The organism is Phyllobacterium sp. RCAM01083, assembly GCF_055685835.1.
On the sequence record NZ_JBVFZN010000005.1, the window covers coordinates 173700 to 229586 of the forward strand.

The 55887-nt window shown below is 59.1% G+C and carries 56 protein-coding genes and 1 tRNA gene (2 of these 57 running past the window's edge); 32 read left to right on the forward strand and 25 right to left on the reverse strand.

All coding sequences use genetic code 11. The annotated features are described in order from the left end of the window. Positions 1 to 503, forward strand: partial view of a recombinase family protein gene (locus tag ACZ25R_RS07560; RefSeq protein ID WP_472462455.1) — the 3' end only. Its footprint begins 1117 nt before the window's first position; only the last 503 of its 1620 coding nucleotides appear in the window; its start codon lies off the left edge, out of view; the stop codon is at positions 501 to 503. Here ACZ25R_RS07560 and ACZ25R_RS07565 read toward each other — a convergent pair. Continuing rightward, positions 460 to 536 (reverse strand) — tRNA-Met (locus ACZ25R_RS07565). The two genes, ACZ25R_RS07560 and ACZ25R_RS07565, sit on opposite strands and share 44 nt — an antisense overlap. A gap of 187 nt (positions 537 to 723) precedes the next feature. Between ACZ25R_RS07565 and ACZ25R_RS07570 the strand changes: the two genes are divergently transcribed. Together ACZ25R_RS07570 and ACZ25R_RS07575 are read left to right on the forward strand one after the other, a co-directional pair. After that, positions 724 to 1686 carry a Gfo/Idh/MocA family protein gene (locus ACZ25R_RS07570; RefSeq protein ID WP_223613445.1) on the forward strand — a complete coding sequence of 321 codons (963 nt, stop codon included), beginning with the start codon at positions 724 to 726 and terminating at the stop codon, positions 1684 to 1686. Between the two features lie 172 nt (positions 1687 to 1858). Beyond that, positions 1859 to 2986 carry a DegT/DnrJ/EryC1/StrS family aminotransferase gene (locus ACZ25R_RS07575; RefSeq protein ID WP_403183988.1) on the forward strand — a complete coding sequence of 376 codons (1128 nt, stop codon included), beginning with the start codon at positions 1859 to 1861 and terminating at the stop codon, positions 2984 to 2986. A 39-nt stretch (positions 2987 to 3025) separates the two neighbouring features. Here ACZ25R_RS07575 and mnmA read toward each other — a convergent pair whose 3' ends face one another. Next, the gene (gene mnmA, locus ACZ25R_RS07580) at positions 3026 to 4216 is read right to left on the reverse strand and encodes a tRNA 2-thiouridine(34) synthase MnmA (RefSeq protein WP_472460621.1); all 1191 of its coding nucleotides are present in this window, start codon (positions 4214 to 4216) and stop codon (positions 3026 to 3028) included. A gap of 304 nt (positions 4217 to 4520) precedes the next feature. Here mnmA and sciP point away from each other — a divergent pair, with 304 nt between their 5' ends. Both sciP and ACZ25R_RS07590 read left to right on the forward strand, forming a co-directional pair. Further along, entirely contained in the window at positions 4521 to 4796 is a 276-nt protein-coding gene (sciP, locus tag ACZ25R_RS07585) for a CtrA inhibitor SciP (RefSeq protein ID WP_091878079.1), read from the forward strand. A 149-nt stretch (positions 4797 to 4945) separates the two neighbouring features. Then, positions 4946 to 5242, forward strand: coding sequence for an N-acetyltransferase (locus ACZ25R_RS07590; protein WP_229489984.1), 297 nt, complete (start codon positions 4946 to 4948; stop codon positions 5240 to 5242). Between the two features lie 24 nt (positions 5243 to 5266). On the opposite strand, the gene ACZ25R_RS07595 is transcribed toward ACZ25R_RS07590, so the two are convergent. Further along, positions 5267 to 5653 (reverse strand): flagellar export protein FliJ, encoded by a 387-nt coding sequence (locus tag ACZ25R_RS07595; protein WP_105731965.1) that lies wholly within the window; start codon positions 5651 to 5653, stop codon positions 5267 to 5269. A gap of 454 nt (positions 5654 to 6107) precedes the next feature. On the opposite strand from ACZ25R_RS07595, the gene ctrA reads away from it, so the two are divergent. After that, entirely contained in the window at positions 6108 to 6809 is a 702-nt protein-coding gene (gene ctrA, locus ACZ25R_RS07600; protein ID WP_223612517.1) for a response regulator transcription factor CtrA, read from the forward strand. Between the two features lie 76 nt (positions 6810 to 6885). Here the strand turns inward: ctrA and ACZ25R_RS07605 are convergent, their stop codons facing one another. The 3 genes from ACZ25R_RS07605 to ACZ25R_RS07615 form a co-directional block, all read right to left on the reverse strand. After that, positions 6886 to 7464, reverse strand: a complete 579-nt coding sequence (locus tag ACZ25R_RS07605; protein ID WP_472460622.1) for a tyrosine phosphatase family protein — start codon at positions 7462 to 7464, stop codon at positions 6886 to 6888. Positions 7465 to 7585: 121 nt separating this feature from the next. Continuing rightward, positions 7586 to 7948 carry a VOC family protein gene (locus ACZ25R_RS07610; protein ID WP_472460623.1) on the reverse strand — a complete coding sequence of 121 codons (363 nt, stop codon included), beginning with the start codon at positions 7946 to 7948 and terminating at the stop codon, positions 7586 to 7588. Between the two features lie 75 nt (positions 7949 to 8023). Next, positions 8024 to 8989, reverse strand: coding sequence for a quinone oxidoreductase family protein (locus tag ACZ25R_RS07615; RefSeq protein ID WP_472460624.1), 966 nt, complete (start codon positions 8987 to 8989; stop codon positions 8024 to 8026). Positions 8990 to 9081: 92 nt separating this feature from the next. Here ACZ25R_RS07615 and ACZ25R_RS07620 point away from each other — a divergent pair, with 92 nt between their 5' ends. Next, complete coding sequence (locus ACZ25R_RS07620; protein ID WP_472460625.1) at positions 9082 to 9948, forward strand: LysR family transcriptional regulator; 867 nt, start codon at positions 9082 to 9084, stop codon at positions 9946 to 9948. Positions 9949 to 9958: 10 nt separating this feature from the next. On the opposite strand, the gene ACZ25R_RS07625 is transcribed toward ACZ25R_RS07620, so the two are convergent. Then, a complete protein-coding gene (locus ACZ25R_RS07625) occupies positions 9959 to 10312 on the reverse strand; it encodes a response regulator (protein ID WP_226904627.1) in 354 nt (117 codons plus the stop codon). A gap of 117 nt (positions 10313 to 10429) precedes the next feature. Then, positions 10430 to 11059, reverse strand: coding sequence for a histidine phosphotransferase ChpT (gene chpT, locus ACZ25R_RS07630; RefSeq protein ID WP_223612525.1), 630 nt, complete (start codon positions 11057 to 11059; stop codon positions 10430 to 10432). A gap of 345 nt (positions 11060 to 11404) precedes the next feature. On the opposite strand from chpT, the gene ACZ25R_RS07635 reads away from it, so the two are divergent. Together ACZ25R_RS07635 and ACZ25R_RS07640 are read left to right on the forward strand one after the other, a co-directional pair. Next, positions 11405 to 11965 carry a DUF1134 domain-containing protein gene (locus tag ACZ25R_RS07635; protein ID WP_223613446.1) on the forward strand — a complete coding sequence of 187 codons (561 nt, stop codon included), beginning with the start codon at positions 11405 to 11407 and terminating at the stop codon, positions 11963 to 11965. A 144-nt stretch (positions 11966 to 12109) separates the two neighbouring features. After that, positions 12110 to 13171: a hypothetical protein gene (locus ACZ25R_RS07640; protein ID WP_472460626.1), complete on the forward strand. Its 1062-nt coding sequence runs from the start codon at positions 12110 to 12112 to the stop codon at positions 13169 to 13171. Here ACZ25R_RS07640 and ACZ25R_RS07645 read toward each other — a convergent pair. From ACZ25R_RS07645 to ACZ25R_RS07655, 3 genes are all read right to left on the reverse strand, one after another. After that, entirely contained in the window at positions 13142 to 13978 is an 837-nt protein-coding gene (locus ACZ25R_RS07645) for a TrmH family RNA methyltransferase (protein WP_472460627.1), read from the reverse strand. The two genes, ACZ25R_RS07640 and ACZ25R_RS07645, sit on opposite strands and share 30 nt — an antisense overlap. A 4-nt stretch (positions 13979 to 13982) precedes the next feature. After that, positions 13983 to 14762 (reverse strand): HugZ family pyridoxamine 5'-phosphate oxidase, encoded by a 780-nt coding sequence (locus ACZ25R_RS07650; RefSeq protein ID WP_472460628.1) that lies wholly within the window; start codon positions 14760 to 14762, stop codon positions 13983 to 13985. A gap of 90 nt (positions 14763 to 14852) precedes the next feature. After that, complete coding sequence (locus ACZ25R_RS07655) at positions 14853 to 15044, reverse strand: hypothetical protein (RefSeq protein ID WP_223612529.1); 192 nt, start codon at positions 15042 to 15044, stop codon at positions 14853 to 14855. Positions 15045 to 15283: 239 nt separating this feature from the next. Here ACZ25R_RS07655 and ACZ25R_RS07660 point away from each other — a divergent pair, with 239 nt between their 5' ends. Beyond that, on the forward strand, positions 15284 to 16234 hold the full coding sequence (locus tag ACZ25R_RS07660; protein ID WP_464661377.1) for a cell wall hydrolase: 951 nt from the start codon (positions 15284 to 15286) through the stop codon (positions 16232 to 16234). Positions 16235 to 16288: 54 nt separating this feature from the next. Here the strand turns inward: ACZ25R_RS07660 and ACZ25R_RS07665 are convergent, their stop codons facing one another. From ACZ25R_RS07665 to ACZ25R_RS07685, 5 genes are all read right to left on the reverse strand, one after another. After that, positions 16289 to 16678: a DUF930 domain-containing protein gene (locus ACZ25R_RS07665; protein WP_472460629.1), complete on the reverse strand. Its 390-nt coding sequence runs from the start codon at positions 16676 to 16678 to the stop codon at positions 16289 to 16291. A 108-nt stretch (positions 16679 to 16786) separates the two neighbouring features. Further along, on the reverse strand, positions 16787 to 17470 hold the full coding sequence (locus ACZ25R_RS07670) for a hypothetical protein (RefSeq protein ID WP_472460630.1): 684 nt from the start codon (positions 17468 to 17470) through the stop codon (positions 16787 to 16789). Positions 17471 to 17524: 54 nt separating this feature from the next. Further along, on the reverse strand, positions 17525 to 18115 hold the full coding sequence (locus ACZ25R_RS07675) for a protein-S-isoprenylcysteine O-methyltransferase (protein WP_346307489.1): 591 nt from the start codon (positions 18113 to 18115) through the stop codon (positions 17525 to 17527). Beyond that, positions 18112 to 19305 carry a hypothetical protein gene (locus ACZ25R_RS07680; protein ID WP_472460631.1) on the reverse strand — a complete coding sequence of 398 codons (1194 nt, stop codon included), beginning with the start codon at positions 19303 to 19305 and terminating at the stop codon, positions 18112 to 18114. Before ACZ25R_RS07680 ends, ACZ25R_RS07675 begins: the two co-directional genes overlap by 4 nt. A gap of 178 nt (positions 19306 to 19483) precedes the next feature. Next, positions 19484 to 20245: a 3-hydroxyacyl-CoA dehydrogenase gene (locus tag ACZ25R_RS07685; RefSeq protein WP_472460632.1), complete on the reverse strand. Its 762-nt coding sequence runs from the start codon at positions 20243 to 20245 to the stop codon at positions 19484 to 19486. A 333-nt stretch (positions 20246 to 20578) separates the two neighbouring features. Between ACZ25R_RS07685 and ACZ25R_RS07690 the strand changes: the two genes are divergently transcribed. From ACZ25R_RS07690 to ACZ25R_RS07715, 6 genes are all read left to right on the forward strand, one after another. Next, entirely contained in the window at positions 20579 to 22183 is a 1605-nt protein-coding gene (locus ACZ25R_RS07690) for an ABC transporter substrate-binding protein (protein WP_346307486.1), read from the forward strand. A gap of 52 nt (positions 22184 to 22235) precedes the next feature. Beyond that, positions 22236 to 23243 carry an ABC transporter permease subunit gene (locus tag ACZ25R_RS07695; RefSeq protein WP_403183956.1) on the forward strand — a complete coding sequence of 336 codons (1008 nt, stop codon included), beginning with the start codon at positions 22236 to 22238 and terminating at the stop codon, positions 23241 to 23243. A gap of 63 nt (positions 23244 to 23306) precedes the next feature. Then, positions 23307 to 24167 (forward strand): ABC transporter permease subunit, encoded by an 861-nt coding sequence (locus tag ACZ25R_RS07700; protein WP_472460633.1) that lies wholly within the window; start codon positions 23307 to 23309, stop codon positions 24165 to 24167. Between the two features lie 4 nt (positions 24168 to 24171). After that, complete coding sequence (locus ACZ25R_RS07705; protein WP_288192664.1) at positions 24172 to 25026, forward strand: ABC transporter ATP-binding protein; 855 nt, start codon at positions 24172 to 24174, stop codon at positions 25024 to 25026. Further along, complete coding sequence (locus ACZ25R_RS07710; protein ID WP_223612539.1) at positions 25023 to 25856, forward strand: ABC transporter ATP-binding protein; 834 nt, start codon at positions 25023 to 25025, stop codon at positions 25854 to 25856. The genes ACZ25R_RS07705 and ACZ25R_RS07710 overlap by 4 nt, the downstream gene beginning before the upstream one ends. Positions 25857 to 25939: 83 nt before the next feature. Beyond that, positions 25940 to 26206 carry a hypothetical protein gene (locus ACZ25R_RS07715; RefSeq protein ID WP_288192665.1) on the forward strand — a complete coding sequence of 89 codons (267 nt, stop codon included), beginning with the start codon at positions 25940 to 25942 and terminating at the stop codon, positions 26204 to 26206. A gap of 13 nt (positions 26207 to 26219) precedes the next feature. On the opposite strand, the gene ACZ25R_RS07720 is transcribed toward ACZ25R_RS07715, so the two are convergent. From ACZ25R_RS07720 to ACZ25R_RS07740, 5 genes are all read right to left on the reverse strand, one after another. Continuing rightward, positions 26220 to 26570, reverse strand: a complete 351-nt coding sequence (locus ACZ25R_RS07720) for an HVO_A0114 family putative DNA-binding protein (RefSeq protein ID WP_464661371.1) — start codon at positions 26568 to 26570, stop codon at positions 26220 to 26222. Next, positions 26551 to 26850 (reverse strand): toxin-antitoxin system TumE family protein, encoded by a 300-nt coding sequence (locus ACZ25R_RS07725; protein ID WP_472460634.1) that lies wholly within the window; start codon positions 26848 to 26850, stop codon positions 26551 to 26553. The genes ACZ25R_RS07720 and ACZ25R_RS07725 overlap by 20 nt, the downstream gene beginning before the upstream one ends. 79 nt (positions 26851 to 26929) lie before the next feature. Further along, on the reverse strand, positions 26930 to 27973 hold the full coding sequence (gene choV, locus ACZ25R_RS07730) for a choline ABC transporter ATP-binding protein (RefSeq protein WP_346307482.1): 1044 nt from the start codon (positions 27971 to 27973) through the stop codon (positions 26930 to 26932). After that, entirely contained in the window at positions 27970 to 28812 is an 843-nt protein-coding gene (choW, locus tag ACZ25R_RS07735; protein ID WP_105731991.1) for a choline ABC transporter permease subunit, read from the reverse strand. Before choW ends, choV begins: the two co-directional genes overlap by 4 nt. Positions 28813 to 28891: 79 nt before the next feature. Then, positions 28892 to 29833 (reverse strand): choline ABC transporter substrate-binding protein, encoded by a 942-nt coding sequence (locus tag ACZ25R_RS07740; RefSeq protein WP_346307481.1) that lies wholly within the window; start codon positions 29831 to 29833, stop codon positions 28892 to 28894. Positions 29834 to 30023: 190 nt separating this feature from the next. On the opposite strand from ACZ25R_RS07740, the gene ACZ25R_RS07745 reads away from it, so the two are divergent. The 6 genes from ACZ25R_RS07745 to ACZ25R_RS07770 all read left to right on the forward strand — a co-directional run bounded on the left by ACZ25R_RS07745 (position 30024) and on the right by ACZ25R_RS07770 (position 37323). After that, positions 30024 to 30614, forward strand: a complete 591-nt coding sequence (locus ACZ25R_RS07745) for a thymidine kinase (protein WP_223612543.1) — start codon at positions 30024 to 30026, stop codon at positions 30612 to 30614. A 123-nt stretch (positions 30615 to 30737) separates the two neighbouring features. After that, a complete protein-coding gene (locus ACZ25R_RS07750) occupies positions 30738 to 31826 on the forward strand; it encodes a hypothetical protein (RefSeq protein WP_223612544.1) in 1089 nt (362 codons plus the stop codon). Next, positions 31826 to 32977: a hypothetical protein gene (locus tag ACZ25R_RS07755; protein ID WP_472460635.1), complete on the forward strand. Its 1152-nt coding sequence runs from the start codon at positions 31826 to 31828 to the stop codon at positions 32975 to 32977. Before ACZ25R_RS07750 ends, ACZ25R_RS07755 begins: the two co-directional genes overlap by 1 nt. A 12-nt stretch (positions 32978 to 32989) precedes the next feature. Beyond that, a complete protein-coding gene (locus ACZ25R_RS07760; RefSeq protein WP_472460636.1) occupies positions 32990 to 34900 on the forward strand; it encodes an AAA family ATPase in 1911 nt (636 codons plus the stop codon). Next, positions 34900 to 36186 carry a DUF6638 family protein gene (locus tag ACZ25R_RS07765; RefSeq protein WP_472460637.1) on the forward strand — a complete coding sequence of 429 codons (1287 nt, stop codon included), beginning with the start codon at positions 34900 to 34902 and terminating at the stop codon, positions 36184 to 36186. Before ACZ25R_RS07760 ends, ACZ25R_RS07765 begins: the two co-directional genes overlap by 1 nt. Positions 36187 to 36198: 12 nt before the next feature. Then, entirely contained in the window at positions 36199 to 37323 is a 1125-nt protein-coding gene (locus ACZ25R_RS07770; protein ID WP_426137175.1) for a DUF2333 family protein, read from the forward strand. 340 nt (positions 37324 to 37663) lie between these two features. Here the strand turns inward: ACZ25R_RS07770 and ACZ25R_RS07775 are convergent, their stop codons facing one another. Continuing rightward, on the reverse strand, positions 37664 to 38125 hold the full coding sequence (locus ACZ25R_RS07775; protein WP_105731999.1) for an Lrp/AsnC ligand binding domain-containing protein: 462 nt from the start codon (positions 38123 to 38125) through the stop codon (positions 37664 to 37666). A 110-nt stretch (positions 38126 to 38235) separates the two neighbouring features. Here ACZ25R_RS07775 and putA point away from each other — a divergent pair, with 110 nt between their 5' ends. From putA to ACZ25R_RS07815, 8 genes are all read left to right on the forward strand, one after another. Further along, complete coding sequence (gene putA / locus ACZ25R_RS07780) at positions 38236 to 41328, forward strand: bifunctional proline dehydrogenase/L-glutamate gamma-semialdehyde dehydrogenase PutA (RefSeq protein ID WP_472460638.1); 3093 nt, start codon at positions 38236 to 38238, stop codon at positions 41326 to 41328. 143 nt (positions 41329 to 41471) lie between these two features. Further along, a complete protein-coding gene (locus ACZ25R_RS07785; protein ID WP_346307475.1) occupies positions 41472 to 43151 on the forward strand; it encodes a formate--tetrahydrofolate ligase in 1680 nt (559 codons plus the stop codon). Positions 43152 to 43387: 236 nt separating this feature from the next. Continuing rightward, entirely contained in the window at positions 43388 to 45571 is a 2184-nt protein-coding gene (locus ACZ25R_RS07790) for an anthranilate synthase (protein WP_464663332.1), read from the forward strand. Further along, entirely contained in the window at positions 45571 to 46479 is a 909-nt protein-coding gene (locus tag ACZ25R_RS07795) for a cation diffusion facilitator family transporter (RefSeq protein WP_464661362.1), read from the forward strand. The genes ACZ25R_RS07790 and ACZ25R_RS07795 overlap by 1 nt, the downstream gene beginning before the upstream one ends. Positions 46480 to 46782: 303 nt before the next feature. Further along, entirely contained in the window at positions 46783 to 47727 is a 945-nt protein-coding gene (locus ACZ25R_RS07800; protein WP_472460639.1) for an alpha/beta hydrolase, read from the forward strand. Positions 47728 to 48031: 304 nt separating this feature from the next. Next, the gene (leuA, locus tag ACZ25R_RS07805; RefSeq protein WP_472460640.1) at positions 48032 to 49732 is read left to right on the forward strand and encodes a 2-isopropylmalate synthase; all 1701 of its coding nucleotides are present in this window, start codon (positions 48032 to 48034) and stop codon (positions 49730 to 49732) included. Positions 49733 to 49788: 56 nt separating this feature from the next. Next, positions 49789 to 50553 carry an alpha/beta fold hydrolase gene (locus ACZ25R_RS07810; RefSeq protein WP_472460641.1) on the forward strand — a complete coding sequence of 255 codons (765 nt, stop codon included), beginning with the start codon at positions 49789 to 49791 and terminating at the stop codon, positions 50551 to 50553. A 75-nt stretch (positions 50554 to 50628) separates the two neighbouring features. After that, positions 50629 to 51261 carry a hypothetical protein gene (locus ACZ25R_RS07815; protein WP_472460642.1) on the forward strand — a complete coding sequence of 211 codons (633 nt, stop codon included), beginning with the start codon at positions 50629 to 50631 and terminating at the stop codon, positions 51259 to 51261. A gap of 3 nt (positions 51262 to 51264) precedes the next feature. Here the strand turns inward: ACZ25R_RS07815 and ACZ25R_RS07820 are convergent, their stop codons facing one another. After that, positions 51265 to 52188 carry a metallophosphoesterase family protein gene (locus tag ACZ25R_RS07820; protein ID WP_472460643.1) on the reverse strand — a complete coding sequence of 308 codons (924 nt, stop codon included), beginning with the start codon at positions 52186 to 52188 and terminating at the stop codon, positions 51265 to 51267. 85 nt (positions 52189 to 52273) lie between these two features. Here ACZ25R_RS07820 and ACZ25R_RS07825 point away from each other — a divergent pair, with 85 nt between their 5' ends. Further along, the gene (locus tag ACZ25R_RS07825) at positions 52274 to 52744 is read left to right on the forward strand and encodes an NUDIX domain-containing protein (RefSeq protein WP_464661355.1); all 471 of its coding nucleotides are present in this window, start codon (positions 52274 to 52276) and stop codon (positions 52742 to 52744) included. A 2-nt stretch (positions 52745 to 52746) separates the two neighbouring features. Here ACZ25R_RS07825 and ACZ25R_RS07830 read toward each other — a convergent pair whose 3' ends face one another. Then, positions 52747 to 53724: a glutathione S-transferase family protein gene (locus tag ACZ25R_RS07830; protein ID WP_472460644.1), complete on the reverse strand. Its 978-nt coding sequence runs from the start codon at positions 53722 to 53724 to the stop codon at positions 52747 to 52749. 307 nt (positions 53725 to 54031) lie between these two features. Here ACZ25R_RS07830 and ACZ25R_RS07835 point away from each other — a divergent pair, with 307 nt between their 5' ends. Next, entirely contained in the window at positions 54032 to 54544 is a 513-nt protein-coding gene (locus ACZ25R_RS07835; protein ID WP_223612559.1) for a GNAT family N-acetyltransferase, read from the forward strand. An 8-nt stretch (positions 54545 to 54552) separates the two neighbouring features. On the opposite strand, the gene ACZ25R_RS07840 is transcribed toward ACZ25R_RS07835, so the two are convergent. Then, positions 54553 to 55887: the 3' portion of a hypothetical protein gene (locus ACZ25R_RS07840; RefSeq protein WP_472460645.1), read on the reverse strand. The gene runs 747 nt beyond the window's last position; only the last 1335 of its 2082 coding nucleotides appear in the window; the start codon falls outside the window, past its right edge; the stop codon is at positions 54553 to 54555.

A 55887-nucleotide genomic window follows, 5' to 3' on the forward strand; every position in this document is an offset into this window, starting at 1 on the left:
TTCAGGCGTATGTTGATGAGCGCCAAAAAGCGCTTAAAGTTGCAAGTAGGAACAAAAATGAAATCGAACGCCAGCTAGCAGATGCAACAGGGCAGTTGTCACGGCTGCTCGATTTATTTGCCCGTGGCATAGTGGGCAGTGAGGGCATCGAGGATAAGATCATTCCGCTTCAAGAACGAATAGGAGAGCTGAAAGAGCGATTGAAAGCTGCTGATGCAGAAATACCAAAAATTGATCTGCATCCGCAGGCTGTGAAGCGATACCAGTCGTCTATAGCGAACCTTCATCTTCTGCTCGGCGATCCTGAGCCCCGCCAGCATATGGATTTACTCGCCGCAGTTCGGCAAATTATTTCGCATGTAGTCGTTCATCCAAAAACGAAAGAAGGCGCAACAGTGGAGATCTTTGGCCTGTTATCTGCCCTGATCGGAAAGGATATCCCGGAATTGGGGGAGGTAATGGTAGCGAAGGAGGGATTCGAACCCCCGACACAAGGATTATGATTCCTCTGCTCTAACCTACTGAGCTACTTCGCCCCATATGTCATGCGACCCGTGAACGGCTAGCCTGCAAGTGAGGACCGGGGGACGCGCTGTCAATTGACAGGGACGGGGCGGATATATGTGGGGAGCAACGGCCTGTCAAGCAATCTTCTCCGTATCGAAGACTTGTGTTCGTTTCTTCCTGCGGATAATGGATGCCGATATGAAAAAGGCTGAAAAGATGGCTCCACGGATTGCAGTGCTGGGTTGCGGCTATTGGGGCAGCAATCATATCCGGACATTGAAGAGTCTCGGGGCGCTGTTTGCAGTCTCCGACCAGAACACCGATCGCGCCGCCGGCTTCGCCGCGGAGCAGAATGTTCTGCACATTGAAGTCGACGATCTTTTCACCCATCCGGAGGTCGATGCCATCGTCATGGCCCTGCCGCCGCAATTTCATGCGGCTGCGGCGATTCGCGCCGTCACCAATGGCAAGGATGTCCTCGTCGAAAAGCCGATTGCCCTGACCGTTCCCGATGCGGAAGCCGCCGTGAAGGCTGCGCGCGACAACGGGCGCATCTTCATGGTTGGACATGTCCTGCGTTTTCATCCGGCATTCGAACGGCTTCTGGAGCTGATCAAGGCAGGCGATCTCGGCGATGTGCGCTATATCCATTCCCATCGGCTCGGTCTTGGAAAATTCCACACGGAAAACGATGCCCTCTGGGATCTGGCACCGCATGACCTGTCGATGATCCTTGCCATCACCGGCACCGAACCTTTGGAAGTGCGCGGCGAGGGTGCGGCGGTGCTCGATCACCTCAGCGATTTCGCCCACCTGCACATGCGCTTTCCCAACAATATTCGCGGGCACCTTTTTGCCTCGCGTCTTAATCCCTATCGCGAGCGCCGGCTTACGGTCGTTGGCACCAAGGCCATGGCCGTCTTCGACGACATGGAGCAGTGGGACAAGAAGCTTGCTGTCTACAAGCATTCGATCTGGCAGGATAACGGCCAGTGGGCGTCGACGACGGAAGAGCCGACCTATGTCAAGATTGCGCAGGGCATGCCGCTGACCCGGGAATGCCAGAATTTCATCGACAGCATCAACACGCGCAGCGAGCCGGTCACCGACGGCGAGGAAGCGATTCGTGTCCTGCGGATTCTGACCGCCGGCACGGTTGCGCACGACAAGGCGAGCTGATCCGTCCGGCGGCCTCAAAAGTGCTGCAAGATTGCGCTCGGTGTAAAGCGTTGTTACAAGACCGGACAAACTTTGAACGACAACGTCTGGCAGACCTCCCACGGCCCTTCTAAAGAGTTGTCTTGACCGTTTTCCGCGACGGATTCGCGGAACAATTGATATTGGAGCAATGATGCAGTTCATCGATCTCGGCGCACAGCGTGAACGGATTAGCAGCAAGCTTGATGCGGCAATCGCCAAAGTGGTGCGTGAAGGCAAATATATTCTCGGACCGGAAGTTGCCGAGTTCGAAAAGCGTCTTGGCGCATATCTCGGTGTCGAGCATGTGGTTGCCTGTGCCAACGGCACGGATGCCCTGCAGATTCCGCTGATGGCACGCGGCATCGGCCCGGGCGATGCGGTGTTCTGCCCGAGCTTTACCTTCGCCGCCACCGCTGAAGTTGTGGCGCTTGTCGGAGCGGAGCCGGTTTTCATCGATGTCGACGCCGATACCTACAACATCAATGTCGAGCAGCTGGAAGCGGCGATCAAGGCCGTCCTGGCGGAGGGCCGGTTGCAGCCAAAAGCCATCATCCCAGTCGATCTGTTCGGCCTCGCCGCCAATTACACCTCGGTATCGGCAATTGCCGACAAGTACGGCCTGTTCGTCATCGAAGATGCGGCGCAGTCGATCGGCGGCAAGCGCGACAATGCGATGTGCGGTGCGTTCGGCCATGTCGGCGCGACCAGTTTCTACCCGGCAAAACCTCTGGGCTGCTATGGCGACGGCGGTGCCATGTTCACCAATGACGCGGCGCTCGCCGACCTGTTGCGCTCCATCCTGTTCCACGGCAAGGGCGAGACGCAGTATGACAATGTGCGCGTCGGCATGAATTCGCGCCTCGATACGATCCAGGCGGCGGTCCTCATTGAGAAGCTCGCCATTCTCGAAGACGAGATGGAAGCGCGGCAGATCGTGGCCAAGCGCTATGCCAACGGCCTCAAGGACGTGGTCAAGGTCGCCCTTATGCCGGAAGGCTCACGCTCGGCCTGGGCGCAATATGCCATCGAGACCGAGAACCGCGACGCACTCAAGGCGCATCTGCAGGCCAACGGCATTCCTTCGGTGATCTATTATGTCAAGCCGCTGCATCTGCAGGAAGCCTATGCGCACTATATGCGCGCGCCGGGCGGCCTTGCCGTGTCGGAAACGCTGCCGAAGAACATCCTGTGTCTGCCGATGCATGCCTATTTGAGTGAGGCTGATCAGGACCGCATCATCGGAACCATTCGCGAGTTCAAGACCAAAAGCGCTGCCTAAGCGCTTTTGGGGCCACATCGCTGACAGAGGTTTGTGCGATCAGGCGACGGCCTGGCCCTGTTGAGCCAGGCGCTTGAGCATGGCTTCCGCCTGCGGAGCCCGTTCGGAGCGGCCGATGAAGCCGCCGCCATAGACACGGGCGGTGTTGCTGTCATCGGAATAGAGGACGCAGGCCTGACCGGGGGCGATGCCGCTTTCACCATCGACCAGCTCGACCCATGTCTCGCCATCGCGATGGTGCAGGACAGCCGGGCGCGGCGGACGGGTCGAACGGACCTTGGCATAAACTTCAACGCCGCCTTCCGGAATGCTCTCGAGCGCATCATCCCCGAGCCAGTTGACGTTGCGCAGGAAAACCTTGCGGGTTTCCAGCGCTTCGCGCGGACCGACGACCACACGTGCATTGGCTGCGTCGAGATGGACAACGTAGAGCGGGTCGCCCGTCGCCACGCCGATGCCGCGGCGCTGGCCGATGGTGTAGTGCACGATGCCCTCATGGCGGCCAAGCACGCGTCCGTCGATGTGGACGATGTCGCCGGGATTGGCAGCCTCGGGCTTCAGCTTGGAAATAATGTCGGAATACTTGCCCTGCGGAACAAAGCAGATGTCCTGACTGTCCTGCTTGTTGGCAACGGACAGGCCGAGTTCTTCGGCAATGGCGCGGGTTTCCGGCTTGGTCATTGATCCCAGCGGGAAGCGCAGGTAGTCGATCTGTTCCTGCGTGGTTGCAAACAGGAAATAGCTCTGGTCCTTGTCCGTATCAACCGGGCGGTAGAGTGCGCGGTGCGCGCCATTGGCATGGCTGCGGATATAATGTCCGGTTGCGAGCGCATCGGCGCCGAGATCCCTGGCGGTCTGCAGGAGATCGGCAAACTTCACCGTCTGGTTGCAGGATACGCAAGGGATAGGCGTTTCGCCGCTGACATAGCTGTTGGCAAAGGGATCGATCACGGCCTCGCGGAAGCGCGCTTCGTAGTCCAGCACATAATGCGGAATGCCAAGGCGCTCGGAGACGCGGCGCGCATCTTCGATATCCTGGCCGGCGCAGCAGGAGCCCGCGCGGTGGGTCGATGCACCGTGATCATAGAGCTGCAAGGTAACGCCGACGACATCATAACCCTGACGTTTGAGAATGCCCGCCACAACAGAAGAATCCACGCCGCCAGACATGGCGACGACGATACGTGTGTCTTCCGGCTTGCCCGGCAGATCGAGATTATTCAGTGTCATAAGCGGATCCGGTTCTTGCAGCGACATAACGGCGCAGGGATATTCAAGGCCCCTATATAGGTCAATTGACTCGATCTTGCCAACAGGAAGTGTCAGGCGGCGTATTTTTCTCACGCAAAGGTGAGCGATGCGTCGCCGTGGCCACGGCCGATGATACCGGTCAAAGCCGGCAAAATGGTCATTTTCAACAATCTCCTGGAATTTGCAGAAGTTACCAGAGAATGACTCGCTGTTTAGGCAATTATTAAAGCCCTGCCTGTAATGTCGGCTGCGATAGGTCTTGAAGTTTAGTGTAGAGAGTACAATGACCGATCTTGTTCGACCGAGAGTAAAATATGTAATCGGCCCGGATGGCAGCCCGCTGACCATCGCCGATCTTCCGCCCGCCAATACGCGGCGTTGGGTTATTCGCCGCAAGGCTGAGGTGGTTGCCGCTGTGCGCGGTGGTCTTCTTAGTCTTGAGGAGGCTTGCCATCGCTATACATTGACGGTGGAAGAGTTCCTGTCCTGGCAGTCCTCGATCTCCGATCATGGCCTGGCTGGACTAAGAACAACCCGGATACAGCAATATCGTCATTAGATGATGTCGCCTTTGAGTTTGGCTGAGGCTGGTCGTTGAGACCAGCCTTTTCCTTTTCATGGGAAGCATAAACGCGATGCTGCCAAGATGTTCCGCTGAGCCACAAAACCTGATCTAAGAGATCATGGATGACGGCAAGGAGACGTTGAATGGCAGACGATATCAAAATTACCAAGGAAGAAACCGCCAAAGGCGGACGCTATGTGACTGTCGTCTCAGGGCACGAGGCGGAGATGACGTTTTCCCGGGTCAATCCCGAACTGATCATCGTTGATCATACGGGTGTGCCGGATGCGCTGCGCGGCCAGGGCGTGGGGCAGGCGCTGGCGCTGCATGCGGTGGAAGATGCGAGGGCAGGGGGATGGAAGATCATTCCCCTATGCCCGTTCATGCGCGCCCAATCCCTGCGGCACAAGGATTGGGCCGATGTGGTGCGGCAGAGCTGAAACAGACCCGGCTGCCGTTCCCGGTCAGCCGATCATGGCGCGTTTGTCGGCGACCGGCATATCGTCGATATCGCGGACCTTGCCGTCGCGCTGTTCCAGCGCCTCGGCTTTCGCCAGTTCGGCTTCTGATTCGGCCAGTGCCGCCTCGGCATCGTCCTTCTGAGCCTTCAGATCACGGATCGAATCAAACAGATTGTCGCGACGCTGGCGCGCAGCCTTGGCGAATGTCGGGTAGGCAAAATGCGACGTGTCGGTAATGCCCGCCTTCTTTTCCTCGGACATAATCTGCGCGTCCAACTCAGCAGCCATGCGTTCGAATTCACCCATCATGAGATCAAGCTGGCCGAGCTGGCGGCGCTTTTCCTTGACCTGAAACAGTTTCAATCGAACCAAACCTTCATGCGACTTCATACTCACTACCCCCACAAAGCCGGTACGCAGACCCTTCAACAGGAGTCATCCGGCTGGCGTTTCACCCGAATCACTTCGGGAAAATGAAACAAAAACTTAAAGGTTGCCGCGTCTGGTAACCTTTCCTTTACGTTCAGCATTAATCATACGCCTTAAGACTTAAAGCTCGGTAAATCGAAGTCGGCCGTGTCCGGCTAAAAATTTATTGAGTCGAATGAATCGCTTAGGCGCAGAACCTGAAGCTTTGGCTGATGGTTTTTAGCCGGGTGACTCACCTTATGAATCAATGCGGTGCCTGTGATTTTTAACTTATGAGTCAAAGACACTTGCAAAGCGGAATTAGATTTTGTTAACCATTCGGTGGCAATCTTAACGTTATGGAAACGGCTTGTTTCGCGACCTGACTTCGGGATTGCACGGCAACCCATTTCAGCGGCGGGAAAAGGGGAATGATATGCGGGTTCTTTTAATCGAAGACGATAGTGCGACGGCCCAGAGCATCGAGTTGATGCTCAAGTCGGAAAGCTTCAATGTTTATACGACGGATCTGGGCGAAGAGGGTGTCGATCTCGGCAAACTCTACGACTACGATATCATCCTCCTCGACCTCAACCTGCCGGATATGTCCGGTTATGAAGTCCTGAGGACCCTGCGTCTGTCCAAGGTCAAGACGCCCATCCTCATCCTCTCCGGCATGGCCGGCATCGAGGACAAGGTGCGTGGCCTCGGTTTCGGCGCCGACGACTACATGACCAAGCCTTTCCACAAGGACGAACTGGTTGCCCGCATCCACGCGATCGTTCGCCGCTCGAAGGGCCATGCCCAGTCGGTCATCACCACGGGCGACCTGATCGTGAACCTCGATGCCAAGACGGTTGAAGTCACCGGCCAGCGCGTTCACCTCACCGGCAAGGAATACCAGATGCTGGAGCTGCTTTCGCTCCGCAAGGGGACGACGCTCACCAAGGAAATGTTCCTCAACCACCTCTATGGCGGTATGGATGAGCCTGAATTGAAGATCATCGACGTTTTCATCTGCAAGCTGCGCAAGAAGCTCGACAGTGCTTCCGGCGGTATCAACTACATCGAGACCGTCTGGGGCCGCGGCTACGTGCTGCGTGAGCCGGATGCGTCGGACATGCGCGAAATCGCCTGAGCCTTCGTCTCAGGTCATTCAAGCAAAAGGCTCCGTCACTGACGGAGCCTTTTGCATTTTGCATGTTTGATGCGGGTCAAACGGCCATGTCCAGCTCGCGGCTGCGGCCGATGCGGGCCATCCATTCGAGATAATTCGGCTCGCGCTTGATCTGCCAGCCATAGTGGCGGCGCAGTTCATCGACCAGCTTGCCGTTCCGGCCCAGGAGATCATCCGCATACTGGATCATCAGGGAATTCGGCCAGGCCTGCGGGCGTATCTGGCGCAGGCGCTCGAACAGCCGGGCCTCGGATTCATCGGGATAGGTCTGGGCGAGGAGGGAGAGCATGGCTGCCGTCGAGCGGGATATGCCCATGTGGCAATGGATCAGCAGGTGGCCCTCGGCGCCATCCGCCTTTGATTCAGCCAGCGCCTTGCCGAAGTTCAGGATTTCCGCAACGTGTTGCGGCTGCGGCAGGATCTTGCCTTCATCGGCGTCGATGATGTCGTGAAAGTTCAGTGTCGTGCGGTGATGGGTGCCATAGGCCTGGAATGCCTCGAGTTCCGGCCAGTTCGGGTCGAGAATGGACAGGACATGGGTGACGGTGCGTCCGCTCTGGGCGGGCAGTTCGTCAATGCCGCAGATGGTCAGCGTGGAGATGGACAAAGGTTTCATGGGGAATCGGTAATCCTGATGCTTGTGTGGCGCCAACCGCATTGTGGAAGCGTTCCGCGGCGATGGCAAAGATTATCCGAGGTTTTCCGGCATATTTACGACGCGGACCGGCGGGGTCAATTCATCTGGGCTGCATCAGTTCGATGCGGTTGCCGAAGGGATCGTGGACGAAGCGCCGGTCGTATTTTTCCAGCGGCTGGTCTTCGGCAATGGCATAGCCCGCTGCTTCCAATGCGTGGACCAGCGCAGCAAGATTGTCCGTCAACAGAGCGGGATGCGCTTTCTTCGCGGGAGAAAAGTTCTGCTCGACGCCAAGATGAAGGCGGACGCTGCCGGTTTCAAACCAGCATCCGCCGCGCCCGGCGAGCGATGCGGGCTTGGGCACTTCGGTGATGCCGAGAAGGCCATCATAGAATTCGCGTGCCGCCTGTTCTTCGCCCGCGGGCATGGCCAGCTGGATGTGTTCAATTCCGGTTATCGCCATCGTCTTCTGCCTTTGGACTGCTTGCTCTTGAGATATCAACCTAGCGAGCACGCGGCGGGGCGGCAACAGGCACGGTCAGGTGGTCAGAATGACACTGCCCGTTGTTTTGCCCGCTTCCAGATCCGCCTGTGCCCTGGCCGCATCGCGCAGGTGATATTCCGCGCCTATCGGGCTGCTCAAGCCGTCCTGCAGGGCGGCGATGAGGGCTTCTGACCCGCGCTGGTAGAACGCCGGATCGTTGACGGCAGCAATGACGCTTGGGCGCATGACCGCGATGTTGCCCAGGTCTTCGAGCCGGACCGGCGGCACCGGGCCTGCCGGCTGGCCGATGGAGCCTAGAATGCCGAAGGGCCGGATTGTCTTCAACGTTTCCATGAAGATCGATCCGCCGATACCGTCGACGGCGAGGTGGACACCCTTGTTGTCGGAGATGCGGCGGACGTCACTGGTCCAGTCCTCTGATTTGTACAGCAGCACCTCATCGGCGCCCGCCGCCTTTGCGGCTGCGATTTTGCCTTCCGACCCGACTGTGCCGATGACATTGGCTCCCAAACGCTTCGCCCAGCGCGAGACCAGCTGGCCGACGCCGCCTGCCGCCGCGTGAACCAGCACCCATTCGCCCGGCCTGACAGAGCGGACTTCGTGCAGAAGCATGTAGGCCGTCAGGCCGCGCAACAATGTGCTTGCGGCGACGCGATCCGAAACCGCATCCGGCAGCTTGATCAGGCGTGATTGCGGGATCAGCCGCATTTCAGCGTAGCCGCCAAGCGGCATGCCGGCATAGGCAACCCGGTCTCCGGGCTGGAGATGGGTGACGTTTTCCCCGATGGCGTCGACAATGCCAGCCCCCTCGAGGCCAAGTACGGCGGGCAGGCTTGGCGGCGAATAGAGACCGCTGCGGAAATAGATATCGACAAAATTGACGCCGATAACCGTTTGCCTGATGCGCACCTCATCCGGCCCCGGATCGCCAACAACGACGTCTCTTGCCCGCAATACTTCAGGGCCGCCGGGGCCGGTCATTTCGATCGTCAGTGCCATGATGTTCTCCTTTGGAATGAGGGCATTCGAACACATCATGGGATGTGAGAAAATTCTGTGTTTTGTTTCCATACATGTGCAATAATTCACCAATGATCGATTGGCAGGATTTGCACTACTTTTCCGTTCTGACCCGGACAGGATCGCTGTCCGCCGCCGCACGTGCGCTTGGCGTCGACCATGCGACGATCGGGCGGCGCGTCGCATCGCTCGAACAGGCGCTTGCGCTGCGTCTTGTCGATCGCTTGCCGCGCCGTTCGCCTTTGACCGCGGAGGGAAAGGCGATTGCCGAACTTGTCGAAGACATGGCGCGGCTGACACAATCCATTGAACGGCGTGCCCGAAGCTTGTCACTCTCGCCGGTCACAACAGTGCGCATCAGCGCACCGCCGGCGGTTGCGGCAAGGCTGATTGCACCGCGCGTGGTCGAGTTTCACCGCGAACACCCGGACATAACCCTGGCGCTTGCGGGGGCGACGCAGAACGCCGCGCTTGATCGCAGCGAGGCCGATCTCGCCGTCCGCATGGCGCGGCCTGTGGAGAAGGATCTGCTCATCCGGCGGATCGGGGCCATGCGCTTCGGGCTCTATGCCACGCGCGAGCAGGCGGCCCAGCCGCCGGAAGCGCTGGCGTTCATCGCCTATGATGCAACGCTGGATCACGTGGCCCAGCAGGTCTGGCTGCGCTCGATCCTCGCCGGACGCCCGATCATCTTTCAGGCCAGCGACCTCTTCGGCCAGCAGGAAGCGGCGCGTGCCGGTCTGGGGGCGGCTGTCCTTCCCTGCTTCATGGGGGACAATGATGCGATGCTGGTCAAACTGCCGGTCAAGGAGCTGCCGCCAGTCCGCGATCTCTGGCTGACGGCCTATCCGGATATCGGCCGCTCGCCCGTCATGCGGACGGTGATGACTTTCCTCGCCGATATCATCGGCAGGGAGTGTCCGCTCAGAATAGCATGACCACTGGATTTTACCCGACGGACGTCGACGGCAGGATTTCCGAGATGGACTCCCGGTTGAAGGGTTTCAGGAGATAACCATATGCCCCGGCCCGTTTGGCCCGCATGATCTTGGTCACATCGATTTCGGCAAGGCAGAGGTAAATCCGGCTTTCCTTGCCGCCGGGCAGGGCGCGAATCTGGCTGATGATGTCGACGGACGGCATATCCGGCAGTGCGCAGTCCAGAATGATGATGTCAGGCATTTCTACGCTGCAGGCCGAAACCGTTTGAAAGCCCGTGTCGGCTGTGGTCACGACAACGCTGTCGCTTGCGAGCAGACGCGTCGCAACTTTCCTGACCACCGGCGCTCCATCAACGACCATACAACGTAACACGTGCCAACTCCCCCCGGAATCACTGCGACATTGCAGCTGCTTCAAGAGAGAGTATCAGGCCGATTGTGAAGAAATGGCCAAGGCGGATGGTAAATTTTTACCGCCTCAGACCGCCGAGAACACGATCTCTTCCGGCGTGGCGTGGATGGAGATCGTCATTCCGGCCTCCTGCGCCAGCAGCAGCGTGTAGTAAGGCTGCACCGCATGGGCGTCGATCGGCTCTTCCGGCGTCTTGCCGCTGTGCAGTTCAAGGAATTTCGGCGGAACGCGCAGCATCGGGCCGCGCGATGTCAGGACGAAGCGCGGTTCGGTTTCAGGCGTCTCCAAGGCAACGTTCAGCGTGCCGCCGCGCGGCAGGGCCGCATTGGCGATCAGCACGAGATTGAGCAGCAGCTTGACCTTGTTCTTGGGCAGCAGGACGCGATTGCCGGTCCAGGTGAACTCGGCTTTCTCGCCCTTCATATATTCGTTGGCCACGTTCTGGGCATCGCCGGTATCGATCTGGACGCCGGCCGATCCGGCGGCGCCGAAGGCAATACGGGCAAACTGCAGGCGGGCAGAGGCGCTGCGTGCGCTCGATTTGATGAGGTTCATCGCATCTTCGTCGGCGCCGCCTTCTTCCAGAAGTTCCAGCCCGTTGTTGATCGCGCCCACCGGCGAAATGATGTCATGGCAGATGCGGCTGCTCAGGAGGGCTCCGAGGTCCGTTGCCGAGAGAATTACGGGCAATGTCATGAGAGAAACTCCTAAGGATTTGGCTGACGGTTGGAATCTGCGTATTGGGGTTATGCCGAATCAGATGTTCATGCCGAATCACTCTGATGGCTGCTGCATTTGGATACATAGCTCGGTCCGGATCGGCAAGAACGACGTCAACGATACCGGTAGATGCTGAATTCCTTATCTTTTTCCCGTCCCCGGCAAGCCATTGAAATGCCAAGATCGATTCATAAACTTTTATACAAGGTTTAGACCTTTAAATGGTGCTTCAATTACAAGGCGAACACAAGATTCGCATCTGGCGTCGGACAAAGAAGCGAACAGCCAAAAGGAATTATGATGGCGTCTCTATTCTTGTCTATGAACCGTTTTTTTCTCCTGATCCTGACAATGGTGTCACTGGTTGTCGCACAGCCGCATGCGGCCAATGCAGCGCAGGACCAGTTCTCCATGGACGAGATCGTCAATTCGGGGCAGAGATTCTTCGGATCGACGTCCGGTGGTTTGGCATCGGCGGTCGAGAAGATTTTCCAGAGCTACGGTCTGCCGAACGGCTATATCCTGGGTGAAGAGGGATCGGGCGCTATCATCGGGGGCCTCACCTATGGCGAGGGCACGCTTTATACAAAAAATGCCGGGGATCACAAAAGTTTCTGGCAGGGTCCATCGATCGGATGGGACTTCGGCGGCCAGGGTTCCCGTGTCATGATGCTCGTCTATAATCTCGACGATATACAAAATCTCTATGGCCGCTTTGTCGGCGTCGCAGGTTCAGCCTATCTCTTCGCAGGTGTCGGCTTCAATGTGCTCAAACGCAATCAGGTCTTGCTGGTCCCGATACGCACCGGCGTTGGCGCGCGGCTCGGCGTGAATGTCGGTTATCTCAAGATCACCCAGTCTCCGACCTGGAACCCGTTTTGATCTTTCTCCTTTGCGGACGTTTGGGCAAGACGCGGAAGCCGTTCCGCGTCTTTGCCGTTTGATGCCGGACCGGCATTGTGCCAGATTTGAAGCAGAGGACGTTCCGCTCTATCCTCTGCGCGATCTTCCAACAGGACCCTTATCGTGATCCAGACCGCACTTTATCTCGCCCTCGGATTTTTGAGTGCCGTCCTGCTGGTGCTGATCTTCGCGCCTCCCGTCTGGCGCCGCGCCATGCTGCTGACACGCAGGCGCGTCGAAGCGGAGACACCGCTGACGCTCAACGAAATCCAGGCGCAGCGCGACGGTCTGCGGGCAGAGCACGCCATGAGCGAGCGCAAGCTGGAAATGACCCTGTCAGGCATCAAGGAGAAAGCGGCGCAGCAACTGCTGACGTTCAGCGAGAAGGAGCGGCAGGTCCGCCTGCTCTCGGCCGATCTCGCCGCACGGGATGCAACGATCACTGAATTGCAGGCATCCCTCGCGCAACGTGACCAGGCACTGGAAAAATCGGCCGGTGAACTTGGCGGTACCGTGCAAACCCTCGAGCAGCGTTCGGCAGAGCTTGAACTCCTGCATCGCCGCCTGAACAGCACGGAGACGAAAGCCGACAGTCTGCAGATCGATGTGGCGGCACAGACCACCCGTATCGAGAACCTTTCGGACGAGCTGAAGGACGCGCGCCGGGCCAAGCGGGACAGCGAAGAGCAGAAACACAAGCTGGAAACCGAGCTCAAGGCATTGCAGCATTCGCTCGAACAGGAAACAAAGCGCGGCAATAGCGCGGAAACACGGGCAAGCGAACTGGTGACGAAATTATCGGACAACGAGGCCAAGCTTTTGCGGCGGGAAAAGGAAGTCGAGCGCCTCAACGAGCGGCTGCGCAGCATCATCGCCGAAGGCCGCAAGCAGGGCGTTGCTGCGGACCATGCGCCACGCGGCAAGCAGGCGCTTGTGCAGGCGGAGGAAAGCAAACGGTTGCGCGAGGAGATGAATGCGCTGGCGTCCCAGGTGGTCGCCATGGTTGCACGGCTCGAGGGTCCGTCCTCCCAGGTGAACAAGCTCCTGGCAACCGCGGGCGGTGACGTATCGGCGGCCTATGACGAGAACGGCGAGGCAATCATCAGCCTGGCTGATCGCATCCGCGCGCTGCAAAAGGCAGCTTCTCCGGTGGAATCAAATACCGGAGAACCGGCTAAACCGTGACAGCGCTATGCCTGAGGCCGTGGCAACGTTCAGGCTGTCAAATGTTTCGGACATCGGGATTCTGATCGTCTTCAGCGTCTGCATCAGGGCTTTCGGCAGGCCTTCGCCCTCGGTTCCCAACAGCAGTGCCGTGCGCGATCCCGGTTGTGCGGCATAGAGACTTTCCGTGCCGGATGGGCTGAGCGCGTAAATGTCGAATCTGGCCCGCTGCAATTTGGCGACGAGATCGTCGATCGAGCCCTCCCGCGCGAACGGAACCTTGAGCGCGGCACCCACCGAGACGCGGATCGCCTTGCGGTAGAGCGGATCGCAGCTGGTTTCGTCCATCAGGATGCAATCGGCTTCGAATGCCGCGGCATTGCGAAAGATCGATCCCATATTGTCATGGTTGGATATGCCGCACAGCACCACGGCAAGCGAGGCTGCCGGCAGGGCATCGATCAGCTGGTCGGCTGAACGGGGCGCGCTGCGCCGGCCGACGGCAAGTATGCCGCGATGCATGGGGAAACCGGCAATCGCATCCATGACGGCGCGTGATACGCAATAGACCGGCACGTCGTCCGGGCAGAGGGCTATTTGCTGCGCGAGGCCGGCAAGCCGGTTTTCCAGGACCAGAAGCGACTCGACCGCGAACGCGGTATTGGTAAGCAGCACGTTGAGCACAACCTTGCCCTCGGCAATGAAACGGCCTTCCCGCCCAACCAGATCGCGCTCGCGGACGTTGCGATAGGGGCCGAGCCGCCCGTCGTCGGCGTCATCGATGCGCGTGATGCGGTGTTCCAGCCAGGCTTCATCCTGTCGCGGCATCGTGTCAGACCGTTTCGCCTGCGGAGGCCAGGCCTGTCCGCGCTTCACCGGCCATGCGCACCAGGCTCATATGCATGTCCCTGGCCGAGGTCAGCGGTGCCGGAAACCAGATGCGCTGGACATCGTCGCCATCGGCAATGTCGAAACCATCGGCGTCAATTCCGGTCATGCGCCAGTTGCCTGCGGAGGCTTTGGCAAAGAAGCGGGCGTAGAGCGATATGGCGTTGGCATGATCGGCGTTCATGTGCTCGACCGCGGATTTTTCCGCCGCCGCCAGCTCGTCATTGGCGGGATTGCTGGTAAGCAAATCCTCGGCGGTCAAGTGATAAGCCTTGCCGAAGCCGCCATTGAGGCTGGCACCCGTGGGCTCCAGCCGGAAGAAACGGAAATCACCCAATCCGGCATAGAGCTTTGCCTTGGGCTGGTGCGAGAGGTAGCGCCATTCAATACGGGCGTGTTCCGCCGCGTCGCGGGCAATTTCCCTTGCCAGGGCAAACACGGTCAGGCGCGGATGGGCAAGAGGATCGCCCTTGCCGGTCTCGCCGGCAAGCAGGGAGCAGCGCGGATCGGCGAGCAGGGCGGGGGTGTGGGCGGAGAGGGCAGAGACCAGAATGACCGGCGTTCCGTCATGGTCGGTGGAGAGGCCGACGCGGGTGGCGATCGGACCGCCTGTCGCAGGATCGAGCGTCGCGATGACGGCATGGCGCGCCCTGCGAATCAATGTTTGCGCGAGCCTGACGGCTTCGGCATCGGTCTCGCGCAGTACCTCTTTCTTCTGGGTCACAGCTCATCCCTCGCATTGCTGGTCTCGTGGTGCTGGGCGAGAGATAAGGACTTGGCGGGTGCCCGGCAAGCCATTTTCACGGGGGAGGAATTAAGCGGCGATGGACCGGTTATCGTTGAGGCCTACATCGTTCATGCAATCGGCAAGCAGGTCGAGATCGACCGGTCCGATCGTGCACAACACGGGCGCAAATTCCTCGGCCGGTACCTCAAGCGCCATCAACTCGACGAGCGCTTCCATCAGTGCTTCACGCGTGTCATACCTTGCGGAATAGTGGGGCATGATTCTGTCTTTCGAGCCGGATCAGTTGCGTAAACCTTACTTCAAATACGGTAAACAAATTCTTAATTTTGCCATTTTTAGAAATTTTTTGCTTCTTTTGTGAATAAAATAACGTCATGATTTCAAACAGATGGTAGATTGTGATCACCCATTAGCTATATCTGCCATTGTTTGGCCCCAAATGACCTCAATCTGTGGGCAACTTCACCAGCAGGAAAAACAGCGATGAGAATTGCTTCGTGATCGGCGCAAGGAAGTGGAAAACCCCCTCGATTGTGGGTGTCATTGCCGCCATTGGCCTCGTCAGTGGGTGTACCACACAGAATGCCCAGCATGCCGGTAAGGTGAAGGCAAATCTGACAAGCAGCAACACGACCGTCTCCAAGACGTCGACCTATGCCTATACGCCGAAGGACAAGGAATGCCTGGAACGGGCAATGTTCTTCGAGTCCAACCGCTCGAGCAAGGATGGCCTGCTCGCGGTGGGCACCGTGGTGATGAACCGTCTCGATTCCGGTAAATATGCCAATACGATTTGCGGCGTGGTGGGCGAGAAGGGGCAGTTTGCTCCCGGCGTTCTTTCGCGGCCCATGCAGTCGGCAGCACTTCCTGATGTACAGCAGGCGGCGGATGCCGTGCTCAAGGGCCAGCGCCACCCCAAGGTCAAGGAAGCGATGTTCTTCCACACGGCCGGTCTGCGTTTCCCCTATCGCAACATGCACTATACGGTTGTTGCCGGTGGTAACGCTTTCTACGAGAAGCGCGACAGGTACAATTCGCCGGATCTGGGCAACAAGGTTGCCAGTGTTGCCATTGCGAATGCCTATATCGCCAGCATGAAAAATACCAACCCGGCGTCGGTCAACAACATCATGGTTGCCAGCGCGCAGCCGACGATGACAACCGCGACATCCGGGCGTGTGACCAACCAGCCTTTCGCCGTGGCGCAGGCACAGCCAGCGCATGCGGCGGCTCCGCAGCAGCTTGCTTTTGCCAATGTCGCCGTGCCGGTTGATCCGCCCGCGCCGGCCATGGTTTTCACGGCGCCCGCACAGGCACCGGCAAAGACGGCAGCGATCCCGCAGAATGCGGAGCAGGCAGTGCTTGCCTTTGAAGCGCCGAAGAGCAAGTCGGTCGATGCCATCGGGCAGATGCTGCTCGCGCAGGACCGTCCGGGCTTCACAAACTAGACAGGCATGGAATTTGGCTCCGGCGTCGCCCAGGCGGCGCCGGTCACGATTCGTTTACGGCACGAGATAGTGCTGTGCCCACTCGCTGTGGGGAACCATCTGTCCAATCGCATATTGAAACGTCAGCACGGTCATGTGATCGGGCGAGGTCGTGCACGTGTAGGAGAGGTGATACCATTCACCCTTGCTGCGGAAGGCTGCACCGGTGGACTGGATCTTGTCGCCGGTCACCAGGGGTTCCTTGAAGGCATAGGCGACGAGTTCGTCGGGCACCAGCTTGACCGGATCGTGATGGATACGCTCCATGGCTTCGAGATCGCAGCGCTGTTCCAGCCGGGTCTCGGGACTCAATCCTTCCAGCTCTTCGGCCTCGGTTGAATCCATGGCTCTGGCTGAGCCCATCATGGCTGCCATCGCCAAAAGCATGGCCAGAACTGATTTCATCGATGCCGCGCTCTCCGAAAATGGGCAGAAGGACAATGGTCCGTGTCCGGATGCATGGCCGGTTCCGACCCTAATGTCTCCCGGATTGGGACCAAATTATGAAAGACTCTACGTCCGCTTCCGGGCGGCGGGCTTCTTGTCGCCATTGGCTTCGATATAAGCATAGATATAGGCAAATGACGGCAGGGCGCTGTTGGACGGCTCGACAAGACCGGCCACGCTGCCCAACGAGGCGGCATAATTGTTGCAGTTGTAACCGAACATCGTCCACTTCGGCGGGTTGGCCAGATTGGTGCGTACCTTGCCGAGAAGGCTCTGATACTGCGCTTCCGTCAGTGAAACGCGATAGGCCGCGCCCGTGGCGAAATGGCAGTCGGCATAACTGGGCTTCAGTTCCGCGGGCATCGGAATGAGGGCGCCGCCATAAAGGCCCAGCAGGCTGCCCTTGGGAAAGAGGCCGTTATACTGGCGCGTGACGGGATTGCCATTGGCATCGAGCCTGCCGAAAACCACATACATGTGGCCGCTTGGAATGCCGGGCGACAAGCGCTGGCGGAATTCGATATAGGCCGGATCACCGGGCCTGGTCCGGTTGGCTGTCAGCTTCACCGCTGATCCGCTGACGCTGCCATGGGCGGCGCAGGTCAGTTCCGGCATCTCCGCCGCATAGGCCGATGGGGTAACGGACACGCTGGCTGGCGGGGTCGACTGGCAGGCCGCGAGGGAGAGGGCAAAGGCCGGTGCGAGGAACATCTTGAACGAGGTTGATGCGTTTGAAGCGGTGTTCAGCAAGATAATTCTCTTTTCAATCCTGTGATGGCTTTGCCGCGGAAAACGGCACAGCTTTCAATAGACCAATGGCAATACGCGCCATGTTCTGGCGCGATATTGGCGATACTCTTCCCCGAAGGCCTCTTCCATCATCTGTTCCTCCGCCCCAATTCTGGAGAAGAACAGGAAACCGAACCCCGCCAGACCCGATAGACCGGCGATATAATTGGGCAAAAGCAAGGCCTGGGTCAATGCCATGAGCCAGAAGGCCGTGTACATGGGATGCCGCAGGCGTTTGTAGATGCCCGTGGTAATAAGTTTGTGATCCTGCTTCAGTTGCAGGGAGACCGACCACATCTGCCCCAGGGCCTTGTGCGTGAGCCGGAACAGCAGCAGCGCGGCAATGCCGGTCAGGATACCCAGGGTGAAAAGGACGGGGCTTGGCGTATAGGATGCGAATCCCGGCCGGCCGGTGGCGACATAGACGGCCGGAATGATGCCAAGACCGGTCAGCGATATGGCAAGCCGCAGCGTGTCGGCGCCCTTGCGGCGGTCGACGGTCAGTTTCGCGCGGCGCGCGCGCCTGTCGAACGGGCGGCGCAAGAGATACCAGGCGACGATAAGAACGACCCACAGGGCCTTTCCGGCAACGGCAAGTGACATCATATGGTGGCAGTTTCGGCTATTTTCATGGGTGAGGAGGACTGGGCGGCGCATTCGCATGGCAGCCCGCCGCGTGCGGCGACATCGGCAAAGCTTTCCGGTCCGCAGAGTATCGCATGCCAGGAATAGGCCGAGCGCTTTTCGACGCCATAGACAAATTGCCGGTGCACGCGGAAGAAATTCCGCCGAATGGACCTGTAGGTTTCATCACATAACTGGCTGCGGAAGCGGACCTTGACCAGAACGGGCGATTCCGCGTCCGCGATGTTCAGATCACGGACGGGATTGGATTTGTAGAAATTCATCGGGTCTGTCAGCGATTGCGCGTCGACCCAGATGGCGCGGCTGCGCGCGACGGTTTCAACGCTTGCCCGCAGGGCTTTGGCGGCCGGATGCAATGCCAGTTTGAGCAGGCTTGAACCCACGGTAAGCAGGCCATAGCGCCGGGAATCATTATGCTGCAGGGCGGCATCCAGAATATGCAGGGCGCAGATCGCCCCCATGCTGTGGGCGGCAACGACAACCTCGGTCGCTGGCGCCGCCTGACTGATCCGGGCTGCGGCATCGCTGATGACCTGGTGCAGTTTTGCCGTGATGTCGGGGCGGCGGTTGCGTGCCATGTCACGCGCGAATGTCCAGTCGTCCATGATCAGCAGAAAGTGCATCTTTTGTGCCGCCACGACCAGCAGAACCAGGGCCGTCGCCAGGCCGACGGCAACGGCAACCGCCGCCTGCTGCGTCAACCCCAGGGCAATGCGACCGGTGCCGTAGGACAGCGCCGCAATGGCACCCATGATGACGAGCGGATAAAGGAAGAAAAGCGCATAGCGCCAGCTCGTCGACAGGAAGCGAAAGAACGTGCCGCTGACAATGAAATCGATCAATGCGGCGATGCCGCTGAGAACGCGAACGGCAGGGTTGCGCGCGGCGTAGAAATGGTTGATGTCACCGAGGCCGTAGAGGACAAAATCAGTTCTGGCGGACCAGTTCGCACCAGCGGTTGCAAGCGTGAACTCTCCCACGCTGACGCCGCCTTCCGCGGACGATACCTTCAACGCGCCATCTTCCTGCAACGACATGTCATAAACAGGCGCTGTCTTGGTTGCCTCCCGCAGGAAGCGCCGATGATGGGCCTCGACCGGCATATGTTCAAAGCCTGGCAAGAGAACGACCAGGCGATTGATAACGGACATCTGCCACCTTTCCAGGTTCCGATTGCGACGGTGTCAGCGCTCCTAGCTGAATTGAGCCAAAAAGGAATTTAGATGACCGACGTTAACAGAACGTCGTCAAAGGCAAAGAGTTGCAATGGTTGGTACCATGGCAGCTTTTTGGCGTATTCGCCTTCAACCTGAACCTGTCCAATCGCTGTTATTTAGGGGCCATGCGTATCGCGCCGTCAAGGCGAATCGTTTCACCGTTCAGCATGGGGTTGTCGATGATATGCAGGGCCAGGGCCGCATATTCCTCGGGTTTGCCGAGGCGGGAAGGGAAGGGAATGGAGGCTGCCAGCGAATCCTGGACTTCCTGCGGCATGGCCAAAAGCATGGGCGTGCCGAATATGCCGGGTGCAATCGCCATGACCCTGATGCCGAAACGCGCCAGTTCGCGGGCAGCGGGCAATGTCAGGCCGGCGATGCCTGCCTTCGAGGAAGCATAGGCCGCCTGGCCGATCTGGCCATCGAAGGCGGCAACCGAGGCGGTTGAAATGATCACGCCGCGCTCACCCGTATCCAGCGGCTCGAGCTTGGCCGCCGCGTCGCTGACCAGCCGCAGCATATTGAACGAACCGATGAGATTGACCTCGATGACCCGCCGGTACAGTTCCAGATCATGCGGGCCGTCGCGGCCGACAATCCGCCCGGCATTGGCGATGCCCGCGCAGTTCACCAGAATCCGTGCGGTGCCAAGCTTGTTTGCGACATGGGTAACGGCACGCTGGGCATCGTCCGCACTGGATACGTTGCAGGCCACGGCCAGGCCGCCAATGTCATCGGCGACTTTTTGCGCTGCATCAATATTGATGTCGAACAGGGCAACTTTAGCACCTTTCTCTGCCAGCGCGCGCGCTGTCGCGGCACCCAGACCCGATCCGCCACCCGTAACAATCGCTGTTTGGCCCTGAACGTTCACAATGCATCTCCTCACTGATTTTCATGCGTTCTGGCACGAGTTTGGGTCCCGATCCAGTCGTTATTTATGATCGGAGCTGGGGGGAAACATGTTCTGGCCGGGTTTGGGCAGATATAAAAACGCTGCTTCGCAAAAGTCGCCGGCGTCACATTTAGTGAATTTCGCTATTTTTGTGACTTTGTTAAAAAATTTCCCCAGAATCTTCGTTTCTTCATGAGATGGCAGGTTGACTGCGAATAAATCTGCTTGCATTGCGACATTGCAAAGGCTTCCATGCAATCTCGGTTGCGGGCATGGGGGCCGGCAACACAAAAAACCTCTGAAGGTGGAAAAATGAAGACCTACAAGAAACTCCTTGCGGCGACAGCGCTTGCAATGTTGACGGGTGGGCTGATGGCAGGTGGAGCCTCGGCTAAATCTCTCGTGTACTGCTCTGAAGCTGCTCCCGGCGGTTTCGACCCTGCACTTTATACCGGCGGTGAAACGCTTGATGCGACTGGCCAGGCTGTTTTCAATCCATTGGTTGAATTCACGCCCGGTACATCGACGGTTCGCCCGGCGCTTGCAGAAAGCTGGAAGATCTCGGATGACGGCCTTGAATACACGTTCAAGATCCGCAAGGGCGTCAAGTTCCAGACCACGAGCTATTTCACACCAAGCCGCGAGCTGAATGCCGACGACGTGGTTTTCTCCTTCGAACGTCAGAAGGAAGGCAGCAAGTGGGCCAAATATGTCGAAGGCGCGACCTACGAATATTTTGAAAGCATGGACTTCCCCAAGCTGATCAAGGAAGTCAAGAAAGTGGACGATCTGACAGTCAAGATCGTGCTGAACAAGCCAAGCGCCCCGATGCTCGCAGGCCTTGCGATGGACTTCTCGTCGATCGTTTCGAAGGAATATGCCGACAAGCTCATGGCTGATGGCACACCGCAGAAATTCAACGAACAGCCGGTCGGTACCGGTCCTTTCCAGTTCGTTGACTATCAGCTCAACACGGCGATCCGCTACCAAGCCAACCCGACCTATTGGAAGGGCAAGGTCAACGTCGACAACCTGATCTTCGCAGTTACACCGGACGCGGCCGTTCGCGTGCAGAAGCTGAAGGCCGGCGAATGCAACCTGACGATCTATCCGGATCCGGCCGATGTTGATGGCCTGAAGGCCGACAAGAACCTGACCGTTATCCAGGAAAGCGGCCTGAACGTTGCTTATCTGGGTTACAACACCACCCAGGCACCTTTCGACAAGCCGGAAGTGCGCAAGGCGCTCAACATGGCCATCGACAAGAAGGCAATCGTTGATGCCGTCTACCTCGGCCAGGCCAAGCCGGCGATCAATCCGATCCCGCCGACAATGTGGTCCTACAACAAGTCGATCAAGGATGACGAATACAATCCTGAAGCGGCAAAAAAGGCCTTGGAAAAGGCTGGCGTGAAGGATCTTTCCATGAAGATCTGGGCGATGCCGGTTGTGCGTCCCTACATGCCGAACGGCCGCCGTACGGCTGAACTGCTGCAGTCCGACTTTGCCAAGGTCGGCGTAAAGGTCGAGATCGTCAGCTATGACTGGCAGGAATACCTGAAGCGCGCTTCCGATCCGAAGCATGACGGTGCGGTCATTCTCGGCTGGACCGGTGACAATGGCGATCCGGACAACTTCCTTGCCGTGCTGCTGTCGTGCCAGGCCGTCGGTCAGGCCAACCGTACCGCATGGTGCAACAAGGAGTTCACTGCACTGATCGACAAGGCTGCTGTGACTGCCGATCAGGCCGAACGCACCAAGCTCTATGAAGAAGCTCAGGTTATCTTCAAGCGCGAAGCTCCATGGGGCACGCTTGCTCACTCGCTCGTAACGACAGCCATGACCAAGAACGTGACCGGCTATGTAGCCAGCCCGTTCGGCGTTCATAACTTCGCTTACGTCGACGTCACCGAGTAATTTACTCCTCGCGGTACCGGCTTCGGCCGGTACCGCCTTTTATTGGGTTACCATGTTCCGATACATCGCTTCACGAGTGCTGCTGCTGATTCCGACCTTTATCGGCATCAGCTTTGTGGCTTTTATGTTCATCCGCCTGCTGCCTGGCGATCCTGTCATTGCGCTCGCAGGCGAGCGCGGCATGACGCCGGAGCGTCACCAGATGCTGCTTGAGCAGTTTGGCTTCAACAGACCGATCTGGGAGCAGTACTTCTCGTTCCTGTGGAATATTTTTCACGGGGATTTTGGTACGTCGATCGCCAGCAAACGTGCGGTCCTTGCCGATTTCCTGACCCTGTTCCCGGCGACGCTTGAGCTCAGCATCTGTGCCATGCTGTTTGCTGTCATCATTGGCATTCCCGCCGGTATTTTCGCCGCCGTCAAGCGCGGTTCGATCTTCGATCAGTTGAGTATGGGGATCGCATTGGTTGGCTATTCCATGCCGATTTTCTGGTGGGGCATCCTGCTGATCATCCTGTTCGCCGGTATTCTGCACTGGACGCCGGTGTCGGGCCGCATGGATCTGATCTATTTCTTCAAGTCCACAACCGGCTTCATGCTGATTGACAGTCTCATTTCGGGGCCGAAGGGTGCGTTCAAATCCGCATTCTCGCATCTGATCCTGCCGACGATCGTGCTTGGAACCATCCCGCTCGCGGTCATCGCCCGCCAGACACGTTCCGCGATGCTGGAAGTGCTGGGCGAGGATTATGTGCGCACGGCACGGGCCAAGGGTCTCGCGCCGAAGCGGGTCATCGGCATCCATGCCCTGCGCAATGCCATGATCCCCGTCATCACGACGATCGGCCTGCAGATGGGCCTGCTGATGGCCGGCGCCATCCTGACGGAGACGATCTTCTCCTGGCCAGGCATCGGCAAGTGGATGATCGACGCCATCGCGAAACGCGATTACGTCGTCGTTCAAGGCGGCCTGATGCTGGTCGCGCTGATCGTCATGACCGTCAATTTGATTGTCGATCTGCTCTATGCGGTCGTCAACCCGCGTATCCGCGTAAAGTGAGGAACTGTGACTAACGAAGTTTCCCCTCCCGCACCGCTTGCTGCCGCCCCCAAAGAGGGCCGCATGGGCAGGTTTGCAGAATTCTGGTTCTATTTCAGCGTCAACAAAGGCGCTGTCATAGGGCTTGCCACCCTGATTTTTCTGGTCCTCGTTGCCATTCTCGGACCGTTCATTGCGCCGCATGCGCCCTATGAGCAATATCGCGAAGCACTGCTGACGCCACCGGCCTGGCAGGAGGGCGGCAATGCGTCATTCCTCCTGGGAACCGATGCTGTTGGCCGCGATCTGCTGTCCCGCCTGATCTATGGCGCGCGCTTCTCGCTGTTCATCGGTTTGATTGTCGTGGCCATTTCCATGGTCACCGGCGTCATCCTCGGCGTTCTCGCCGGCTATTTCCGCGGCTGGGTCGATGCGCTGATCATGCGCATCATGGATATCATTCTTGCCTTTCCGCCATTGTTGCTGGCGCTGGTGCTCGTTGCCATCCTGGGCCCGGGCCTGTTCAACGCGATGATCGCCATTGCGCTGGTTCTGCAGCCGCACTTTGCGCGTCTGACGCGCGCGGCGGTGATGAGTGAAAAGAACCGCGAATATGTGATTGCCGCCAAGCTTGCCGGTGCGGGCCACATACGGTTGATGTTCAAGACGATCCTGCCGAACTGTCTGGCGCCGCTCATCGTGCAGGGCACGCTGTCCTTCTCGAATGCCATCCTTGAAGCGGCGGCTCTGGGCTTCCTCGGCATGGGTGCGCAGCCGCCCACACCGGAATGGGGTACCATGCTGGCAGAGGCACGCGAATTCATCCTGCGCGCCTGGTGGGTGGTCACATTCCCCGGTCTTGCCATCCTGATCACCGTGCTTGCGATCAATCTCGTTGGCGACGGTCTGCGCGATGCCCTCGATCCCAAACTGAAGAGGAGCTGAGATCATGGCGCTGCTTGAAATCAAGAATCTCTCGGTTGGATTCGACACGAGCTCGGGTCAGTTCATGGCCGTGCAGGGGATCGACCTGCACGTCGATGCCCGCGAAGTGCTGGCCATTGTCGGCGAGTCCGGCTCCGGCAAATCGGTTGCCATGCTGGCTGTCATGGGGCTGCTGCCGAACACGGCCACTGTCACGGCGGACAAGATGGTCTTCAACGGCCACGACATGCTGACGATGACGACCAAACAGCGGCGGCAGATCGTCGGCCGCGATGTGGCGATGATCTTTCAGGAACCCATGGCAAGCCTCAATCCGTGCTTCACGGTTGGCTTCCAGCTGGAAGAAGTTCTGCGTTTCCATATGAAAATGGATGCCAGGACCCGGCGCACGCGGGCGATCGAACTGCTGAAGCAGGTCGGTATTCCCACACCGGAGGAACGGCTGAACTCGTTCCCGCACCAGATGTCCGGCGGTCAGTGCCAGCGTGTCATGATTGCCATCGCCATCGCCTGCAATCCGAAGCTGCTGATTGCCGACGAACCGACGACGGCGCTCGACGTGACCATCCAGAAGCAGATTCTCGATCTGCTGGTCAGCCTGCAGGCCAAGCATGGCATGGGGCTGATCATGATCACCCATGACATGGGCGTTGTCGCGGAAACGGCCGATCGGGTGATTGTCCAGTACAAGGGCCGCAAGATGGAGGAAGCCGACGTGCTGTCTCTGTTTGAAACACCCAAGAGCCCCTACACGCGCGCCCTTCTTTCCGCCTTACCGGAAAACGCGACGGGTGACCGTCTGTCCACGGTCGCAGACTTCATGAAGAACGAAGCCGCCAATGCAGGAGCAGCAACATGAGCGAGATCGTTCTTGAAGGGCGCAACATTGTCCGCGATTACCACGTCAGCGGCGGCCTGTTCGGCAAGCCGAAGACGGTGCGCGCGGTCAAAGGTGTCAGCTTCACGCTGGAAAAGGGCAAGACCCTTGCCATCGTCGGTGAAAGCGGCTGCGGAAAGTCGACGCTCGGCCGCATCCTGACCCTGATTGATCCGCAGTCGGAGGGAGAACTGCTGATCGATGGCAAGCCCATCAACATTGCCAAGGACAGGGTGACGCCGGAAATGCGCCGCAAGGTGCAGATCATTTTCCAGAACCCCTATGGCTCGCTCAACCCGCGCCAGAAGATCGGCGAGGTTCTGGGTGAACCCCTGCTGCTCAACACCAACAAGACGGCGGCGGAGCGGCGGGAACTCGCCATGCAGATGCTGGTGAAAGTCGGCCTGGGTCCGGAGCATTACAACCGCTATCCGCACATGTTCTCCGGCGGCCAGCGTCAGCGTATCGCCATTGCCCGTGCATTGATGCTGAGCCCGAGCCTGCTTGTCCTCGACGAGCCGGTCTCCGCGCTTGACCTTTCGGTGCAGGCGCAGGTCCTCAACCTGCTGGCCGATCTTCAGGACGAATTCAACCTGACCTATGTGTTCATCAGCCATGACCTCTCGGTCGTGCGCTACATCGCCGACGAGGTGATGGTGATGTATTACGGTGAAGTGGTTGAGTACGGCACGCGCGACGAGGTGTTTTCGAACCCGCAGCACAGCTATACCAAGACGCTGTTTGCGGCGACGCCGAAATCCGATGTCGCCAGCATCCGCGCCCGTCTGGAGAAGAAAAAAGCCGCCGCTTGATTTTAGCGCGCGGTTCGTCCGTTATTGGCGCATGTGCTGTGCGTGCCGAACCACGCACAGCAGGAATGGCAGGGAGAAATGCTATGAGCGGACGTCAGCCGATTGCAACCGCCCCGAAGGACGGCAGCAAGGTCCAGGTTTTCTGGAAAGACGAGGACGGGCAGGAAAACGAATCCCTGGCGCAATACCGGTCGCTGGACCGCCTGAAGGCGACCGGCGGCCAGTGGGATGAAACCGATGCGGGCTGGTGGATCTTCACCGATTCAAACACGCAGAAGAAAGTCACGCCGCATGCATGGCAACCGGCCGGCAAAAGCGGCGATGACGATGAGGACGGCGACGACAAGTAGACTTGTCTACGCTTCAAGCTGCTGCTGAAATCTCGAAATCGACGTGGATTTTGTCGTAAGGGAAGATCACCTTGCCATTCCCGGTCTTGGTGATGACCCCAGCGTTCAGAAGCAGCGTCACATCAGCATGAACGCCCTTGAAATCGCGTTCAACCCGGCGCGCGATTTCGCGGATGCTCAAAGGGCCTGCTCCGGCCATCACCTTTACAATCTCCAATCGCTTCGGTGACAGAATTTTGTGCATGACCTCCCAGGTGACAAAACTGAACTGGGGTGTCGTCTCGGCCTCACCTGTTTTCCAAGCGATCTCAACGTCATCGAGGACGGACGCCAGCGTCTGAACCTTAAAGGTGATTGTTTTCATGGAGCCATCTTTCGACATCGTCTTTAAAATCCGCCAGAAGCGCTTCTATCGTCGAAAACGCATAGGGAAGTTCCGTTTCTCCAATATGCCTGTGATCGCCTTTACCGGCCTCGTTGTCATACCGTAGCACGCAGATATTATTGGCAACCAAAGCGAAACGGTATTTGTAGCGGTGTGTGCTGCCTCTCAGAGGCTTTGGTACGAGCCAGACAACAAGGTCGGCAAATATGCCTTGATGAATGAAGACCCGCCGCGAGACGAGGCTTTTCGCTCGTTCCATAAGTGTACCATCATCAAAAATCGATGTAAATCACACCATCAACAGGATGCATTTCATCGAATTCTAGTGATGTTTACACCTAATTTCTCTGATGCTTTAGTAGGCCCCGCACGATGTCGTCGGCGGAGATCATGCCGAGAATGGCGCCATTCTCGACAATGCCGACATCGCCGCCATTTTTCGACACCGCCTGCATGATCTGACGCACGGGGGTGGCCAGACGTGCCGTTGCGGCGAAGGGACGGTTGGCGGGCCGGCTGCGGTCCAGCGGCACCATGATGTCGCCGGCGGTTAGCACACCCAGCGGATTCATGTTGGCGACGAAGTCGGCGACATAGTCGTCGGCCGGGTTGAGCAGGATGTCCTGCGCCGTGCCGCACTGAATGATGCGGCCGCCTTCCATGATGGCGATGCGGTTGCCGATCTTCATCGCTTCGTCGAGATCGTGGCTAACGAAAACGATGGTCTTTTTGAGCCGTTCCTGCAGGCTGAGCAGCTCATCCTGCAGACGGGTGCGAATGAGCGGATCGAGCGCCGAAAACGGCTCGTCCATCAGCAGGATCGGCGCGCCGGTGGCGAAGGCGCGGGCAAGGCCGACGCGCTGCTGCATGCCGCCGGAAAGCTCGCTGACCTTGCGCTTGGCCCAGTCCTTGAGATTGACCAGCGCCAATTGCTGTTCCACGGCTTCGGCGCGCTCTTCCTTGGACACGCCCGACAGTTCGAGGCCGAAGCCGACATTTTCCTCGACCGTGCGCCAGGGCAAAAGGCCAAACTGCTGGAAAACCATGGAGACGAGATGCTTGCGCAGATCGCGCAGCGTGTTCTTGTCGGCTTTGCCGACATCGACGGATCGGCCGCCGTGATGCACGACGACGGACCCGCGCGAAATCGGGTTGAGGCGGTTGATGGCGCGCAGAAGCGTGGATTTGCCCGAGCCGGACAGGCCCATGAGCACGAGGATTTCACCTTCGGCAATGGTGATCGAACAATTGTGGACGCCGAGCACATGGCCGGTTTCCGCCTGGATGTCCGACCGGCTCTTGCCCTGGTCGGCAAGCGCTAATGCGCTGTCCGTCTTCTTGCCGAAAATGATGCAGACGTTTTCAAGGGTGATCGCGGTCATTCACCAGGCTCCTTGCCGGGACGGAAGATACGGTCAAGCACGATGGCGACGACCACGATGACAAGCCCGGCTTCGAAACCCAGCGCCGTGTTGACGGAATTGAGCGCACGGACAACCGGAACGCCGAGCCCGTCGGCACCGACCAGGGCGGCAATGACCACCATGGACAGGGACAGCATGATGGTCTGGGTCAGGCCCGCCAGAATTTGCGGCATGGCGTAGGGCAGCTCGATCTTCCACAGAAGCTGGCGCGACGACGCGCCGAAGGCTTCGCCCGCCTCGACCAGATGCTGCGGGGTGGAGGACACGCCGAGATGCGTCAGGCGGATCGGGGCAGGGAGAACGAAGATCGCCGTTGCGATCAGGCCGGGAACCATGCCGATACCGAAGAACACGATGGCCGGGATGAGATAGACGAATGTCGGCAATGTCTGCATCAGATCCAGGACAGGCCGGATCGCCGCGTAGAACCGGGGGCGATGGGCTGCGATGATGCCGACGGGGACACCGATGCCCATGCACAGGATGCAGGAGGAGAGCACCAGCGTCAGCGTCTCCATTGTTTCCTTCCAGTAGCCCTGATTGAGGATGAACAGGAAGCCGAACAGGGTGAGCAGGGTCACGGCAATCGAGCGGCGCAGTGCATAGGCAACCGCGGAAAAGATGGCGACCATGATCAGCGGGTGCGGGTATTTCAGGACGAACATGAGGCCGTCGATGAACGACTGCATGACGAAGGCGAGCCCATCGAAAAACCCGGCGAAATTGTTCGTGAGCCAGTCGACGACGGCCTTTGCCGTCTTGCCTACCGGAATCTTGTCTTGTGTCAGCCAGTCCAAGCGAAAATTCCTCTGTCGGTTGCAGTATCAGGCGAAAGAATCGCCCAGTGCGTGCACCGGGCGACAATATCGGCAGGCCTTAAAGACCGAGCGACTTCTTGACGGCTGGCAGACCGTCCTTGCCGTCAACCGTCGTCACGCCGGCAAGCCAGGTGTCGAGAATGGCAGGATTGGCCTTCAGCCATTCGGAGGCTGCCTTCGGGCCGTCTTCGCCATCGTCGAGAATCTTGCCCATGATCTCATTCTCCATTTTCAGGTCGAACTTGAGATTGGCCAGAAGTTTGCCAACATTCGGGCATTCGGTCGTATAGCCGGCGCGAACATTGGTATGAACGGTTGCACCGCCGAAGTCGGGGCCGAAGAAGTCATCGCCGCCGGAAAGGTACTGAATCTTGAAGTTGGTGTTCATCGGATGCGGCGCCCAGCCGAGGAAGACGATGGGGCCCTTGGTCTTCGTCTGCTTGGCAACCTGCGCCAGCATTCCCTGCTCGGATGATTCGGCGACCTCGAAGCCCTTCAGGCCGAAGGCATTCTTGGCGATCATGTCGAGGATCAGGCGGTTGCCGTCATTGCCCGGCTCGATCCCATAGATCTTGCCGCCGAGATCGTCCTTGAACGTGATGATATCCTTGAAGTCTTTCAGGCCCTTGTCATAGAGGTACTGCGGCACGGCCAGTGTATATTTTGCGCCGGTGAGGTTCACGCCGAGATCTTCAACCGTCTTGTTGTCGAGATAGGGCTTGAGGTCGGCGGCCATGCTGGGTGTCCAGTTGCCGAGGAATACGTCGATGTCCTTCTTGCCAAGGGACGCATAGGTCACGGGAACCGACAGGACCTTCGTATCGGTGGAATAACCCAGTCCCTTGAGCACGGCGCTGGCCGCTGCCGTGGTCGAGGTAATGTCGGTCCAGCCGACATCGGCGAATCGAACGGACTTGCAACTCGCGGGTTCCGCGGCGAAGGCGGTGCCGGCGGTCAGCGTGAGAGCCAGTGAAATGGTCAGTTTGGTCAACATTTTCATCGATTGTTCTCCCTCTCCGGTTTTCTACCGGCTGTTAAGGGCATGAACCAAGCACCAATTTCGCAGGGGTTCAAGCATAGCCGCGCATAAATCCGGTCAATTCGCGACAGTTGTTGATATTCCGGCAAAAGTTGCACCCTCTGCACGGGAGAGGCTTCAAGCCTGGCCTCAACTCTGATTAAACGCCCTTATGGCAAAACTCTATTTCAGCTACTCGACGATGAACGCCGGCAAGTCCACCATGCTGCTGCAGGCATCCTACAATTACCAGGAACGCGGTATGCGGACGATGATGTTCACGGCTGCGCATTATGCGGAAAACGGCGTCGGCGTCATATCTTCACGCCTCGGTGTGACGGCGGCCGCCGAACTTTACCGTGACGAGGACAACCTTTTCGACCGGATTGCATCGGCGCATGGCGCGAATGCACTAAGCTGTGTTTTCGTGGATGAGGCTCAGTTCCTCACCCGGGACCAGGTCTGGCAGCTGGCACGCGTTGCCGACCGGCTGCATCTGCCCGTGATGTGTTTCGGGCTTCGCACGGACTTTCAGGGCAAGCTCTTTCCCGGTTCGGCCGAATTGCTGGCCATCGCCGATACGCTGCGGGAGATCAGGACCATCTGTCATTGCGGCTCGAAGGCGACCATGGTGGTCCGGCACGATTCGACGGGCAAGGCGATCACTGAAGGAGACCAGGTATCCATCGAAAAATCCGTGTATGTCTCGCTTTGCCGCAAGCATTGGGAAGAAGAAACCGGGCGGATTGTTTCAGACCAATAGAGCTTGTTCCGGCCTAATACAGCCTGTCATTTTTCTATAGGCTTTTTTTCGTTAAATGCCGTGTCTATATTCGAACGGCAGATATATTTATGATTTTATCTTGGGCATCTAGGGGAGACACCAATGGCGAGCTTGCAGAGCTTTGATACCGAGATCGAAAAGACCCGGAACATGGTCAATGAGATGCGGACGAAAATTGACCAGTCCAGCGTCGTTCTCGACAAGTTCGCCAAGGCGGATGCTGCGATCGGAAATCCTGACTTCGATATCGAAAATGCCCGCATCGACGATGTCCTGCGCCAGCAGAAGGTCATGGAAGGCAATATTGCCGACCTGATCATCGGTCTGGAAGACGCGACCAATGTGTTCGGTTCTGAATTTGAAAGCATGAAAAGCTATTCCGGCTGGGAAAAGCTGGTCGGCGTTTTCTCCAAGGACAAGATGCAGCGCCTGCGGACGGATCGCGTGCGCAACATGTCTCTGGCCGGCAACCTGCAGGAACTGCTGTCGAAGTCCGACCGGATCGTTGGCATTCTCAAAGAACAGAAGACCATTCTCGATGCGCGCTACAAGACGTCGGAAGCCAGCCTTTCCAACGTGATCGAGCGCCGCAAGACGGCGGTGGCGACACTCGAAGCCACGCAGAAGCGCATCGAAGAGCTGAACCCGCTGCTGCTCGACATTGAAAACCGGATTGCCGCCTCGACCGATCAGGGCACCCGTGCCACGCTGGAAGGCGACCGCTCGAAACTGGCGACGGAATACAATGAGCGCCAGGCGAAGGAGCAGGAGCTCCTGGCGGAAAGCCAGACGCTGGAACGCTATACCTCGATGTTCCAGACATTCGTCGATTCGCTCAACAACCAGATCGCCGCGCAGAGCACGCTGATCAACAAGCTCTCCATCGATACGGAACAGCGCATCGTTCTCTACAAGGCGCTGGAAGATTCCTTGAAGACGGCGGCCCAGCAGGACGTGGCCCACAAGATCAACACCCTTGGCAGCCGGGTCGATACGGCGGCGGAAGAGACCATGGCCGGTGTCGGCGCCGCCGCGCAGAAACACATTGGCGACCTGCTCGAGATGCATGAGAAGAACATGGTCAGTACCCAGGATATCCAGCGCCGCAAGAAGCTCGCCGACGATGCTTTCTCGCGCCGTTTCTCGGAAGTCCTGAAGAAACACAATTCCGCTGACTACGTGCAGAATTAATGGCCGGGAATGCTGATCTGACCGCCGCCGAACGCTATTTCGGTGCGATCCGTGCCGCGCTGGACGGGCTGGATATCTTTCTCAACAACCAGCAGTCGCCGCTCTACAAGCACGATCTGGTTGCGCAGACCGTATCGGAATATCTGCGGCGGCTGGAAGCCTCCTTCGAATGCTGGCGCAACCGGATCGGTTTCACCGACCGGTTCCAGATTTCGCGCGCCGAAAGCGGCTTTCCGGTTTTCCAGAACGTGCTGGAACTGGAAAACGACAAGCGGGACACCAGGGCCCGGCTGGCAGCCATTCCGCCAGCGGCCGCGCTGCGCAATGAAATGGCCGATTTCATCCTGCGGCACCGCGCATTTCCGCGCGATCTGCAAAAATCGATGGCGGAGCGGATTTATCTGGAAACGGTCGAGCAGGGAGAGGTTTTCTCGCCTTTCATCCTGCCGGTGACCATCCGCGTTTCGGTCAATCCGAAGACCATGCGGCCGCTCTACGTGGTGCACTGGGGCGCCTTTGACGGCGCTTCCAACCTGCCGCTGATCTATATGGCGATCATCGAGGATTCGTCGCAGGGCCTCGTGGAAACCCTCGTGGGCAAGGACGGCAAGCTCAATCCCGGCGTGCGGATACCGCTACCCGTCGGCGGCCTGCTCAATCCGGAGCTGGCACGGCGCTTTGACGATTTCGCCGCCAAGAATTCGGCCTATTCGCTGTCACCGATCACGATTGCAACAAGCCTCGACACGGATTTTCCGGAACTCCACCCCAAGCAGCTGCGGCGCGTGGTTCTCGGGCCGTTCTACACGACGGGCATTACCGAACATAACCAGAAGGTCGCCGATGTCCTGGAACACGTGCGCAAGCCGGAAGATGCCTGGCTTCTGACATGGACCATGCAGGAGGTTTTCTCCAAGGCGGAACGGCCGGGCAAGCGCGGGCTCTGGTCTTCGGAGCCGTCGCGCGAGGAGTTCTACATCAATACGGATGATCTGGAGGCGGCCCGGCAAGGCGTCAGCAGCTACGAACAGCATGCGCTGGTGCCGCATGAAGCCTATCAGGCGCTCTATGCTTCGGGTGAGGCCAGCCGCATTTTCAGCGGGTTCAAAACCCATATCCTGTCCAATGGCCAGGTCATCAGCGACATTTAGGGGAGCACGATCATGGATGTCGGTTTGACCACCATCGACGAGAAGGACATCACCAAGCATCTGCCGGTGGCGCAGGCCATGGTGACGCGTTTTGTCGTGCTGGAATCGGGCGATGCGAAATCCGGGACCGAGCTTGCCGGTACCGGGCGGCGGTTCGTCTCGACAGTTTCGACCGGCGGTCTGCGCTCAACGCGTGAAGTGGACCTGACAAAGACGATCCAGGCCGTGCGTCCCGATGACCAGATGCTGTCCATTGCCCAGCATACCCTGTTGTTCCGGGTGCGCCGTGGCGTGGCAGTCGCATTGGCCGTCGCCGATGTTTTTGGCCGCCAGAGCGATCTGGAGAACCTTCTGGCGCGCAATGCCTCGGCGCCCCTGCAGGGGGAGGATGCCAGCCATTTCAAGAAGCTTTTGTCCGCCGCCGCCTATATCTCGGCTTTTGCGCTTGCTGCCTACCTCTCGCAACTGATCGAAGCGGATAGCCAGGCCGCCAATGACGTGACGGTTCCGGAATTCAATTTCGATACGGCGCAGGATGCACTGAAATCGATCGTCGGCGGTTTGGACCGGGCCATTGCCGGTGCTGCCGATGAACAGACCATGCTGGCGCGGGCGAAAGCCTATGCTGCTACGGCGATTGAAGGCCTGCTGCAGCGCAAGGGCCGTTTTGACGGGCTCGGCAGCTTTGAAGACACGCATCTGCGCCTCGACAGCGACGATTTCACGCTTGACGGCTTCGATGTGGCGCCGGGCAAGAAACGCACGCCTTTGGTGATGACCTTCAAAAAGCCTGGTGAAGTCATCGGCAATCACATTGCCAAATATCAGGCGCTGAAGCTGTCAAAGATGCTGATGGCCTATGATTTCGACCGGCAGCTCAACCCGTTCGTTGAACTTGGCGGCTTTCTGTTCACATTCATCGGCGACGGTGCACCGGGGACGGGCAAGACGACGCTGATCCAGATGATTGCCGGCCTCGTCAACGATTACTGCCAGGTGGCGGGCTATGCCTTCCACTACGAGAATTTCGGCGTCGACCAGATTTCCTCCTATCAGGGAAAATCCGGACAGAATTGCCGGCAATTCGTCAACAACGTGCTCAATCCGCGCGTGATCGGCTTCGGCACCATTGATGATATCGATCAGGTCGCAGCGCGGCGTTCCGATGACCGGGCGTCTGCCGGCCAGCAGGAAATCACCGGCGTGCTGATGGAAGCGTTTGCGGGTGCATCCACCGTGGTGCGCGGCAACTGCGCGTTCGGCATGTTCTCCAACTATCCGGAGAATGTCGACGATGCGCTGCGCCAGCGCGCCGGAGCGCGCTGGCTGGTGGACGGGCCGCAGACCCGCAACGATTACATCGATATCTTTGCGCTGCTCGCCGGCAAGAACCACAGGATTCCGCTCGGCGAACACAAGCTGTTCGAAGACCAGCAGATCGAACGCGCCGTGGATGCCGCCTATGAACAATTGTCGAAGCCGCAGGAAGACGGGCTGAAAGCGGTGTATGAGCGCTTCATTTCCGAGAACGGCGAACCGGAAACGCTTGCCGATATCGGTACCTATCTGCACATGATCAAGGAACGCGAGCCGCGTTTCACCGGCCGCGCCATCAAGAACGTGACGGATGCGATCAAGATGCGCGCCATGGACATCGAACTGCCGGATGCATGGTTCGAAAAACCCGAGACCTTCATGCACAAGCCCTATGATGAGAAAAAGGCGATGGTGGAGGAACTGCGCAAGCCCTTCACCATGGCGATGGTGCTGCAGGAAACCAACCGGTATGCGGATTCGGAATTCCGCTATGCCGACAAGTCGGACGATGCCGCCGTGGAAAAGATCGTCCGTGATGCGCGCCTGCGCGAACGGGCGATCCGGGAAGTGGAAGCCCTGAAAGCGCGGGGGCAGTGGGACGCCTGATGGACCTTCTCTACGAAAACGAACTGATCTACGGGCGTTTGCTGACGATCGACCAGCCGCATCTGATCGAACGCTATAACCGGGCACTGACGGCTTTTGGCTTCAAGGCAACCGAACTCACGCGGTTCAATATTGACCGGACGGGATTCTCGCCGGAGATCGCCGCTGAGCTGAAGGACCCGTCCTATCTCGATCCCAATGGCGTCAACCGCCGTTTCATCATTCTGACGCCGGATCAGGCGACGCTGCCGGTGGTTCACACGCAGTTCTCCAACACGTCTCAGCTGATGTACGAGTTCTTCAGCAGCAATGCGCGGGCGATCAACGCGTTGACCATCAAGGATGTGATCTTCGGCGAGATCGAGGACAGTGTTTCCATTGTCAACGACATCGAGGATCTGCTGTCGATCAATCAGGTCGAGTTCCGCGTCCTTTCCGCTGAAAACGTCATGGGGCAGGCGGCGGAACTGCGTCTGCTGGTGGACCGGCTGCAGAACGAACCGAACACCTGGCGCGACGACGATCTCATCAACCGGATGGTCGAACTTGCCAAGGTCACCGGCGATATCCGCGAGAATTCGCTGGTGCCCGACAAGGTGGTGTTCCGCCACAGCGCCTTCTGGACCAGCCATTTCGGCGGCACCTATATCTTTGTCGATGACAATACGACAACGGTCATCGGCGATCCCGCCGCTCCCGGTTTCCGGCGCTCGCGCCCCTGGCAGGTCAATTACATCTCGATCAAGGACGCCGATCAGGTGTTCCAGTTTCTTGCCGCGACGGGGCGCATCGAGTTGCCGCGCGGCTCGTGGATCGAGCAGTCGGGCTATCTGGAAAACCGCGGCGAGATGATCATCCGCCATCTCATCCGGACGCTTGAACCGGAACGCAATCTGAGCGGTATTGATCGCATCTGGCTGCAGACCTGGATTCACGCCAATGCCAGCCTGATCAATCATGACGGGACATGGCCGTTCCTGAACGCCGTGAAACGTGAAATTGCCCAGACAGGGCAGATCAACCTCTCCGAGATCGACCCGGCGCGCCGTTTTCTGGTGGTGCGGGCGCTCCCCAGCCATTCCGATGCGTGGCTGGTCAATCAGCTGATCAGTGATTTTGTCCCGTGGGATTTCCTGTCGCGGTACATCTTCAACAAGCAGGGCTTCTATGCCGACTACGGCCGCTGGAACCCCGCCTTTCAGGAACACGTTGTCGATATACTCAAAACAACCTATTTGAAGGACAAGGAAGGGCTGCGCAGGCGGCTCTACGGTCTCACCTCCTAGCAAGGATGCACAATGCTCGATCCCGTCATCAACTTCTTCAGCCGGATTTTCTATCTGATCGGACGTGGCATCGGCTATGCGGTCGGTATCATCCTGTGGCCGTTCCTGTGGGCAGGGCGCTGGTACACCCAGCGCGGCTGGATCCTGAAGACAGTCGTGGGTGCGATACTCATTCTCTGGGTCGGGCTTTACGGCTATTTCTTCTGGGTCACGCAGGTCTGGACGAATTTCAATCCGGATTACGTCGCCGTCTATAATTTCGACAAGCGCGATGTTGCCGCTGGGGAACCGGTTGCTGCGCAAGCCGTCGGAACGGCACCCAAGAGCTGCGCCCGTTCGGCCATTGTCGAAGTCACGGCTGACCTCACCGACTTCAACGTGAACCAGAATGCCTGGATTTCCTCCATGCTGCTGTTCAAGCTCGGCTTCTTCGGCATGTCATGGGACGATACGCCTTTCCTCGACAACAAGGCGGCGTTCCAGCGCGGCATCAACTCCGCCGTACGCCGGACGGCCGTCGAGCTTGTTGACACGCTTGGCCGTATCCGCGGCACATCGCAGATCGACAATGATCTGCAGAAGGCCCGCGGCAATCTGCAGTTCACCGAGGATGCATGGTATTTTGGCCTGAACCCCTTTGGCCCCAAGACGCCGACCCCGAGCTATTACCGTTCGGCGGTCAAAGACCTCAGGACTTTCAATTCGAAGCTGGAAGCCTGCAATGCCGTATTCGATGCACGTGCCGACAATCTCATGCAGTTCATCGACCGTATTGCCAATGATATCGGCTCCACCTCCGCCATCTTGAAAGATCGCTCGGAGAAGAACAATTATGGCTGGTTCGATACCCGTGCGGATGACCGGTTCTGGTTCGCCTATGGCCAGCTCTACGCCTATTACGGCCTGATGAATGCGGCAAAGGTCGACTTCAAGCAGGTCGTGCAGCAGAAAAACCTGGCCCCCCTATGGGATGGCATGGACGGACAGCTCCGTTCGGCACTCAACATAACGCCATGGATCATCGCCAACGGCAGCGAAGGCGGTTGGTTGTTGCCCAACCATCTGACAACCATGGGTTTTTATATCCTGCGCGTGCGTTCCAACCTGATCGATATCAAGCAGGTGCTGCAGCAATAAGTGGACTTGGGCGGGTAAAATGCTATATTTAGCCTTGGAGTGAGGGCGAGCTTTCGCCCACCCTCTTTCCTGGTTACATGAAACGGATCCGGATGGTCACCTGCCAGTGAGTCCGGATCCTTTTCATTTCCAGGGTGATGCTGAAGGGCTTAAGCCACATCGTATCACCTCCAAGTTTGAGAGCATGGCTGATGCCGCAGCCGGAGCAGCCCATCTCCTCCGATACACCGCTGGCCCGGTGCTGTTGCTTTGCCCTCAACACGTCCATTGATGATGAAGTGCGACCGGTTCGGCAACGAACGGGGAGTTGTGTCGCGATAGGTACCCGGTTGCAGGTCGATCAAACCGGCAGGTGTGTGGTTTCCTTGACTTCCTCCATGACGGCATAGGTATGCGTCTCGCGCACGCCCGGCAGCGACAGCAGGGCATCGGAGAGAAAGCGGCGGTAGTGCTCCATGTCGGCGACACGCGCCTTGATCAGGTAGTCGAAACCGCCGGCGACCATGTGGCATTCCATCACGTCGGGGTTGCGCCGTGTCGCAGCCGCAAAGGTGGCAAAAACATCCGGGGTGGTGCGGTCCAGCTTGATTTCCACGAAGACCAGCATTGCGCGGTCGAGCTTTTTCGGCGACAGTCTGGCGGTGTAGCCAAGGATATAGCCGTCTCTTGTCAGGCGCTTGACCCGTTCCGTGGTCGCCGTTTGCGAGAGGCTGATACGCTCGGATAACTCGGTGTTGGAGAGCCGCCCGTCCTTCTGCAGCTCGCGCAAGATGCGCCGGTCAAGGCTGTCCAGGTTTTTCATCTCTAAAATACCCCATATTTTTAGTTTTTTGCGCTGCTTTGTGAGCGTTCATTGGTGAGAAGAACCAAGTGGAATAGATTATATGGGAAAAATCAATAAGGGGAAGCCTGATGACCAGACCATTGCCGTCTTCAAACGATTTTACTGCGCCATATGCTGTCGATGATCAGCAACTGGTGGCATCTTTGCTGAAAACCATCGCCCTGCCGGAAGACGTCAACCGCCGTATCGATGCACGTGCCAGCAAATACATCGCCACGATTCGCAAGGAAGCGAGCGGTATCGGCGGTGTCGAGGATTTCCTGCGCGAGTATGGCTTGTCCACCCGTGAAGGGCTGGCGCTGATGGTTCTCGCCGAAGCCCTGCTGCGCGTGCCGGATGCGGCAACGCAGGACAAGCTGATCGAGGACAAGCTGAAGCAGGGCAAGTGGTCGGAGCACGAGCCGAGCGGCGATACGTGGTTTGTATCGGCATCGGCCTGGGCGCTTGGCCTTTCCGCCAAGGTGATCAAGCCGGGCGAGACGCCGGAAGGGGTGATTTCCTCGCTGGTCAAGCGTATCGGCCTTCCCACGGTCCGCACCGCCACCAAGCAGGCCATGCGTTATCTCGGCCACCATTTCGTTCTCGGCGAAACCATCAAGGATGCGCTGAAGCGCGCGGCTTCCAACGAAGCCAAGGGCTATCGCCATTCCTTCGATATGCTGGGTGAGGGCGCCCGCACGCGCAAGGACGCGCGCGGCTATTTCAAATCCTATTCCGATGCCATCGACGCGATCGGCCGGGCCACGGGCAACAAGAAGCTGCCGGATCGCATGGGCATTTCCGTCAAGCTCTCCGCCCTGCATCCGCGTTATCTTGCCACGCATCATGATCAGGTCATGGCCGAACTGGTGCCGGACCTCTTGGCATTGGCGCAGAAGGCCAAATCCTACGATCTCAATTTCACCGTCGATGCCGAAGAAGCCGACCGGCTTGAGCTGTCGCTGGATGTGATCGACCGCGTCTTTGCCGATCCGTCACTGGACGGCTGGGACGGGTTCGGTCTGGCCATTCAGGCCTATCAGAAGCGTGCGCTTGAGGTGATCGACCACATCGACCGGCTGGCGGCGCGCCACAACCGCAAGATGATGGTGCGGCTGGTCAAGGGAGCCTATTGGGATACGGAAGTGAAGCGGACGCAGGAGCGCGGTCTGCCCGATTACCCGGTGTTCACCCGCAAGCCTGCAACCGATGCGTCCTACATGGCCTGCGCCAAGCGCATGCTTGACGCCCGGCCCCGCATATTCCCGCAGTTTGCGACCCACAATGCGCTGACGGTCGCCATGATCCTGGAAATGGCCGGCGGCGACAAGACCGGTTTTGAGTTCCAGCGGCTGCATGGCATGGGTGAAAGCCTCTACAAGCAGATCACGGAAAAGGACGAGAAAATCGCCTGCCGCATCTATGCACCCGTTGGCGGCTACCGCGACCTTCTGGCCTATCTGGTTCGCCGCCTGCTCGAAAACGGTGCCAACTCGTCTTTCGTGTCGGTGGTCGGTGACAGCAATGTACCGATAGCGGACCTGCTGGTACGCCCGGCGGAAAAGCTCAATGACGGCAAAGGCTATCGTCACCCGCATATCCCGTTGCCTGCCAAAATCTATGGCAAGCGCATCAATTCGGCCGGCGTGGAACTGGGTGACCGCAAGGAACTGGCCGCCCTTTTGGGCGGGATCGCCAAGGCATCCCGCACGGTCAACGCTGTTCCGCTGATCGACGGCGTGAAAGCTGCGGGCAAGGCCCAGAATGTGATTTCGCCGGTCAATGGCGCGACTGTCGGAACGGTTGTGTTTGCGACGGCGGACGAAGCGGCAAAGGCGGTCGGCATTGCCAAAAGGGCTTTCGTCTCGTGGTCGCGTGTTCCGGTGGAAACCCGCGCCAAGGCCCTGGAAAAGACGGGTGACCTTCTGGAAAGCAATCGTGATCTGCTGATGGACCTTCTCTCCCGTGAAGCGGGCAAGACGCTCGATGACGGCATTGCCGAAATTCGCGAGGCGGTGGATTTCTGCCGCTACTACGCTGCCGAGGCGCGCCGTCAGTTTGCAACCGACAAGGCCATGCCCGGCCCGACAGGCGAAGACAACAAGCTGCGTCATCGCGGTCGCGGTGCCTTTGTCTGCATCAGCCCGTGGAATTTCCCACTGGCGATTTTCCTGGGTCAGGTCACCGCGGCACTCGCTGCGGGGAACACCGTCGTGGCGAAGCCTGCGGAACAGACGCCGCTGATCGCCTATGAAGCCATCCGGCTTCTGCACGAAGCAGGTGTGCCGAAAGATGCCGTGCTTTATGTCCCGGGTGACGGCTCGGTCGGTGCGGCGTTGACATCCCATGCGGATATTGCCGGCGTTGCCTTTACCGGCTCGACCGATACGGCCTGGGCCATCAACCGCACGCTGGCGGCGAAGAAAGGCCCGATTGTTCCGCTGATCGCCGAAACCGGCGGCCTCAACGGGATGATCGTCGATGCCACCGCCTTGTCGGAACAGGTTGCCGACGATGTTGTCATGTCCGCCTTCCGTTCTGCTGGCCAGCGCTGTTCTGCGTTGCGCATTCTCTATCTGCAGGAAGATATCGCCGACAATATGCTCGAGATGATCGAAGGCGCGGCACGTGAGTTGACGCTTGGCGATCCCTCGCTGGCCTCCACCGATATCGGCCCGATCATCGATCAGACGCAGCGCGACATGCTCGCAGCCCACATTGCCGCGATGCGCAAGAGCCAGAAGGTTCGCTATGCCGGTACTGCACCGGACGAAGGCCTGTTCTTTGCGCCGCATATTGTTGAACTCAATCATGCGGAAGCGTTGGAGAAGGAGGTGTTCGGGCCGGTTCTGCACGTGGTGCGCTGGAAGGCTAAGGATCTGGACAAGGTGCTCGACCAGATCGCCTCGACCGGTTACGGCCTGACCTTCGGTCTGCACACGCGCATTGAGGCGACAGTCGCCAAAGTCATCGACCGGCTCGACATCGGCAATGTCTATGTCAACCGCAACACGATCGGCGCGGTTGTCGGGACACAGCCCTTCGGCGGTTCGGGTCTTTCCGGCACAGGTCCCAAGGCGGGCGGCCCGTCGTACCTGACGCGTTTTGCGCTGGAGCAGGTGGTGTCGGTCAACACGGCCGCGGCCGGGGGCAATGCCAGCCTCATCGCCATGGGCGAATAAGCGGGAAAACGGCTGAAATCAGATGCGCGATTGGGGATAGTGGGGCACTCACTATCCCCAATTCGCTTCTACGATGCTATTTGGCGTATTCAGAATGGTAACCGATAAATAGGGCGCAACCCTAAAATGGGGAGGATATGCCGATGGCTGTCGTTAAGTCCGATATTGAGATCGCCCGCGCTGCAACCAAGAAACCGGTTTTCGAGATAGGTGCAAAGATTGGCATTGCGCCGGAACACCTCGTTCCCTACGGGCACGACAAGGCAAAACTCTCGGCGGAATTCATCCGCTCGAAGCGCGGTGCTCCGGATGGCAAGCTGATCCTCGTGACGGCGGTTAGCCCGACACCGGCCGGTGAAGGCAAGACGACGACAACCGTCGGTCTCGGCGATGGTCTCAACCGCATCGGCAAGAGCGCGATTGTCTGCATCCGCGAGGCGTCGCTTGGGCCCTGCTTCGGCGTGAAAGGCGGCGCTGCCGGCGGCGGTTATGCGCAGGTCATCCCGATGGAAGACATCAACCTGCATTTCACCGGCGATTTTCACGCCATCACCGCGGCGCACAACCTGCTGGCAGCCCTGATCGACAATCACGTCTATTGGGGCAATGAACTCAATCTCGACACGCGCCGCGTAACCTGGCGGCGGGTCATGGACATGAACGACCGCGCGCTGCGCGACATCGCGTCTTCCCTGGGCGGCGTGGCCAACGGCTTTCCGCGTGAATCGGGTTTTGACATCACCGTGGCCTCGGAAGTCATGGCCATTCTCTGCCTTGCAACCGATCTCGAAGATCTCGAGCGGCGGCTGGGCGATATCATCATCGGCTATCGTTTCGACAAGACCGCCGTCTATGCCCGGGACCTCAAGGCCGACAAGGCGATGGCCGTCCTCCTGAAGGATGCCATGCAGCCCAATCTGGTGCAGACGCTGGAAAACAATCCGGCCTTTGTGCATGGCGGCCCCTTCGCCAATATTGCCCACGGCTGCAACTCCGTCGTTGCCACCACGACCGCGCTCAAGCTTGCGGATTACGTGGTGACGGAAGCCGGTTTCGGTGCCGATCTCGGCGCAGAGAAATTCTTCAACATCAAATGCCGCAAGGCGGGATTGAAACCAGCCGCCGCCGTCATCGTTGCCACGGTCCGCGCCATGAAGATGCATGGCGGCGTTGCCAGGGACGATCTGGGTCTTGAGAATGTTGCTGCGGTGAAGGCGGGCTGTGCCAATCTTGGCCGCCACATGGAAAATGTGCGGCAGTTCGGTGTGCCTGTTGTCGTGGCGATCAATCATTTCAGCGCCGATACGGATGCCGAGATCGAAACCGTGAAGAATTTCGTCGCGGCCCATGGCGCGCAAGCCATCCTGTGCAAACACTGGGCGCTGGGATCGGCCGGGATCGAAGAGCTGGCGCACAAGGTGGTGTCTCTCGCCGAGAGCGGTTCGGCCCAGTTCTCGCCGCTCTATGAGGATGAGCTCTCCCTGTTCGACAAGATCGAGACGGTGGTCAAGCGCATCTATCGCGGTGCGGAGGCGGATGCCGATGCCAGCGTGCGGGAGCAGTTGCGGCAGTGGGAGGCCGCCGGATACGGCCATCTTCCCGTCTGCATGGCCAAGACGCAATATTCGTTCTCGACGGATTCGCACCTGCGCGGCGCACCGGTCAATCATGTGGTGCATGTCCGGGAGGTGCGCCTTTCGGCTGGCGCCGGTTTCGTCGTCGCGATCTGCGGCGAGATCATGACCATGCCGGGTCTGCCGAAATCGCCTTCGGCCGAACGCATTCATCTCAACGGGCAAGGTTTGATCGAAGGGCTGTTCTGAGCGATTTTCAGGCCGGCGATTTTTGCTGTTGCAAGCGCCGCCGCGTAACGCTAACAATCACCGCCATGAACACGCGCGTTATGATGTCAAATGGCTGGTGGTGGGCTCGCTGATCGCGGCCACGCAGCCTTTTGCACGCACGTAAAGGGATCAGGGCCGCAACGGGTTTTCCGGGCGGCCTTTTTGTTTGACCGCCAGAAGCCCGCAAAGCCAAATGCAACGGAGTGGAAATGATGATGCATAGAATTGAGGGCGACGTGGAAATATTCGACACGGCAGGCGGTGTTACCATCTCCCGGTCACGCATTGCGACTGCCTATGCCAGCGCCATCGACAGCTATGTCGACGGGCTGGATGAACGGCGCGGGGCAGTTTTCTCGTCCAATTATGAATATCCCGGCCGTTACACGCGCTGGGATACGGCCATTATCGATCCTCCGGTTGTCATCACCTCCAACGGCCGGCATATGACGATCGAGGCGCTGAACAAGCGCGGTGAAATCCTGTTGCGTCCGATCCACAAGGCGGTTTCGGCCCTTGCCGAAGTGTCGATTTCCGCTGCGGGCGCAACGAAGCTTGACCTTGAAATCGCCCTGCCGAGCCGTCCGTTCACCGAAGAAGAACGCTCGCGCATCCCTTCGGTTTTCACGGTGTTGCGCGGCATCGTCGCCCTGTTCTTCAGCGAGGAGGATGCCAATCTCGGCCTGTATGGCGCGTTCGGCTATGATCTCGCGTTCCAGTTTGATCCGATCCAGTACAAGCTGAAGCGGCCGGACGACCAGCGCGACATCGTGCTCTATCTGCCGGACGAAATTCTGGTTGTCGATCACCACGCCGCCAAGGCATGGCTCGACCGGTATGAATACGCGTTCGAGGGCGCTTCCACGGAAGGCCTGTCGCGCGAAACCGAAGCCAGGGCATTCAAACCGACGAGCACGATTCCGGGTCGCGGCGACCACAATCCCGGCGACTATGCGGAACTCGTCAAGAAAGCCAAGGAGAGCTTCAAGCGTGGCGATCTCTTCGAAGTGGTGCCGGGCCAGACGTTCTACGAGCGCTGCGAGACCAAGCCTTCGGTCATTTCGCGCCGTCTGAAAGCCATCAACCCGTCGCCCTATTCCTTCTACATCAATCTGGGCGACAATGAATATCTCGTCGGCGCTTCACCGGAGATGTTTGTGCGCGTCGTTGGCCGCCGTATCGAGACCTGCCCGATTTCGGGAACGATCAAGCGCGGCGAAGACGCGATTGCCGATGCCGAGCAGATCATCAAGCTGCTCAATTCCAAGAAGGACGAGTCCGAACTCACCATGTGCTCGGACGTGGACCGCAATGACAAGAGCCGGGTGTGCGAGCCGGGTTCCGTGCGCGTCATCGGCCGCCGCCAGATCGAAATGTATTCCCGGCTTATTCACACCGTGGACCATATCGAGGGCCGTCTGCGCGAGGATATGGACGCCTTTGACGGTTTCCTGTCGCATGCGTGGGCTGTGACGGTGACGGGAGCGCCAAAGCTCTGGGCCATGCGCTTTATCGAAGAGAATGAGCGCAGCCCGCGCGCCTGGTACGGCGGTGCCATCGGCATGGTCAATTTCAATGGCGACATGAACACCGGTCTGACCCTGCGCACCATCCGCATCAAGGACGGCATCGCGCAGGTACGGGCGGGAGCGACACTGCTGTTCGATTCCATTCCGGAAGAGGAAGAGGCGGAAACCGAACTCAAGGCTTCCGCGATGATTGCGGCGGTGCGCGAGGCGCACAAGAGCAATATCCCCGTGGAAGAACGCGCCGTTGCGCGGGTCGGCGAGGGGCTGTCGATCCTGCTTGTCGACCACGAGGATTCGTTCGTCCATACACTCGCCAACTATTTCCGGCAGACGGGTGCCACTGTGACCACCGTCCGCACGCCGGTGCCCGATGAAATCTTCGACCGGTTGAAACCTGATCTGGTGGTGCTTTCGCCGGGGCCGGGCACGCCGGAGGATTTCGACTGCAAGGCAACGATCAAGAACGCACGTAAGCGCGACCTGCCGATCTTCGGTGTCTGCCTCGGCTTGCAGGCACTGGCGGAAGCCTATGGCGGCACGCTGCGGCAGTTACACGTTCCGATGCATGGAAAACCGTCACGTATCCGGATTACAAAGCAGGGCAGGATTTTTTCGGGCCTGCCGAAGGAGGTCACGGTTGGCCGTTATCACTCGATCTTTGCCGATCCGGTGCGGCTGCCGGATGAGTTCATCGTGACGGCGGAGACCGAAGACGGCGTCATCATGGCCTTCGAACACAAGAGCGAACCGATTGCGGCGGTGCAATTCCATCCGGAATCGATTATGACCCTCGGGCATAATGCGGGCATGCGCATGATTGAAAACATCGTGGCGCACCTGCCGCGCAAGGCCAAGGAGCGAGCTGCCTGATGGAAGGTGAAAACGTCGTCCAGCGACTGGCATTCTGGTCGATTTTCGTCGGCATGGGCGTGCTGGCACTGAAATATGCCGCCTATCACGTCACCGGTTCCGTTGCGCTCTACTCCGACGCGCTAGAATCGATCGTGAATGTCGTGGCAGCGCTTGCCGCCTGGTGGGCGATCCGTGTCAGCCACAAGCCCGCCGATCAGAATCACCCGTTCGGGCACCACAAGGCCGAGTATTTTTCGGCGGTGCTCGAGGGCGTGCTGATCGTCGTGGCGGCGCTCCTGATCCTGCGGGAAGTCTGGTCCGCCTGGGAGATGCCCAAGGTCATGGAGGAACCATGGCTGGGTCTGGCGATCAATGGCGGTGCCTCGCTTGTGAACGCCCTGTGGGCCACGCTGCTGATCAGCCGTGCCCGCCGGCACAAATCACCAGCCTTGCTGGCGGACGGCAAGCACATCATGACCGATGTGGTCACCTCCATCGGTGTGTTCATCGGTCTTGTCGGTGCCGTGATCACCGGCTGGACGTTCCTCGATCCGCTGCTTGCGGTGATCGTTGCGCTCAATATCCTCTGGCAAGGCTGGGGTGTGATCGGGTCGTCCGTGCAGGGCCTGATGGATGTGGGTGTTCCCTCCGATGAAACCATGCGCATCCGCGACATCATCTCGGCCAATGCCGGCGGTGCGCTGGAGGTGCATGACCTGAAGACGCGCGTCGCCGGGCGAGTGACGTTCATCGAGTTTCATCTGGTCGTTCATGCCAGCATGAGCGTCGGCGACGCGCATGTCATCTGCGACCGGATGGAAAATGCGCTGATGCAGCAGATTCCCGATTCGAGTGTCGTCATTCACGTCGAACCGGAAGAAGAGGCCAAGCTGCCGATCGGCACGGCTGCCGTTCCCTTCGCCTGACATGTCATGCCGCTGCATTGTAGAAACCGGTGCACGGCAGCAACATTTGTCACGCAATGTTTCGAGCTGTCATGATTTTGTTACAATTATATTGACATAGCAGAGCCGCTGAATGACACCATCATCAAGCAAAGCAATTTCTCCATCAATGATGCAGCGCCGGGGGCGTCAGTCAGGGGACACAGGATTTGGCGGCAAGCATCCATTCTCCAGGGAATCGAGCGCCGAAAACGCAGGCAGCGCCGGGCGGACAACCGCGGCTGTTTACAAAATTAGTTAACCTTCAACTGTCAGGATTAACTTATGGGTAAACCGACCCTCTACGCACTTCTCACCGGACTTTCATTGATGGCTGCGGCCTATCCCGCCAGCGCACGGATCATCATCGACTGTGAGAAGCCGGCGGCGGCGAAGGTACCGGCCCCGGCGAACCCGGTTGATCCGCTTGCGGTTACCGGTAAAACTAACACGGCCGCCTGCGGGCAGAAGCTGCAGGCAGTGGTGCCCGCGCCAGAGAAGGCGCAGCCCATCAATATCGTTGCAACAGGCGGTGCAGGCATGTTGAAAAAGGCAGTAAAGGGTGAGATTCTTCCACAGGGCGAGAACGCGCTGCGGGACGATCTTGCGTTCAAATACCGGCTCTACCGGCCGGATGAGCCCAATGGCGATGCGATGGTTCTCCTGCACGGTTCGGGCCAGGACGAAACCAGCCTTGTTTCCCTCGCCACCAAGATCGCGCCGCATGCGCTTCTGCTCGCCGTTCGCGGCCGGATCATGCAGGATGGCACCAGCCGGTGGTACCGCCGTCTGACGGCGGTCAGCTTCGACCAGAAGGACATTCACGTCGAGGCCAAGGCCTTCGCCGGTTTCCTGAAACAGGCGACGGAGAAGTACAAGATCGATCTCAACCGCACGACATTCCTCGGCTATTCGAACGGCGCCAACCTGGTTGGCGCGGTGATGATGCTCTATCCGGATATGGTCAAGCAGGCGGTGCTGCTGCGCTCCATGCCGGTGCTGACGGAAAATACCGATGCCAATCTCGCGGGTGCGCGGGTCCTGACCGTTTCCGGCGTTGCCGACCAGACCTATGCGCCGTTCGCGCCGGCGCTTGCGACCCTGCTGCGTTCGCACGGGGCAACGGTCGAGGCGAAGTCGATCAAATCCGATCATGGTCTCGGCAATGACGACGTGCGGGTTGTCAGCGAGTGGCTTTCGGGAACGAGCGCTGAGTTGAAGAAGAACTGAGTTCCCTGCGAACACCTCTTGCATCCGGCCGGACAGTCGTTTAATTGTCTGGCCCATGGAAACGCGCCAGACACATTTGTCGTCTTTTGCCAAATCCGCTTTTGCGGGTTTGACCAGCCGCGCCTATCTCCTTCCGCTTCTTCTCGACCTTATCGGCGATCGCCGGGCTCGTTGAGAGGAGCGTCCGGCGGTCGAAAGTGCCGCCAGGCTTTTTGCTCCTTACCCCTTTACAAGACCATTCCAACGCTTGAAAAAGTGCCGCACCAGCGCCAGAGATGCGCAGACGGCCGGAAACGAGAAGCAAATGACCGATATGACCGCTCCCCGCACCATGGGCATGCCCGATGCCCGCAAGAAATACGAACCCTATCCCACGGTTGATCTGAAGGACCGGCAATGGCCGTCCAAGCGCATCGAAAAGGCACCGATCTGGTGTTCCGTCGATTTGCGCGATGGCAACCAGGCATTGATCGACCCGATGGGCCACGACCGCAAGGTGCGGATGTTCGCCCTGTTGCTCGACATGGGTTTCAAGGAAATCGAGATCGGCTTTCCCTCGGCATCGCAGACGGATTTCGACTTTGCCCGCTGGTGTGTCGAGGAAGGCAATATTTCCGACGATGTATCCTTGCAGGTCCTGGTGCAGTGCCGCCCCGAATTGATCACCCGTACCTTTGAATCGCTGCAGGGCGCGACCAAGCCGATCATCCATTTCTACAACTCGACCAGTGAATTGCAGCGCCGGGTTGTGTTCAACAAGGATGTCGGCGGCATCAAAACCATTGCCACCGATGCGGCCAAGATGATCACCGACATGGCGGCAAAGGCCGGCGGCGGTTTCCGCTTCGAATATTCGCCGGAAAGCTTTACCGGCACGGAACTCGATGTGGCGCTGGAGATCTGCAATGCGGTCACGGAAATCGTCAAGCCGACCCCTGACAACAAGCTGATCATCAATCTGCCGTCGACGGTCGAGATGTCGACGCCGAATGTCTATGCGGACCGCATCGAGTGGATGTGCCGCCAGCTCGACAACCGTGAAAACCTGATCATTTCATTGCATCCGCACAATGATCGCGGAACGGGCATCGCCACGACGGAACTCGGCCTGATGGCCGGTGCCGACCGCGTGGAAGGCACCCTGTTCGGCAATGGCGAACGGACGGGCAATGTCGACATCGTGACTTTGGCGCTGAACATGTTCACGCAGGGCGTCGATCCGGAAATCGACTGCTCCGATATCAACCGGATGAAGGAAGTCTACGAATATTCCAATCAGCTGGTGATTCCGGAACGTCACCCCTATGTGGGCGAGTTGGTCTATACGGCCTTCTCCGGTTCGCATCAGGACGCGATCAACAAGGGCATGAAGGCGATCAAGCAGGCCAACAAGACCCTGTGGGAAGTGCCTTATCTGCCCATCGATCCGCAGGACGTCGGCCGCAGCTACGAGGCGATCATCCGCATCAATTCCCAGTCCGGCAAGGGCGGCATCGCCTATATTCTTCAGGCTGACTACGGCTTGAACCTGCCGCGCGGCATGCAGGTGGAGTTCCGGGAGGACATCCAGCAGATCACCGATGAAGAGGGCAAGGAAATGCCGTCCAAGCGGATCTATGAACGGTTCATCGAGCTTTATGTCGATCAGCCGGATGCCCGCCTGAAATTCGTGGATCACCACACCTATCCCGATACGGAGCACAAGGGCATGCGCATCCTCTCGGCCGAGATCACCGATCGCGGCGAGACAAAGCGGATCGAGGGCAGGGGAACGGGTCCGGTCGACGGCTTCATCGATGCCCTGTCACACTATCTCGGTTTCAAGCTCTCGGTCGTCAATTATTCCGAACATTCACTCCAGCACGGTTCCGACGCGGCGGCTATCAGCTACATGGAAATCGAGCATCCCAGCGGCAAGATTTTCGGTGCCGGCATCAACAAGAGCATTGTTGCCGCCTCGCTTGAGGGCATTGTCTCGGCGGCCAACCGCATCATCGGCAAATAAGCCGGATACCTCAAAAAGGCCGCTGCGAAGCGGCCTTTTTCTGTTGGGAGCGTTTCATGCACCAGTTGCACGCAATCGAGATGGGTGAAGGGAAGGGAACACCCGTCGTCTTCCTGCACGGGTTTGGCGGAACCGCCGCCGGCTGGCATGCCGTCCAAACGGCGATTTCCGCTGATCATCCGACCCTTGCATTCGATCTGCCCGGCCATGGCGCGTCGCTGGATTACCCCGATGCGGTGACCGCCCGCCATTTCGCGCAGGCGGTTGTTGAGGACCTCAACAGACGCGATATTCCAAGGGTTCATCTGGTCGGCCACTCCATGGGCGGCGCCACCGCCGCGCTGGTTGCCGCCTTTGCCACTGAAAAGGTGGCCTCGCTGACTTTGCTGGCCCCGGGCGGCTTCGGTTCCGATATCAATGGCCGGTTGCTTCGGCATTATGCGGCGGCCCGAACATACGATGCGCTTCAGCTGGCGTTGGAAGGCATGTTCGGTTGGCGCAATCCTGTTCCCGAAGAGATGATCCGGCGCGACGTGGACCTGCGCCGGAAGCCGGGACAGATCGAACGGCTCGATGCCATTCTCGCGCGCATGATGAAAGACGGTTTGCAGGGGACCATTCCAAGAGATTTCCTGCAGGCTTTCACCATGCCGGTCACCGTCGCATGGGGGCGGCTGGACAATGTCTTGCCGGTGTATCAATCGGAAGAGCTGCCGCCGCGTTTTTCGATACGTCGTTTTGACGGGTCCGGACATATGCTGGTCGAGGAGATTCCGGGCGAGGTCATTCGTCTCATTTCAACAACTGTGCGCACAGGCTGAATTCGGACAAGTTTGTGATGCAACGACGGACGCATATTGTTAATGATGCCTTAACCCCACTTGCCGGAAACGCCTATGAGTGAGATGCACGACAAGATCAGCCCGATGGACGCCAGGCGCAGGCTCGGCGATGCCATTCGCGGTGCGCAGGTGGCAGCGGCTGACCGCGGCGATGTCGTCATCGACATGAAGGAAGCGGATCTCGCCCGGATCGAAATCCTGGCGCAGGATCTGCAGCCGGTTTTCGATGAAGTCCCTGCCGATGACGAGCAGTGGGATTTTGCCATTTCCACTGGCTTGCAGCCGCGCCTGTGGATCGATGCCACCGCGCATGTGATGATGGGCCGGGACAGGCGTACCTATCGCTTTGTCAGGGATACAAGGCTTGGGCGGAGCGTTCTGGCGGAGTCGCCCGAGGTGAAGCCGATCTCCGACGCGGTCACCACCTACATTGCAGAGCGGATCGTCGAACGGCAGCGCATGATGGAGGGCGAACGGCTCAGCCTGCGCTCTGCGGCTGTTGCTGCGCCATCCGGCCCGGCCGAGCCCGCCCCGCAATCGGCGGCGGCACCGGCGGTCCCGCTTCGGCAGCATCGCTCGATGGCGAATGATTTCGTCAATGCGGTCATCTGGCTGCTGATCGGTGCTTTCGCCGGTGCTGGCGCACTGCTCGCCTTTTTCTGGGACCGGCTTTCACCCTATTTCTGACGCTCAGGCGGGCGCGGAAACAGCGCCGACGTGAAGCTCGTGCTCGGCTATCGTCCCGATGGTCATGGCGGCGTCGACGATGCCGCGCTCCGTCATGCGGCATGACCAGCCGGACGCCGTCTTCGCGATGGCAAAGATGTTGAAACGGGCCGCCGGCTTGTGGCCGCCGAAGCTTTGGCTGGCGGAAGGCACGCAAACAACGGGTATCTTCCAGCCAGGGCCGTCGATTGCGTAGCGTGTCGCCAGATGCGTATGGCCATGCAGGACAAGTTCCGCGCCGTGCCGCCGCACGGTCCGCTGGAACAGGCCGATGCCAAGCAGGCGCTTGTGCGACGGCGCTGCGCCGCGCACCGGCGGGTGATGGATCATGATCACCCGGAACAGGCCGCGCTTGCCGGTTTCATCGAGAATTTCGCCGAGGCGGCGTGCCTGCCGGTCGCGCAGATCGCCGGTCGCCATGAACGGTGCGGTGGCGCGGGCCGATGACACCCCGATCAGGGCGACATCGCCGCGAACCCGCAGGTAAGGGAATTCAACCGGGCGGTGTTCGGCGGCCTCGCGGTCGCCCAGCATCCATGGTGCCCAGTAGCGCCGGGTTTTTTTCAAAGCGCCAGGCACATAGGCATCGTGATTACCGGGGACAACGGACACTTCATGCGGATTGCCCAGGGTTTTCAGCCAGCGTTCGGCGGTCTCCAGTTCCTCATCCAGCGCCAGGTTGACGAGATCACCCGTCACCGCCAGATGGTCCGGCGCCTGCGCCTTCAGATCGGCAACCAGGGTATCGAGCGTACCGCCGGTCATCGAGCCCTTGCGGTTGGACCGCCAGTTGATATAGCCGGTGATGCGTTTTGACACGAGCTCGCGCAGGCTCGGCGCGGGCAGGGGCGACAGGTGAATGTCGGAGATATGTGCAAGACGGAACATTATTTCAGCTTTAAGAGAGTGTAGCGTAGGAATCCAGTGTTAGAACCTTTGTATCGTTACTGGGTTCCCATTTAGGACCGGTGAAATGGCTGACAAAAGCGTGAAATGGCGGCATCGCCTGTTTCACACCTATTTTCTCCTGCGGCGCCCGATGACGTTGGGCGCGCGTGGTGTGATCCTCGACGAAGCGGCGCGGTCGGTCTTTCTCATCAGGCATACCTATGTGCCCGGCTGGCAGTTTCCCGGCGGCGGCGTGGAAACCGGCCATACGATCGAGCACACGCTGGCGAAAGAATTGATTGAAGAAGGCAATATCGAACTGACGGCCAGGCCGCAGCTTTTTGCCATCTATCACAATGCGCATGCCTCAAAGCGCGACCACGTTGCGCTCTATGTCTGCCGTTCGTTCCGGCAGACCGCACCGCGCCTGCCGGACCGCGAAATCGCCGAGGCCGGATTTTTCCGGCTCGATGCCCTGCCGGAAGGCACCACCGCCGCGACGCGGCGGCGGCTTGCCGAAATTCTCGACGGCGCCGAGATATCGCTCACCTGGTGAGTTCAGAACCGGTCGCGGTCATGGGGCGCGGCAAAATCCAGCTGCGGCCCCTTGGGGACGATGCCCGTCGGGTTGATGGTTTTGTGGCTGCCGTAATAATGCGCCTTGATGTGCAGCATGTTCACGGTCCCGGCCACATCAGGCACCTGATAGAGATCGCGGGTATAGTTGGACAGGTTCGGATAGTCGGCAATGCGCTGCCGGTTGCATTTGAAATGCCCGACATAAACCGGATCGAAGCGCAGCAGGGTGGTGAACAGCCGCCAGTCCGCCTCGGTAACCCGATTGCCCGCGAGATAGCGCTGCCTGCCGAGCCGCTCTTCCAGCTGGTCGAGCGTGGCAAACAGCTGGTCGAACGCTTCCCCGTAGGCTTCCTGCGTGGTGGCAAAGCCTGCGCGGTACACGCCATTGTTGATATTGGGATAGACCAGCGCATTGACGGCGTCGATCTCGCCACGCAGGGCTTCGGGGTAGAAATCCTGTGAGGCATCGCCAAAAGCATCGAACGCCGTGTTGAGCATGCGGATGATTTCGGAGGACTCGTTCGAAACAATGGTATTCTGCTGCTTGTCCCACAGAACAGGCACGGTCACGCGGCCGGAATAGGACGGGTCGGCGCGCGTGTAGATTTCGTGAAGCCGTTTCGAACCGAACAGATGATCCGGTGTGGCTCCATCCACGGCATGGAAGGTCCAGCCTTCGGCGCCCATGAAGTGATCGACCACCGATACGGAAATGACATCCTCGAGCTTCTTCAATGCGCGAAAGATCAGCGTGCGGTGCGCCCAGGGGCAGGCATAGGAAACATAGAGGTGATAGCGCCCGGCCTCGGCCTTGAAGCCGCCCTTGCCGGAAGGGCCGGCAGAGCCATCCGCTGTCACCCAGTTGCGGAACTGCGACTCCGAACGGATGAAGCGCCCGCCGCTGTCCTTGGTGTCATACCACTGGTCGTGCCACTTGCCGTCAATCAGAAGACCCATTTCATACTCCTTGGCTCGCAAACCTGCGTGCAACGGTAACTGCGTTTATTGCCGATTGCCTATACCTAGACACAAATGCCGTCCAAACCACCCCGGTCCAGGTGAACAGAGTGTCACTTTTTGCCATGGGCGCACGAAAATTGGTTTACGGCGGGCGGCTGAGATGCTACGCGGAAAAAAAGGAGACATTTTGTGACAGGATTCCTCTTCATCCGACGATGAAACCCGAACCGGCGCTTGAACAGCGCGGCGGACTTTCCTGTGTTGGCCAAAGGCCATTGTCTACTCCTTTATGAAGATACCCAGCATGCTGACCCATGTCGTGACCTACGCGCCGGAAGAACCGGTGCATGACGCTGCCATCGAAGACATCAACAAGGAAGCATTCGGCCCTGGCCGTTTCACCCGTGCCGCTTATCGCATCCGCGAAGGCGGTCCGCATGACCGCACCCTGTCCTTTGTCGCGCTGAACGGCGAGCATGTCGTGGGGTCGGTGCGGTTGACGCCCATCCTGATCGGCAAGACACCGGCGATGCTGCTCGGTCCGCTGGCGGTCCGGCCCGCCTGGAAAAAGCAGGGCATCGGCGCGGCGCTCATGCGCATGTCCATGGAAGCCGCCCGGCTTGCCGGACACAAGCTGGTCATTCTGGTGGGCGACGAGCCCTATTATGCGCCATTCGGTTTCCGCCCCATTGTCGGGCATCAGATCGAGATGCCCGCGCCGGTCGAACCATCGCGGTTCCTTGCCTGCGAACTCACGCCGCGCGCCCTGAAAGACGTGCAGGGCCGGGTGAGGCATGCGGGGATTGACGGTCAGTAGGCCGGTATTCACCGGCCTTCGCGGTACCACATGCTGCCAAGGACAAGGATCATCGCGGCAAGGCCGAGGAAGCCGGAGAACAGCGGCAGGCGGTTGACGCTTTTCAGCACCGTTTCACTGGTTGGGCGCAAACCGATCCAGTTGTCACCGCTGGCACTGGCAAAGCTGCGCGAGGCGACGATGCTGGGCACTTCAATCGATGTCTGGTCTGCGGTTGCCCGCAGGCGGCGGGCACCGCCGCCGGTTTCGCGGGCGAAGCCGTCGAGCTTGGCTGTCGTCGATATGTAATCGGCAAACTCCGGCGCATCGACCGGCCCGACATGGGCCAGCGTCGTCAGATCGCCATTGGCAACCTGAAACAAGCCGATTTCCGTTGTCGGCACCGAGGCGGTGAACACACCGGGTTCGGTCTCGGTGAGCGGGATGTCCTGTTTCTTGCCGGATGGCGTGATGATGCTGGCCTGCTGGGCGGTCTTCTTCATCGTCTGGCGGCGGATTTCGAGATTGCGGCCACTGCCCGTTGCGGTCAGGGCTTCCTCTTCCAGTTCCGGTTCCTTCATCAGCCAATGGGCAATCCGGCGGTAGAGCGCGGCATGCGGGCCGCCGCCTTCAAAGCCGCGCGCCCACAGCCAGCCCTGATCTGACAGGAACATGCCGACCCGGCCTTCGCCGATGCGGTTGAGCACGAGCAACGGCTTGTCGCCGGCATTCATCACGACCGTGCCATCCGGCTTGTTGACATCGATGACACGGAACCAGCGGCTCCACTGCGGCGGTTCCTGCGTGCTGCCTTCAAGGCCGCGGGTCACGGGATGGCGTTTGCCGTCGTCGCTCAGGCGTGGGTAGAAAGCTTTCTCGGTGACATCGCCTGTCGGCGTAGCCGGCAGGATGGTCAGGAGTGGCGTATTGGCGATGGAGACGTTGCCCGCATATTCAGGACCGGCGGCAATCAGCAATGCGCCGCCCTTCTGCACATAGTCGTTGATGTAGTCGTAATAGAGCAGCGGCAGCACATCGCGGTGCTGATAGCGATCGAAGATGATGAGATCGAACTGGTCGATCTTCTCGACGAACAATTCCCGCGTCGGGAAGGCGATCAGCGACAGTTCATTGATCGGCGTGCTGTCCTGTTTTTCCGGCGGGCGCAGAATGGTGAAGTGGACGAGATCCACCGAAGCATCGGATTTCAGCAGGTTGCGCCATGTGCGCTCGCCATTGTGCGGCTCGCCGGAAACCAGCAGTACCTTCAGATTCTCGCGGATGCCATCGACCATGGCGACGGCGCGGTTGTTGATTTCGGTCAGCTCGTTGGGAACGGCATCGACTGCCAGCTCGACAATATT

What these genes read in the sequence shown, in the direction of transcription:
- choV (WP_346307482.1), bottom strand. Translation starts at nt 27,973, where the DNA reads ATGACCGCGATCACCCTTGAAAACGTCTGCATCATTTTCGGCAAGAAG.
- ACZ25R_RS07665 (WP_472460629.1), bottom strand. Translation starts at nt 16,678, where the DNA reads ATGAAATCAGTTCTGGCCATGCTTTTGGCGATGGCAGCCATGATGGGC.
- mnmA (WP_472460621.1), bottom strand. Translation starts at nt 4,216, where the DNA reads ATGACACTGAATAATCTCGATCTGCCGGGCAAGCCGGAAGACACACGT.
- ACZ25R_RS07615 (WP_472460624.1), bottom strand. Translation starts at nt 8,989, where the DNA reads ATGGCACTGACGATCGAAATGACCGGCCCCGGCGGCCCTGAAGTATTG.
- ACZ25R_RS07645 (WP_472460627.1), bottom strand. Translation starts at nt 13,978, where the DNA reads ATGCCGCGACAGGATGAAGCCTGGCTGGAACACCGCATCACGCGCATC.
- ACZ25R_RS07695 (WP_403183956.1), top strand. Translation starts at nt 22,236, where the DNA reads ATGTTCCGATACATCGCTTCACGAGTGCTGCTGCTGATTCCGACCTTT.
- ACZ25R_RS07625 (WP_226904627.1), bottom strand. Translation starts at nt 10,312, where the DNA reads ATGGTCGTTGATGGAGCGCCGGTGGTCAGGAAAGTTGCGACGCGTCTG.
- ACZ25R_RS07835 (WP_223612559.1), top strand. Translation starts at nt 54,032, where the DNA reads ATGCTGACCCATGTCGTGACCTACGCGCCGGAAGAACCGGTGCATGAC.
- chpT (WP_223612525.1), bottom strand. Translation starts at nt 11,059, where the DNA reads ATGACATTGCCCGTAATTCTCTCGGCAACGGACCTCGGAGCCCTCCTG.
- ACZ25R_RS07760 (WP_472460636.1), top strand. Translation starts at nt 32,990, where the DNA reads ATGGATGTCGGTTTGACCACCATCGACGAGAAGGACATCACCAAGCAT.
- ACZ25R_RS07605 (WP_472460622.1), bottom strand. Translation starts at nt 7,464, where the DNA reads ATGAAACCTTTGTCCATCTCCACGCTGACCATCTGCGGCATTGACGAA.
- ACZ25R_RS07590 (WP_229489984.1), top strand. Translation starts at nt 4,946, where the DNA reads ATGGCAGACGATATCAAAATTACCAAGGAAGAAACCGCCAAAGGCGGA.
- ACZ25R_RS07765 (WP_472460637.1), top strand. Translation starts at nt 34,900, where the DNA reads ATGGACCTTCTCTACGAAAACGAACTGATCTACGGGCGTTTGCTGACG.
- ACZ25R_RS07785 (WP_346307475.1), top strand. Translation starts at nt 41,472, where the DNA reads ATGGCTGTCGTTAAGTCCGATATTGAGATCGCCCGCGCTGCAACCAAG.
- leuA (WP_472460640.1), top strand. Translation starts at nt 48,032, where the DNA reads ATGACCGATATGACCGCTCCCCGCACCATGGGCATGCCCGATGCCCGC.
- ACZ25R_RS07745 (WP_223612543.1), top strand. Translation starts at nt 30,024, where the DNA reads ATGGCAAAACTCTATTTCAGCTACTCGACGATGAACGCCGGCAAGTCC.
- ACZ25R_RS07790 (WP_464663332.1), top strand. Translation starts at nt 43,388, where the DNA reads ATGCATAGAATTGAGGGCGACGTGGAAATATTCGACACGGCAGGCGGT.
- ACZ25R_RS07810 (WP_472460641.1), top strand. Translation starts at nt 49,789, where the DNA reads ATGCACCAGTTGCACGCAATCGAGATGGGTGAAGGGAAGGGAACACCC.
- ACZ25R_RS07815 (WP_472460642.1), top strand. Translation starts at nt 50,629, where the DNA reads ATGAGTGAGATGCACGACAAGATCAGCCCGATGGACGCCAGGCGCAGG.
- ACZ25R_RS07635 (WP_223613446.1), top strand. Translation starts at nt 11,405, where the DNA reads ATGAACCGTTTTTTTCTCCTGATCCTGACAATGGTGTCACTGGTTGTC.
- ACZ25R_RS07770 (WP_426137175.1), top strand. Translation starts at nt 36,199, where the DNA reads ATGCTCGATCCCGTCATCAACTTCTTCAGCCGGATTTTCTATCTGATC.
- ACZ25R_RS07680 (WP_472460631.1), bottom strand. Translation starts at nt 19,305, where the DNA reads ATGTCCGTTATCAATCGCCTGGTCGTTCTCTTGCCAGGCTTTGAACAT.
- ACZ25R_RS07720 (WP_464661371.1), bottom strand. Translation starts at nt 26,570, where the DNA reads ATGAAAACAATCACCTTTAAGGTTCAGACGCTGGCGTCCGTCCTCGAT.
- ACZ25R_RS07570 (WP_223613445.1), top strand. Translation starts at nt 724, where the DNA reads ATGGCTCCACGGATTGCAGTGCTGGGTTGCGGCTATTGGGGCAGCAAT.
- ACZ25R_RS07675 (WP_346307489.1), bottom strand. Translation starts at nt 18,115, where the DNA reads ATGATGTCACTTGCCGTTGCCGGAAAGGCCCTGTGGGTCGTTCTTATC.
- ACZ25R_RS07825 (WP_464661355.1), top strand. Translation starts at nt 52,274, where the DNA reads ATGGCTGACAAAAGCGTGAAATGGCGGCATCGCCTGTTTCACACCTAT.
- ACZ25R_RS07715 (WP_288192665.1), top strand. Translation starts at nt 25,940, where the DNA reads ATGAGCGGACGTCAGCCGATTGCAACCGCCCCGAAGGACGGCAGCAAG.
- sciP (WP_091878079.1), top strand. Translation starts at nt 4,521, where the DNA reads ATGACCGATCTTGTTCGACCGAGAGTAAAATATGTAATCGGCCCGGAT.
- ACZ25R_RS07575 (WP_403183988.1), top strand. Translation starts at nt 1,859, where the DNA reads ATGCAGTTCATCGATCTCGGCGCACAGCGTGAACGGATTAGCAGCAAG.
- ACZ25R_RS07710 (WP_223612539.1), top strand. Translation starts at nt 25,023, where the DNA reads ATGAGCGAGATCGTTCTTGAAGGGCGCAACATTGTCCGCGATTACCAC.
- ACZ25R_RS07830 (WP_472460644.1), bottom strand. Translation starts at nt 53,724, where the DNA reads ATGGGTCTTCTGATTGACGGCAAGTGGCACGACCAGTGGTATGACACC.
- ACZ25R_RS07610 (WP_472460623.1), bottom strand. Translation starts at nt 7,948, where the DNA reads ATGGCGATAACCGGAATTGAACACATCCAGCTGGCCATGCCCGCGGGC.
- ACZ25R_RS07775 (WP_105731999.1), bottom strand. Translation starts at nt 38,125, where the DNA reads ATGAAAAACCTGGACAGCCTTGACCGGCGCATCTTGCGCGAGCTGCAG.
- ACZ25R_RS07705 (WP_288192664.1), top strand. Translation starts at nt 24,172, where the DNA reads ATGGCGCTGCTTGAAATCAAGAATCTCTCGGTTGGATTCGACACGAGC.
- ACZ25R_RS07620 (WP_472460625.1), top strand. Translation starts at nt 9,082, where the DNA reads ATGATCGATTGGCAGGATTTGCACTACTTTTCCGTTCTGACCCGGACA.
- ACZ25R_RS07820 (WP_472460643.1), bottom strand. Translation starts at nt 52,188, where the DNA reads ATGTTCCGTCTTGCACATATCTCCGACATTCACCTGTCGCCCCTGCCC.
- ACZ25R_RS07700 (WP_472460633.1), top strand. Translation starts at nt 23,307, where the DNA reads ATGGGCAGGTTTGCAGAATTCTGGTTCTATTTCAGCGTCAACAAAGGC.
- ACZ25R_RS07690 (WP_346307486.1), top strand. Translation starts at nt 20,579, where the DNA reads ATGAAGACCTACAAGAAACTCCTTGCGGCGACAGCGCTTGCAATGTTG.
- ACZ25R_RS07750 (WP_223612544.1), top strand. Translation starts at nt 30,738, where the DNA reads ATGGCGAGCTTGCAGAGCTTTGATACCGAGATCGAAAAGACCCGGAAC.
- ACZ25R_RS07725 (WP_472460634.1), bottom strand. Translation starts at nt 26,850, where the DNA reads ATGGAACGAGCGAAAAGCCTCGTCTCGCGGCGGGTCTTCATTCATCAA.
- ACZ25R_RS07795 (WP_464661362.1), top strand. Translation starts at nt 45,571, where the DNA reads ATGGAAGGTGAAAACGTCGTCCAGCGACTGGCATTCTGGTCGATTTTC.
- putA (WP_472460638.1), top strand. Translation starts at nt 38,236, where the DNA reads ATGACCAGACCATTGCCGTCTTCAAACGATTTTACTGCGCCATATGCT.
- ACZ25R_RS07655 (WP_223612529.1), bottom strand. Translation starts at nt 15,044, where the DNA reads ATGCCCCACTATTCCGCAAGGTATGACACGCGTGAAGCACTGATGGAA.
- ACZ25R_RS07595 (WP_105731965.1), bottom strand. Translation starts at nt 5,653, where the DNA reads ATGAAGTCGCATGAAGGTTTGGTTCGATTGAAACTGTTTCAGGTCAAG.
- ctrA (WP_223612517.1), top strand. Translation starts at nt 6,108, where the DNA reads ATGCGGGTTCTTTTAATCGAAGACGATAGTGCGACGGCCCAGAGCATC.
- ACZ25R_RS07755 (WP_472460635.1), top strand. Translation starts at nt 31,826, where the DNA reads ATGGCCGGGAATGCTGATCTGACCGCCGCCGAACGCTATTTCGGTGCG.
- ACZ25R_RS07740 (WP_346307481.1), bottom strand. Translation starts at nt 29,833, where the DNA reads ATGAAAATGTTGACCAAACTGACCATTTCACTGGCTCTCACGCTGACC.
- ACZ25R_RS07800 (WP_472460639.1), top strand. Translation starts at nt 46,783, where the DNA reads ATGGGTAAACCGACCCTCTACGCACTTCTCACCGGACTTTCATTGATG.